This window comes from Pseudomonas sp. GW822-FHT02G04, from assembly GCF_058802085.1.
Window position 1 is genome coordinate 1 of record NZ_JBXANU010000033.1, and the last position, 57123, is coordinate 57123.

A 57123-nucleotide genomic window follows, 5' to 3' on the forward strand; every position below is an offset into this window, starting at 1 on the left:
CAGAGCTGAAGGCTGCCCAAGGCAGCCTTCAGCTCTGAAAAGGTTTTACCGGACACTAGTGACGCTCTGCGTGGGAACGATCAAGATCAGTGCGTTTGTTAGCCCTGCGGATCGAGGTTATCCAGCACCCGATTCACCGCCAACTCCCCAAGCATGACCACCGATTGAATCCCCAGCATTATGTTGCGATGGGGCATGTCCATCAGCCCGGCGAACTCACTGAGCATCATGCTCGCCGATGCCAGGGATTCGCAGGCGTTGACCAGCAGGGTTTCGTTATCGACCTGCGCACCCACGTGGTAAATGGTGCTGGGTTTGCGCGCGGTGTCCTTGGGGGTGGGTGGTTTGAGGTAGTGATCGAGGGCGCGGTCGGCGGCTGCGTGGAGTTTTTTCGAATCGAGGGATTCGTAGGGGGAAACGTCGTCCGTTTCTGGTGGGTTTGGCGTTGGTTTGAACATGGTGAAACTCCTAATTGAAATATAAGGAGCCTTCAACCTCGCTACCAAACGAAGGGTGGCGGCCATACGCGGGTTGGTAGACCGGCAACTAGGACCCGGCGCCCCCGAAGGAGCCCTGCGCATGGCCACCATGAAGCAGAGACCTGAACAGGCCTGCAAACGATGCGCTATGCGACTAGTTAAACCAGGCTACCAAACCCGATCGCTGTTTTTTTCAGCGACAGGGAAACGATATAGCTCCGGCCACAGGTGCACTAGCCGGCGGATTCTGGCGTAGTCGTAGGCAGCGGCGCAAGGATGTGTAGTCTGGGTGAGTATCTGGAGGTGTCGGTTAAACATCACCGTTTAAAATCAAAAGATCGCAGCCTCGTTGCGTCCACCTGTAGGAGCTGTCGAGTGCAACGAGGCTGCGATCTTTTGATCTTGCTTCACTGCACCAACTGATTGATCTCGATGATCGGCAACAGCACCGCCATGACGATCACCAGCACCACCCCACCCATGACCACGATCATCAACGGCTCGAGCAACGCAGTCATGCCCATGGCCCGGCGTTCGATGTCCCGGGACAGGGTTTGCGCGGCGCGTTCGAGCATCGGTGGCAGGGAGCCGGTTTTTTCGCCGCTGGCGATCAGGTGGATCAGCACTGGCGGGAAGACTTTCTCGACCCGCAGCGCAGCGGCCAGGTTAACCCCCTCGCGAACCTTGGCCGTGGCGTCGCTGACGCTCAGGCTCAGGCGGTCGTTGGACAAGGTCTGGCGCGCCGCCTCCAGCGCACGCAACAACGGCACCCCGGCGCCTCCGAGAATCGCCAGGGTCGAGGCAAAACGCGCAGTGTTCAGCCCCAGCACGAAGCGCCCGATCAACGGCAAGCGCAGGATCCGGCTGTGCCAGCTCAAACGCGCCGCCGGGTTGCGCAAATACAGGCGCCAGCCCCAGAAACCGCCCGCCATCACACCGAAACACAACCAGCCCCAGCCGCGAATGAAATCACTGGCGTTGAGCATCGCCAGGGTCAGCCCCGGCAGGTCCTGGCGCGCTTGGGAAAACGCACTGACCACCTGCGGCACCACGTAGCTGAGCAAGAAAATCACGATGGCGATCGACACCAGTCCCACCACGCCGGGATAGATAAACGCAGTCAGAATCTTGCCCCGCAGGTTGTTGCGCTCTTCGATGTAATCGGCCAGCCGCTCCATGACCTGGGCCAGGTCGCCGGACTCCTCGCCCGCCGCAATCAACGCCCGATAAATCTCCGGAAAGTCCCGTGGCCGCGCCGCCAATGCTTCAGCCAGGCGCATGCCGCCACGCACATCGGCGCGCACCGCGCTCAAGGTCTGGGCGATGTGCTTGCGCTCGGCTTGCTCCACCGTCGCGCTCAACGCGGCTTCCAGCGGCAGGCTGGCGCCCAGCAGGCTCGCCAGTTGCCGAGTGGCCCAGGCCAGGTCGTTGTCCGAGAGCTTGGCGCTGAACATCCCGCCACTGGCGCCGGAAGGCGAATTGCTTTCGATCTGCACCAACAACGCGGTCAAGCCGCGACTGCGCAACACGCCGAACGCCGCGCTCTGGCTGTCGGCTTCCAGATGGCCTGCCTCGATCTTGCCGTTGGCGTCGGCGGCTTCAAAACGGTAGCGGTTCATCAGGCGTCCCGTGTCACGCGAAGGATTTCTTCCGGCGCGGTGGCGCCGCTATGCACCCAACGCTCGCCATCTTCACGCATGCTGAACATCCCGGCCGCGCGGGCGGCGGCTCTCAAGGCCTGCTCGCCGGCGCCCTGATGGATCAGCGTGCGGATGTCATCGTCGATGCAAAACAATTCGTGAATGCCGGTGCGACCGCTGTAGCCGGTGTGGTTACACGCGGCACAACCGACCGGTCGCCATGTTCCGGGGGCGGCCGGGTCTTGCTGTTTGCAGTGCTGACACAGCCGTCGCACCAACCTCTGTGCAAGCACCCCGAGCATCGATGACGCCAACAGAAACGGTTCGACGCCCATGTCGATCAGCCGGTTGACCGCCGATACCGCGTCGTTGGTGTGCAGCGTCGCCAGCACCAGGTGCCCGGTGAGCGAAGCCTGCACGGCAATTTGCGCGGTTTCGAGGTCGCGGATCTCACCGATCATGATGATGTCCGGGTCTTGTCGCAAAATCGCCCGCAGCGCCAGGGCGAAGGTCATATCGATCTTGGCGTTGACCTGAATCTGGCTGATGCCCGGCAAGTCGTATTCCACCGGATCCTCGACAGTGAGGATGTTGCTGGTGCTGGCGTCCAGCCGAGCCAGCGCGGCATAGAGGCTGGTGGTTTTACCGCTGCCGGTGGGTCCGGTGACCAGCACGATGCCGTGGGGTTGGCGAATCAGGTTATCGAGTTTGGCCAGCACCTGCGGGTCCATGCCCAGGGTTTCCAGTTGCAAGCGTCCGGCCTGTTTGTCCAGCAGGCGCATCACCACCCGTTCGCCATGGCCGGTGGGCACCGTGGACACACGAATGTCGATCGGCCGCCCGGCCACGCGCAAGGCGATGCGGCCGTCCTGGGGCAGGCGTTTTTCAGCGATGTCGAGTTGCGCCATGATCTTGATCCGTGACACCAGGGCGCCGTGCAATGCCTTGCGTGGCGACACCACATCCCGCAGCGTACCGTCGACCCGGTAGCGCACCACCGAATGGCTTTCATAGGGCTCGATGTGAATGTCACTGGCCTCGTCCCGCGCCGCTTGCGTGAGCAAGGCGTTGATCATGCGGATCACCGGCGCGCCGTCCTGGGTATCCAGCAGGTCGGTGATTTCCGGGATGTCCTGCATCAAGCGATCCAGGTCCACCTCGTTCTCCGCCGCGCCCACCACCGCCGCCGCACTGCCGGTATCGGCGTAGGCACTGGCGAGCAAGCCGTCGAGTTCTTCGTCACGCACCCGCTCCAGCCGCGCCGGGCCGAACTGACGCCGCACCTCACTGATCGACCAGCCGGGTGTCGACGGGCACACCGTCAACACCGCGCCCTCCTCATTGGTGCGCAACAGGATCCGCTGGGCCTTGGCCCAGGTGTAGGGTAATGCGCTCATGAGTTCACCCCATACCCTGTGGCGAGGGAGCTTGCTCCCGTTCGGTTGCGCAGCAGCCGCAATACCTGTGCATGCGGTGTACCAGAAGGATTGTGGTTGCAGTTTTTGGGGGTGCTTCGCCCCCCAGCGGGAGCAAGCTCCCTCGCCACAAAAAGCAGTCCATCCATGGCATGGTTGTTCATTGGACCGGCACCGCACGAATGGTCGCCCGCGGTTGTGACGTTGAAACCGGCACCCCTTGGGCCGCCGCCGGCAGCTGCGGTGCCTGCACGTCCGGCATGGCCCAGCTGCGTTCCGGTTGCAACCCGCCCTGGGCGCGACGCATGAAGTCGTAGCGGTTGAGGGTGATGCTGCGCCCCGCCGCGCTGTCGCGGATGATGTACGGGCGCAGGAACACCATCAGGTTGGTCTTGGTGATCGTCCGGCGTTCATTGCGAAACAGCGCGCCGATCCCGGGAATCGTCGACAGCCACGGCACCGCGTCGTTGCTTTGGCTGTAGCCGTCCTGCAGCAAGCCACCGAGCACCATGATCTGCCCGTCATCGAGCAGGATGCTGGTGTCGATCGCGCGTTTGTTGGTGACGATCCCGGCGGCGGTCACGCTGTTGGACGCGCGCTCGTCGATGCTGCTGACTTCCTGATAGATGTCGAGCTTGACCGTGCCGCCTTCGGAAATCTGTGGCCGCACATTGAGCTTCAAACCAACCTCTTCACGGGTCACGGTCTGGAACGGGTTGTTGCTGGTGCCTCCGCCGCCGGTGACGTAGCTGCCGCTGACGAAAGGAATGGTCTGGCCGACGAAAATACTCGCCGCTTCGTTGTCCAGGGTCAGCAGGTTCGGTGTCGACAGCACGTTGGTGCCGCCCTTGCTCTTCAAGGCGCGGGCGAGCACTTTGAGGTCGAGGATCTTGCCGATGCCGGGAACGTCCACCGTGCCGTTGACCAGCCCCAGGTTCAGACCCGGCGGCAACACGTCGATACTGGTCTTGCCATTCAGGTTGAGCCCCGAACCACCGAGGTTGGCCCCGCCAATGACACCGCTACCGCCCAGATTGCCGGTCTGCCATTGCACGCCGAATTCGCTGGCATCGTCCTCGCCGACTTCGACGATCAGGCTTTCGATCACCACTTGCGCGCGGCGCTGGTCGAGCATGTCGATGACTTCGCGCAGGTTGCGGTACACCGGCTCCGGCGCGGAAATCAGCAAGGTATTGGTGGTGCCGTCGGCCTGAATGGTCACGCCGCCTGCACTGAAGGCGACATTCTGCTCACTCTGCTGACCTGTCTGACTGGCAGAAGCACTGGCGCCCTGCCCATAACTACTGCCACCCGTGGTGCCGCCGCTCGATGTGGACGTTTGCGTGCCGCTGCTGCTCTGACTGGTGCTCTGCCCGCTCTGGCCACCGCTGGTATGGCTGCCCATCGCGCTGAGCACCGAACGCGCGCCGTCACTGCTGCCGCTGTCGCTTTCCCCGGTGAGCAAGCCGCGCAGGGCCTGGGCCAGTTTGCCGGCCTGGGCATTGCGCAAGTACACCACGTGCAGGTTGCTCGGGTTGCTCTGGGCATTGTCGAGTTTGTAGATCAGGTTGCGTGCCAGCTCGGTGCGCTCCGGGCTGCCGGCGCGGATGATGATCGAGTTGGAACGCGGGTCGCCGATCACCGAAATCTTCTGCGTCGGGTCGTTGCCCGGCGCCTCGAGCAAGTCCGAAACCATGCCGGCGATGTCGGCCGCGATGCCGTTCTGGACCTGCACCACATCGGTGTCGATGGCGCTCGGGGTGTCGATGCCCTGAATGATCTGTGCCACCCGAGACAGGTTTTCGGCGTAATCGGTGACGACAATGGTGTTGTTGCCGGGATAGGCATTGATCGGATTGTTCGGCGACACGATCGGGCGCAGCACCGGGATCAGGTTCACCGCGTTTTCGTATTGCAGGCGAAAGGTACGGGTCAGCATGCCGTTACCGGCCGGTTTGTCGGCGCTGTAAATCGGCCCGCCGAGCAATTTGGCGTCGGCCTCCGGCACCACTTGGGAAACGCCACCGACATCGACCACGCTGAAACCCTGCATGCGCAGGGTCGCCAGCAACATGTCGTAAGCCTGATGCGCCGGCACCTGACCTTCAGACACCAGCGTCAGGTTGCCCTTGACCCGTGGATCAACCAGAAACTGGCGACCGGTGGACCGTGACAGCGCACGCACCACCGCCGGGATATCGACGTCGACAAAGTTCAGCGTCACCGGTTGGTTGCCCAATGGATTGCCCGATGGCGTGCTGTCGGCCGATACCGCATTGCTGCGGCCGGGGCTGCTGATTTTGTGTTGCACCCCCGGCGGCTGCTTCAACTGCGCCTGGGTTCTTTGCCGATCGGCCAACGCATCGCCGGTACGGTTGGTGTCGGCCAGCGGGCGTCCCAATTCGCTGTCCACCAGCAACGGCGGCTGTTGTGTCGTTGCGGTGTTGCTGCACGCACTCAGTGCCAGCAGTAAAAACGGCGCGGCCATGCGGCATTGACGCGCGTACAGAGAACCTGACCACTTCATGAAGCTTCCTTAGCGCCCAGCGCCTGATCCATGCGAACGGTTCCGGACAGAGTGCCTGCCGTGTCATCGGGCAGAGGTTCGCCTGCGCGCTGCAAACGAACCTCGACCACCTCAAGGGAAAATTGCCGGGGATTGCCCAGCAGCCAGCCGACCACGGCGTCTGCCGGAGCCTCGTCGAACGTCAGACGCCAAGCTTGTGGGGTTGCGGTGTCTGGCGCCTGCAATTGGTAATGCCCGGCCAGGCCGCTGGCCTCCAGGCTCTGGCGCAGGGATTGGTCGAGACTCTGCGCGGTGGAAGGCCGCGCCACCTCACGCAGCAAGACTTCCAGCGCTTCGGCCTGAGAGCGCAGCTTCGGCGTTTCAGCCTGCCAGTAAGCGATCTTTTTCAGCGGCGGTTGAATCAGCAACAGCCAGCTCAACAGGCCTGCCAGCACCAGCGCCGTACCTGCGACCATGCGCTTCTCACGCCGGGACTGGCCTTGCCAGAGCACTTGGGTGCGGGCGTTGAAGTGCTGCCAGCGCGCACGGTAAATCCCCAGGGAATGTTTACTCATCGTCGGCTCCGCTGGCGATGTCTGCGTCGCTGGCCGCAGCCTCGGCGGCCGGGCGCAAGGTCCAGCCATCTTCGGTGGCGTTGATCGCAACACCGGCCTGAGTCAGCGCGGTTTGCCATTGCTTGTCGCTGCCGGTTTTACGCGCATCGCTCAGCAAGCTCAGCTGCAGCTCGCCCTGTTCAAACACCAGCTGTTGCACGCTGCCGGTGATGAAGGGCATGCCGCTGCCGGCCTGCAGCACCAGGCTGGCGAAACGCTGGGTCGGGTCGGTCGCGGCTCCGCTCTGGCGAGCGGCCAATTGCTGACGCGCCTGTTGCAGTGGATTGAGAATTACCGGCAGTTCAGGGAAGGCCTGCTTCACCCGCAGGTTCATGTGCGTCTTGAGTCGTTGGCCCTGCGCCGCTTCACGCGCCGCGTACAGATTCAGTCCCAGCGTCCAGACCGCCACGGCCATCGCGCAAAAGGCTGCCGCCCGCCCCCAACCCGGTTGACCGGCACTGCGTTGTTGAATGCCGCCGTGCAAGCCCCAGCCGGGCAAGGCCCCGGTCCAGCGTTGTTCTGCGGGCAAGCGAGAGATCGTCGCCTCCGGCAGCGCTTCACCGATCCATTGCACGCTGGCGCCGGCCTCCAGCAGCAGATCACTCAACGCCTCATCCGCGGTCGGGTGGACCACCGCGTGCTGAAGACTGTGACGCACCAACAGATGCCCGTCCCGGACACAAGCCACCGGGCCGTCCGCCACCGGCAAACCATACGCGCCCGGGTACAAGCCGCGCAGGGTCAGTCGCGCCATCCGCAGCAGCTGCCCGAACTGGCTCAGCCATTCGCGGGACAACCACGCGATGTGCACGCGCCCCTGCTCGTCCCTTGGGCTGTGGGCGATGTGCATCTGCTCACAGGCCCCGAGGATCAGCGCCTGCGCCGCGCACTGCACCGCTGCTGTGGTTTTGCTGGCTGGCAAGATCGGCAAGTCGATACTCGCCAACAGGCTGTCTTGAGGGTGCAGAAAAAACGCGATCGCCGGGGTTTTTCCGCTCTGGCCCAATTGCAGCAAGGTACTTTGCCCCTCCCGAGTGACCTGCCCTTGACGGTCCAGCCAGGCGAATTCCAGCGGGCTGTCGAGGGTCAGGCCGGCCAGTGGCGGCAAGGCGATGCGCAGCTGATTCATACGCCCACCCGTGACCAGATCACCTCGGGCAAACGGTCTTCGCTGCGGTGCAACAAGGCGTCGAGGCTGACCCGACGCTGATCGCTACGAGCCTTGCCACGCAAGCGAAACCAGTCGCTGGTAATTCCGACCTTGATGGTCGCCAGCTCAAGGTTTGGCATGCGCAGACGGTTGACGAAATCCCCGCGATTGATGAACCACTGGCCGCCGTCACGCTCGGCGACCAGCGCTTGAGCACGCTCGATCGACAGCCCCGGCACATAAGCGGCCAGCACCGGTGCGCTGGCGGTGTTGCCGTTGAGCCAGGTATTGGCCGGGAGGACGGTGAGGTAAGGCGTGATCTTCGCCAGCAGCGTGTCATTCATGCCTTCGACACTGCGCAGATCGTCGAGGCTGCGCAGCATCGGACGCGTGGGCAATTGGGGCTTGCGCACGGCATTCGGCGAGGTATCGCGGCCGCTGTCAAAGCCGCTCTTCGGCGGTGCTTTGTCCGCCAACTCAGGGTTCAACAGACGTGGATAGGAGGCGATCACCCGCTGGCTGATGCGTTGGCTCAGGGCCCCGTTGACCCCGATCAACTGGCACAGACGCTGGAAGCTCACCTGTTGTTCCTCGTCGACTCGCTCATTGGCTACCAGGTTGCGCAGGTTGAACTTGCCCTGCTCGTCTTCCAGCCGACCTTCGAAGGGTAAGTCACGGCCGTCATAACGCGTCATCACCAAGGGCTGCGCCCACGGCTGATCGAGACGCGTCAATGGGTCGCGCCGGCGCGCATCCCACAGCAGATGCCGGCTGATCTCGATGCCGCCGTGCAGCACCCAGGCGCCCTGCACCCGCAACTGCTCGGCCTCCAGGCTTCGGGTGAATACCGTTTGCCGGGTAAGCATCCCCCCGGCAATCACCGCCACCACCGCCGCGATCAGCAAGGCGCTGATGATCGCCATGCCGCGTTGCTTCGCCACTGCCGGCGAATAGGCTTTCATGACCGCGCTTACAACTGCCAGGAGCCGATATCGGCATTCACGCCCTCGCCGTCCGGCTGGCCGTCGGCGCCGAGGGAGAAGATATCGATTTCGCCATTGGCGCCCGGATTCAAATAGTTGTAGGGACGGCCCCACGGGTCATTCGGCAGGCGCTCCAGATACGAGCGCCAGTTGCTGTTCTTGGCGTCCGCCGGGCGTTCGACCAGCACTTTCAAACCTTGGGTCATGTTCGGATAGGTGCCGTGGTCCAGGCGATACAGCTTCAAGGCTTGCATCAAGCCGCCAATGTCCTGTCTGGCGGCCGTAGCCCGTGCCTGGTCCGGACGGTCCAGCACCTTGGGCACCACCATCGCCGCCAGAATCCCGAGAATCACCACCACGACCATGATCTCGATCAGGGTGAAACCTTGCTGCCCCCGAGGCAGGCGGGCCGGGTGATTAAGCAACTTGAAGCGCGCGATATCCATCTCGACATTCCCTGGCTTGATTCGATTCGACGCGCAGTGTTGCAAGAAGATATGTCAGTGGTGTTGAAAATCCTCGGGAGCTTTGGTCGTCAAGCCGTCAAGCCTGGACGCTACCGTCAAACGCTGTTCCAGCCACCCGAGTGCCTGATGCGACGCCCTCCCCGAGAAGCCGGTTTTACCTTGATTGAAGTGCTGGTGGCGCTGGCGATCATCGCCGTCGCCATGTCCGCGGCGGTGCGGGTGGCCGGATTGATGACCCAAAGCAATGGCTTGCTGCGCGACAAGTCCATCGCGTTGCTGGCGGCCCAGAGTCGCCTGGCCGAGCTGCGCCTCGAGGGCCGTTTGCCGCTGGGGGCGAAAGCGATCGAATGCGATCAGGGGCGGTTGCTGCTGCGCTGTGAACAGACCATCAACAACGCGCAGAACGGCCGCCTGCTGAGGGTCGATCTACTAGTGTTCGACCGCAGCCGCGAAGCGCCGCCACTGGCTCGCCTCGACACCTTGCTCAGTCGGCCAACAACCAAATAAACCCGATCTCTGTAGCAGCTGCCGAGCCTGCGAGGCTGCGTTCGGCGGCGAAGCCGTCGTAAAACCTGAGTGCACGGTATATCTGCAAGACCGCGTCGTTTGATTTCACGACGGCTACGCCGCCGAACGCTGCCTCGCGGTGCTCGACAGCTGCTACGGGGGTGTTGGGCAGTTAAGGTTGGGTCAACACGGGCAACGAAGGTGACTCCGGCAGTTTGTCGAGCATCAATCGGGTTCGTTCGGTGCCGCGCTCGATCACCACGGCGTCTCCGTCGATGGCCACGACTTTCACCCCTGGGCTCACGCGTTCGCCCACCAGAAAGCTGCGCGGCGGGCCGTCGTTGAGGCTAAGGATGGCCACGGCGCCACGGCTGCCCGCCAGCACGCCACCGACCTTGATATCGACCGGCGCCGGTTGGTTTGAAAACCATTGCAGGGCCGGGTTATTGGTGCGCTCGGCAATCAATTGCGGCGCCGCATCCGGCGTGCGGGATTCGGCAGAGGTGAGCAGCAACGATGACCAGGTGACAACACCGGCCAGGGTCGCCAGCAAAGCAACGGCCTGAACACACTGCGCCGGGGAAAACCGATCGGTGAACGACATGGGCTGAATCTCCTTTTAGTCCCTGCCCTGAGCCTACCGCTTAATTCTCACGTTTTTATTTCACACACCCATCATCTTTGCCGTGCAGGATAAAAACCGACGCAAAGGAGCGCGCAGTCGATGAATGGCTTCAAACAGCAGGGCTTTACCCTGATCGAGTTGATGGTGGTGCTGGTGATCATCGGCATCGCCAGCGCGGCGATCAGCCTGAGCATCAAGCCGGACCCGCTGCATTTGCTGCGCAAGGATGCCGAGCGTGTCGCGCAACTGCTGCAGGTGGCCCAGGCCGAAGCCCGGGCCGATGGGCGGCCAATCACCTGGCTAGCCGATGCCAAGGGCTTTCGCTTCAGTCGCCGCAATGACCGCGACCAAGGCTTCGATCACTTCAAGCACGACCCGCAACTGCGCCCCCGCCCCTGGCAGACGCCGGGGATGGAAGTGCGCGTGGAGCCCAGGCAGAAAGTCGTGCTGAACGCAGAATGGATCAACCCGCCCTTGCAGTTGAAGTTGTCGGACGGGCTCAACAGCATCAGCGTGCAACGCAACGCTGCCGGTCAGGTGAGCATTCAATGAAAGCCCAACAAGGTTTTACCCTGATCGAAGTGATGGTGGCGATCATGTTGATGGCCGTGGTCAGCCTGATTGCCTGGCGCGGTCTGGACAGCGTCACCCGCGCCGACACGCATTTGCAGGCCAGCACCGAACAGACCGAAGCCCTGCTGCGGGCGCTGAACCAACTGGAGCGCGACGTCGCGATGCGCGCCAGCATCGAACTGGCCGAACCGGCCAGGCCCGGGGTGGATGACGAACCATCCAGCGCGCCGCCTGCGCTGACCGTGCGCAGCACCGACGGCAAAGGCTTTCGTCTGGACGTGATCCGCGTCGCACCCGACCAGAATGGCGAATTGCAGCGGGTGCGCTGGTGGCTCAAGGGCGACACGCTCTACCGGGCTCAGGCGCCGTCGCGCAGCCAGTATCCCTTGCCCGCCCCCACCGCCGGGGTTGCTGTGCTCACTGACGTCAGCGCAACCGCATTACGCGTTTGGGAGATAGACAAGGGCTGGAGGAAATTGAGCGGTAACCGGCGTGAAAATCCGCTGGGGATCGAGATCAGCCTGACGCGGCAGACGCCTCAGGGGGTTGAGCAATATCGACAGGTGATGGGGCCTTTGGAGTGAGTCGCGAAGGCTCCAGTCGGGATATCCCATAACCTCAAGCCGGCCCTAACTGAGCACCACCACCCCACCCGGCAATTCAGTGCATTTGGCCCCATACGCATCACGAATCAACAATGCCACCCCCGCCAGTTGATCCAGGCTGAAGCGTGCCTGAACCTTGCGCTTGCCCAACTCGCTGTTGAGCAGCAGCAACATGCCGGGGCGGTAACGGTTGATCTCGTCGATCACCGTCGCCAGTGTAGCGTCGTTGAACACCAGTACCTGCTGCCGCCAGGCAATCACGGCCGAGGTGTCGACCGCTTGCGGCGCACTGACTTGCCCGGCGTCATAGGTCAGTTGCTGGCCTGATTTCAGGCGAATGCTGCGTCCCTGCACATCGATCTGCAACGCGCCGTCCAGACAGGTAACGCATACGCTCTGATCGGTATTGCGCAGGTTGAACCGGGCCTGGCTCGCGCTCAGCCACCCAGCCCCGGCCTGAACCTTCAGTGGCGTCTGAGCACGGGCCAGGACTTCGACTTCGCCGCTGACCAGCTCGAAGTTCCGTGCGCCGTCGACACTGTCACGGCGGTTGATACGCGTCTGGGTATTGAGCTCCAGGCTCACGCCGTCGGCCAGGTCGACCCGGCGCTGCTCGCCGACTTCCGTGATGTAGTCTGCACCCAGCCCGGAAAAACCACCCGGCACGGTGCCGCGAATCAGCAAAAACGCCGCTGACGCCGCGATGGCACCGCCAAGAAACGCCCGACGGCCCAGATGTCGCGGCGCCTGCAATCGTTCGGCAGCGGGTTGCAACTGCTCCCACAGCAGTTTGCTTTGCTCGAATGCACGGGCGTGTTCGGGGCTTTGCGCGCACCACTGGCGCAAGGCACGGGCATCGGCGACGGTCGCCCGGCCCGAGGTCAAAAGGATCAACCAGTCCTGGGCTTCGCTTTGCAGCCGGTCCTGGGGTGTAGCCTCAGGAGATGACATACGGAAGATATTCAAGCGCGGGGGTACTCACGGATTAATCTGGACTCTTCTCTCAAGACGGTTTTCCCGCGCCGGGACCGAACCGCTGAATGACTTTTCTTTCCAGGCGCGCGGCGCAATGGCCCAAAGCGGCCTTGATTTCCTTTTCGACCATCCGTGTCGAAATGCCGAAACGCCGGGAGATTTCCAGGTGCGGCGCCTCTTCCAGACGCGCGGCGATAAAGATCTTGCGCCGTCGCGACGGCAGCTCGTAAAGCGCTTTGAGCAGCGACTGAATCTCTTTCTGGCCGCCCACCACCCGTGCCGGGTCGAGTGCCTCGTCGGACACCTGCAACAGCTCTTCCACCTCAGTGCCGGTCAGCAACCGGGCGTCCGACTGGCGCCGGTCGGCCGCGATGTTCAAGGCCATGCGATAGAGGTAGGCGTTGGGCTGCGCGATGTTCGGCGGGGCTTCCATGCGGTCGACCCGCAGGTAGGTTTCGTGCAGGACGTCGTTGGCCAGATCCTCCGAACCGAGGCGCCTGCGCAAGCGCACCTTGAAATCGTCGTAGGACGTCAGGAACAGCCTGACCATCGAACTTTGCCCGGTGTCTTTCATCCCCCGGAAACTCCTTCCCATTGTGTGCATTCCATGCGCTTTCCTGACGTTTGCGGGAGCAAAAGCAGCGTGACCGGCTGACCTAAAGAGCTGGGCGCCGGCCGTTCTATTCTGAGGTTGCGTAAACTTTCCACCAGCGCCGAATCGCGCTGACCATCACCTGTGGAACTGACCAGGCGGCTGTGCTGCACCACACCGTCACGCCCGATCCACAGTTGCAACAGCGCCCGATAACTGCCCGGCCGGGTCAACGGCAAGCGGCACAAGCGCCGTTCGAGCGCCGTTTGAATCGCCGCTGCATAACTGCCACCCGCCAGCGGCGTATTGTTTACAACCGCGCCCGGCCTCAAGGGCACATCGGCGACCTGCAAGGTGAAGGCATCCGCCCGGGCATACCGGGCCATCAGCCCACTGCCACTGAGCATCAGACTCAACGCATCGGTCGCATTCAAGCGTCCTTTCACCGCGACAGAACGACGACCACGGGTCAGCTGACGATCCACCAGAACCGCCATGCCCGTGGAGCGGCTGAACCGTTCGAGCGCGCTGGCCAGTGCCTGCGCCGGAATGTCCAGTTCCAGCGGTGCATAGGGATCCACCGGACCGGCCGACACGACCGATGACATCAACCAAAACAGCAACGCCAGGCAAGCCTGGCCAAAGTGAGTCATTACCTGGCGCCCGTCCCTGGCTCTGCCTCGCTGCACGGCTGACGTACCCCTGAAAACCGTCATCCTGAGGGCTGTATATGAATCTGATGTGACGGCCGGTGCAAAAAAACCATCACGAGCCGTTAAAGCGCTTTGCTCTAGACTCACGCTTCAGAGCGGCCCGTTCGTGGCCGGCCAGGAGGCCTCCGATGAAATATCTGTCGAACCTTGCAACAGGCGCGCTGCTAATGGCCGGGCTGTCGCTGGCTCATGCCGAACAACCACCGGGTTGCGTCGAGGTGACGGTCGGTGGCTATAAAGCGCCGGACTACAACTGCCTCAGCCAGCAGATGGGCAACACCCCTGAAGGCGCTGCCGCTGCGCAGAAAAATCAGCAGGCGATGAACGTACCCATCAGCAAACGGCCGCCCCATCAGTTGGGCCTGGCCACACCGGCCGCCACCGGCACGCGCATGGGCAACACGTTCGGCACGTCGGTGAAACCGCAGCGGCCAGCACCGGCGACCGGAACTTCGCCACTGCTCAATGGCAGGTGATCAGTCACTGCTGAGCGACGCAGAACCTGTAGGAGCGAGCGGTGCGGCGATCCGACTTGCCCGCGAAGAACGATGACGCGTAATACCTGAAAAACCGCGGTGCATTCTTCGCGGGCAAGCCTCGCTCCTACAGGTTCTGCGACTCAATCACTGGGCGTTTGCCGAAAGCTCACCGCCAGACGATTCCAGCTATTGATGGTACTGACAGCCATTGTCAGGTCGACCAGTTCGCCTTCGCTGAACTGCTCCCGGGCCACTGCGTAAATGTCATCGGGTACATGGCTTTGCGCGAGCAGGGTCACCGCTTCGGTCCAGGCCAGGGCCGCCCGCTCCCGAGGGCTGAAGAAGCCACTGTCGCGCCAGACCACGATTGCATACAGCCGCCGATCGGTCTCGCCGAAGCGGCGCGCGTCCACCGAGTGCATGTCCGTGCAGAAGGCGCAGCCATTGAGCTGCGAGGCGCGGATCTTGATCAGGTTCAGCAACGCCGGTTCGATGCTCAGGCTACTGGTCAAGGCCTCCATGGCGATCATGGCCTTCATCGCTTTGGGCGATGCGTTGTAGTAATCCAGACGAGCGTTCATGGCGGGGCCTCGTGGTGCGGATCGGTCCCCCCACGGTAGGCGCTGATTCACGCGTATTACAGATCCAATTCGGTGAAAAAACCGTGGACCGCCCGGCAGCAGGCCAATCGCAGGTTTTTCGCCCACGCAACTTCTGCGCAACCGTTCATGAGGGTAATCTGGCGCGACGCACAGTCGCCTCAACCGCCCCAGGAGCCCCGCCGGTATGGAACTTCATGTTGTCATCAATGGCCGCAAGGACCTCACAGGCCAGTTGTACCGGCAACTGCGCAGCGCTATCGAGTCCGGCCGTCTGGCAGCCGGCACGCAGTTGCCACCCAGCCGTTTGCTGGCCGAACAACTGGGGATTTCGCGCAAGACCATTTCCGACACGTATGCGCAACTGACCTACGAAAACCTCCTCACCGGGGTGATCGGCAAAGGCACCTTCGTCAATGCCCGGGCGGCAAAAGTCGTCCGTAAACAGAGCCATTCGGAGTTGGCCAGCTTCGATGTCATCGAGCGCTGGCGCAGCCTGCCGACGTTCTTGCGCCACCCGACGCTGGAAGGTTCGCTGCGCTACGATTTCATCGGTGGCGCCACCAGCAAAGGCCAGTTTCCGCAGGACGACTGGCGCCGTTGCACCTCTCATGCCTTGCGCCAGATCGCCGGTTCCAAGGGTTTCTACAGCCTGCCCGAAGGCCTGCCGGCACTGCGCAATGCGATTGCGCGGCACATCGCATTTTCCCGCGGGGTCAATTGTCAGGACGAAGACGTGGTGGTGTGCAACGGCGCGCAGCAAGCGCTGGACCTGATTTCCCGGGTGTTGACCCAACCGGGTAGCCTCGTGGCCATGGAGGATCCCGGTTACCCACCGGCGCGCCTGTTGTTCGGGACTCATGGCGCAACAGTGGTCGGCGTGCCGGTCGATGCACAAGGCATTCAGGTCGAGCACATTCCCGACGGCACACGGCTGATTTATGTCACCCCGTCGCACCAGTTCCCCTTGGGCATGCCCATGAGCCACGAGCGTCGGGTGGCGCTGCTGGAGCGGGCCCACGAACTGGGGGCGATCATCATCGAGGACGATTACGACAGCGAGTTCCGCTATGAAGGCCGGCCCACCGACTCGCTGCAAAGCCTGGATGAACGGGGCATCGTCGCCTACGTCGGTACCTTCTCGAAGACCCTGTTGCCGGAGTTGCGGCTGGGGTATGCGATTTTGCCGCCGGCGATTCTCGAAGCGGTGATCAATGCCAAGCAGCTCACCGACCGGCACACCTCCACCCTGCCCCAATGGGCGTTGGCCAAGTTCATCGCCGAAGGTTGTCTGCTCAAGCACATCCGGCGCTGCCATACGATTTACGCCGGGCGCCGCGAAAGGATTCTGGCGCGCATGGCGGGCGACCTTTCGCCATGGTTTGAAGCGGTGCCGACCACGGCCGGGTTTCACATGGCGGTACTGTGCAAGGTCCCGGTCGATATTCCATTGGTGATCGAACTCGCGAAAAAAGTCGAAGTGGGGCTCTATACGCTGGACGACTTTTTTTACCAGCAAGCGCCACGGGCCGGGCTTTTCCTGGGATTCGGGGCGATCGAAACCCTGGACATCGACATCGCCCTGGACCGTTTGCGGGACATTTTGCAGCAGGTTGGCTGAGGGATTGGTCTGCGCTTTTATCCGGCGATTGGCTATTGGCGGTCCAGGGGGGCAGGCCTATCCTGAATGGGCGTTATCCCTCAATGAGCAGGATTCGTCCGGCCTGATTCAGGAGTGTGAGTAATGTCCAACCAAGTGTTCAACACCGTAAAGATACGGGCTGCCGCCGGTCGCTCGGACGAACTGGGCAAACAACTGCAAAAGATTGTCGACACCCTGCGCGAACTTCCGGGCTGTGACGCCTATATGGTCGACCGCTGCCCCGAGGACGACACCCGCTGGACGGTCAGCGCCCACTGGCAATCGGAAGCGGCTATGCAAGCGCATTTCAATCGCCCCGAAGTGCAAGGTTTTATCGGCCTGATCGACAGCCGGTTGGCCAATGCCGTCGACTTCAACAGTTTTCCTATCGTCTGAATCAAGATCTCTCTGGCTGACTGATCGTTCCCACGCTCTGCGTGGGAATGCAGCCAGGGGCGCTCCGCGCCCCAAAAGCGGACGCAGAGCGTCCGGTGAGGCGTTCCCACGCAGAGCATGGGAACGATCAATATAGACCTTCTTGATTGGTCCCCTCACCTTCCCGAAAATTGGCCGTTTGATTGCCCGATCACGCGGCTTACTGTGGTCCCTGACGACTCACCACCACAGGTAATCAACCATGAATGCGCTTCGCTTTTTTGCCGCCTCTCTCACCGCCCTGACGCTAACCGTTTCAGCCTCGGCATTCGCCCACGAAACTGCCGCCCCTTCGGAAAATGTCACCATCCTGCAGGACCAGATGCTGAAAAACGCACCCGGCAAAAAAGCCTTGATGATCGAAGTCAATTACCAGCCGGGCCAATCGTCCATCGCCCATAAACACCAGGGCACGGCCATGGCCTACGTGCTGTCGGGGGCGATCACTTCTCAAGTCAAAGGCGAAAAAGCGACCACCTACAAGGCCGGCGAATTCTGGTACGAACCGGCCGGGTCTGAACATCTGGTGTCGAAAAACGCCAGCGCCACCCAACCCGCCAAGCTGTTGGTGTTCATGGTGTTGGCCCCGGATGAGAAAGTGCTGATTCCTTTGCAGAACTGATAGCTCAGGCGATGCTGATGGCCTCTTCGCGGGCAAGCCTCGCTCCTACGTTCATTCGACACTAACTTTGTAGGAGCGAGGCTTGCCCGCGAAGAGGCCCGACCAGCCAGCACAAAACTTTCAGACATAAAAAAAGCCCCGCCTCTTTCGAGAGCGGGGCTTTCTTCATTCAGCGCTTATCAGGCAGCCGGCTCCAGCTCGGCGTCCGCAGTGCTAGTGACAGCGGCAGGCACCACCGCTTGACCGCTCAACGCCACATCCAGCAATTCACGGTTGGCTACCGCGTACATGGCGTAGTCAGTGCCGCTGGCGGCACGGATTTCCACCAGCATGGCGCGCCAGCGTTCGATCATGCCTTCGTTCTGCTCCATCCACAGCTCCAGGCGTGTTTCCACGTCCTGGGTGCCGTCGCCCTGTTGCAGGACCGAGATGGTGATCGCACGTTGTTGCCAGTCGACGTCATCGCGGAACGCTTCACGGGCCAGGGCCTGCCAGTTGTTTTCAACCGGCAGAGCGCTGATCTGTTGCAGGTACCAGGTAATGTCCAGCGCACTGCCCACGGCGAAGTAGGCCTTGGCCACGTCCGCCGGGTCCTGGCCGGTCACGTCGGAAGCCTCGATGATCGGCAGCAGGGTGTACAGGTGCGTGGTGCCAGCCACCATGCGTGCCAGCAACTCCGGCACACCGGCTTCGACGTACGCCTGATAGCGAGCCTGCCAGGTGTCGCGAATCTCGCCACTGAGCAGTTCGTCAAGCTTGAGGCCCAACTCCTTCAGGTGCGGACCGAAATGCGCGACGTCACGGGCGGCGTTCTGCTCGTTGCGACGGGCACGCAGGAACCAGCGCGTAGCGCGACGGCCCAGACGCATCAGCTCGTCCATCAGCTCCAGTTGCACATCAGCGGAGACCAGGTAGTCCAGGGACTCGATCTGACGGAACCAGTGCGGGAGGTGGAAAATGTCACGCACGATCACATAAGCACCAGCCACGTTCGCCGGGCTCATGCCGGTCGACTCTTTGAGCCGTTGAACGAAGGTGATGCCCATGTGGTTGACCAGATCGTTGGCGATCTGGGTGCTGACGATTTCGCGCTTCAGACGGTGACGGCGCATGGCGGAAGAGAACTTGCTCACCAGCGTCGGCGGGAAAGCGGTTTCCATGTCGCGGGTCAGGTAGTCGTCGTCCGGCACCAGGGAGCCCAGCAACTGCTCCTTGAGGTCGATCTTGCTGTAGGAGATCAGCACCGACAGCTCGGCACGGGTCAGGCCATGGCCCGCCGCGACGCGTTCGGCCAGTTGATCTTCAGTCGGCAGGAACTCGATGGCGCGATCCAGCTTGCCGCGACCTTCCAGATCGTTCATCAGGCGCTTGTATTCGGCAATCCGCGCATAAGCGCGACGGGCCGCCAGGGACAGCGCCTGAGTCTGCTTGTAGTTGTTGCCCAACACCAGGCCACCGACTTCGTCGGTCATGCTCGCCAGCAACTCGTTACGCTGCTTGGCGGTCATGTCGCCGGCCTGAACCACTTCGTTCAGCAGGATCTTGATGTTCACTTCGTGGTCGGAGCAGTCCACGCCACCGGCGTTGTCGATGAAGTCGGTGTTGGAACCGCCGCCATTGATGCCGAATTCGACGCGACCCAGTTGGGTCATGCCCAGGTTACCGCCCTCGCCCACAACCTTGCAGCGCAGTTCGTTGCCGTTCACGCGCAACGCATCGTTGGCTTTGTCGCCAACATCGGCGTGGCTTTCGCTGCTGGCTTTGACGTAAGTACCGATACCGCCGTTCCACAACAGGTCTACCGGTGCCTTGAGCAAGGCATTGAGCAGTTCGGTCGGGGTCAGCTTGTCGGCCTGAATATCGAAGCGCTCTTTCATCTGCTCGGAGATGGCAATGCTCTTCGCGCTACGGGAGAAGATACCGCCGCCTTCGGACATGATGCTGGTGTCGTAATCCGACCACGCCGAACGCGGCAGGTCGAACAGGCGCTGACGCTCGGCGAAGCTGCTGGCAGGCGCAGGGTTCGGGTCGATGAAGATGTGCAGGTGGTTGAACGCTGCGACCAGTTGCAGCTTGTCGGACATCAGCAAGCCGTTACCGAACACGTCACCGGCCATGTCGCCGACGCCCACCACGGTGATGCTGTCTTCCTGGACATTGATGCCGCGCTCGCGGAAGTGGCGTTGAACGCCGACCCACGCGCCCTTGGCGGTGATGCCCATTTTCTTGTGGTCGTAACCGGCCGAGCCGCCGGACGCAAAGGCATCGCCGAGCCAGAAGCCGTAGTCGATGGCGATACCGTTGGCGATGTCGGAGAAGGTCGCAGTGCCCTTGTCCGCTGCCACCACCAGGTACGGGTCATCGTCGTCATGACGCACGACGTTGGCCGGCGGTACCAGGGCGCCGTCTTTCAGGTTGTCGGTGATGTCCAACAGGCCCGAGATGAAGATGCGGTAGCAGGCGATGCCCTCGGCCGCGATCTCGTCACGGCTGCCGCCCAGTGGCAGGCGACGCGGCAGGAAGCCGCCCTTCGCACCTACCGGTACGATGACCGAGTTCTTCACTTGCTGGGCTTTTACCAGGCCCAGGACTTCGGTACGGAAGTCTTCTTCACGGTCGGACCAGCGCAGACCGCCGCGAGCCACGTTGCCGAAGCGCAAGTGCACGCCTTCGACGCGCGGCGAGTAAACGAAGATTTCGAACTTCGGAACCGGCTTCGGCAGCTCTGGAATCTGGTGCGGGTTGAACTTGAAGCTGAAGTAGGACTTGTTCTGACCGTGAGCATCGGTCTGATAGAAGTTGGTCCGCAGGGTCGCCTTGATCAGGTCCAGGTAACGACGCAGGATGCGGTCTTCGTTGAGCACCTGAACGTCGTCCAGTGCGCTCAGAATCGCGTGTTCCAGGCGTTGTTGCTTGTCTTCCAGATCGTCACTGGCCAGCTTGCGCGCCAGGTAGAAACGGGTCTTGAACAACCGGGTCAACTCGCGAGCGATGTCGGTGTGGTTGTTCAGGGTGCTGGCGATGTAACCCAGGTCGAAGCCCAGACGGATCTGCTTCATGTAACGGGCGTAGGCACGCAGCAGCGCCACGTCGCGCCATGGCAGGCCGGCGGTCAGCACCAGACGGTTGAAGGCATCGTTCTCGGCATCGCCACGCACGATGTGGACGAAAGCGTCCTGCAAGGTGTCGTTGAGTTGCTGGATGTCGAGTTCCAGGCCTTCGGCAGCCGTGAACGCGAAGTCATGAATCCAGAACTCGCGGCCGCTGTTGTGGCGCAGGCGATACGGGAATTCACCCAGCACGCGCAGGCCAAGGTTTTCCAGGATCGGCAAGACGTCGGACAACGCCAGCGGCGTGTCGGCGTGATACAGCTTGCAGTGCAGCATGCGCTGACCGGAAACCTGGGCCAGCGGCTGATAGAAGCTCATCACCAGCGGATTTTTTTCGCTCAGGCTCAGCAGGTGCTGCATGTCGACCACCGCCGAGTGGGCGGCGAAACGCTCGCGGTAACCGGCCGGGAAACCTTTCGGGAAGTCGGCCAGCACGTTGGTGCCCTGGGCTTCGCCGAAGCTTTCGACCACCAGGCTCGCGTAGTCGTCCTGCCAGCTGCGGCAGGCTTGTACCACTTCTTTTTCCAGCAGAACCGGATCGATGTCCAGACGGTTCTTCGGATCGACCCGCAGAATCAGCTGCACACGAGCCAGCACGGACTCGGAGAAGAAGGTCCAGAACTCGCAGTCGGTGGCTTTCAGGCGATCCATCAGCACTTGCTGGATCTTCTGGCGCACTTCGGTGGAGTAGATATCACGCGGCACGTAGGCCAGGCAGTAGCAGAAACGGCCGTACGGGTCTTTGCGCAGGAACACGCGGATCTTGTTGCGTTCCTGGATCTGCACGATCGACATCACGGTGGTGAACAGCTCGTCCACCGGAGTCTGGAACAGGTCGTCGCGCGGCAGCACTTCAAGCACCTGAGCCAGTTCCTTGCCCAGGTGAGCCTTGGCCTGGAAGCCCGAACGCTTTTCGATGACCTCGACCTTGCGACGGATGTAAGGAATGACCCGCACGCTTTCGCCATACACCGACGAGGTGTACAGGCCCATGAAGCGGCATTCCTTGATGACGTTGCCATTGGCATCGATCTGGCGGATCGACACGTAGTCCGGGTACGCCGGACGGTGCACACGGCTTGGGTGCGCAGCCTTGGCGAACGACAGCGGCGTCGGTTCGCGCAGGTAGTTGACGGCGTAGTCTTCGATGCGCAGATCATCGACGGTCAGGCCGGCGCGCAGCAGTTTGGTCAGGCCGAGGAACGAGTTCTGGTCATAGACAATGTGACCGCCGTTCTGATCCTCGCCCACCACGAACTCTTCGTAGCCCAGGAAGGTGAAGTGGTTGCCCACCAGCCATTCCAGGAAGCTCTTGATTTCGGATTTTTCGTCGGCGTCGACCACGAACTGGCTGTTGTCGATGCCTTCGATCATCTCCTGGACCTTGGCTTTCATCGGTTCGAAATCGGCGACCGCAACGCGGACTTCACCGAGAACCTGCTCCAGCTCTTTGGTCAGGACATTCAATTCGGCCGTGTTGGCGCAACGGTCGATTTCCAGGTACATCAGCGATTCTTGCAGAATGCCTTCGCCCTGGGTGCCCTTCGGCAGGATTTCCAGTAGCTCGCCCTTGCTGCCGCGACGCACGCTCAGCACAGTGGTTTGCAGGGTATGAATGCTGTAGCCGCGACGGTTCAGCTCGGTACGCACCGAATCCACCAGGAATGGCAGATCGTGGTGCAGCACTTCGACCGCGGTGTGGGTCGACTGCCAGCCGTGGCGTTCGTAATCGGGGTTGTAGACACGCACTTGCGAATGAGCGTGATCGAAGCGCTCAAGCAGGCGCCATGCAGAAAGGGTGCAACCGGCGAGGTCGGATAGCCGACGCTGAGTCAGCTCGTCGAGGGAAATAATGCCGAAAAATTGTTCGGCGAACAGCGCCACTTGTGGCAGTGCCTGTTCACTGATGTGCTGCGCCAGTGCCGCTTGCAGTTGGTGCTGGAAGTCGGCTTTGCTGGCTGCGGTGAAGAACGCCATCTGTGGTACTCCGCTTGGGCTTGTTATTGATGGAAGCGTCGCGTGCAAAACCCCTTTCGGGGCAATCCGTCACCCTGTTCCTGATTCTCGGGCAGAGGAAACAGGACGACAGTTGGGTGAAGCTGGACGAGACACTCAGGTCACATTCACCTTCCATTGAATGGGCATCTGCAAAAACGACTGTCGGGGCTACCATTGAGCCATCGACAATGCCTTTACGGGTGCTCATCCGTTGCGCAGCTTAACCAGTGCGGCAAGGGCCGTGCTTGCAGCGCTGCGACATATTCGGTCATCGGCACGTAACTCGCGGCATGCGCCTCGAACAACACTAGCAGCCGTGCAGAAAAATGGGCGTTTTATGCCCGGATTTACGGCACCTTCGTCCCAGAAATGACTCGAGATGCATCGGATGTTCACGACACATCCTCTGACACTCAGCCAAGCAGAAATTCCCGAGGGCTGGCAGAATTGTCGTTTGTTGTGTTCACAACGCTCGCCGAGCCAGGATTTTCCCCATGCAAATGACAACCGACCTCTTGATCGTCAACCCGTGCGATGACGAAGAAGACAATCTGGCCATGCTCTGCTGCAACAGTGCCGAGGGCGAAATGTTCCTGATGAGCCGCTTTCCGGACGAGGACGAGCTGGAGATCATCTTCCACGACAAGCCTTCGGCCCTGGATGGCGTGAAAGTCACCCTCAGCCCTGACCGCCTGCTGATCGAAATCGCCGCCGTGGACGCCGATGCGCTGGATGGCAATGATTCGCTGGAAATCCTGCACAGTACCGATGCCAGCGATCTGGCCGAGGTGGAAGAAACCTTGCAGAACATTCTCAAGGGGATTGGTACTTACATCAGCGAAATCTGATGGCGGTTTAGTGATCGTTCCCACGCTCTGCGTGGGAATGCAGCCTGTGACGCTCTGCGTCACGATTTTAAAGCGGGACGCAGAGCGTCCGGTGATGCATTCCCACGCAGAGCGTGGGAACGAGCGTTAATCCGCACATTTCTACAAAATGCCGTTAGTCGGCGCCCCCCGCGATGGATTAAAGTAACGCCCCCAGCCCTGGCGTTATTCGAACGTCTTCGGTCACCCTTTCCAGGAACAGTCATCGATGGAACATCGTGAAGCGCTGCTCGCGCTGCGAACCTTTCTTTCAACGCAGATTCTCGGCCAGGAAAAACTCATCGAGCGCTTGCTCATCGCCTTGCTCGCCGACGGTCACATGCTGGTCGAGGGCGCCCCGGGGCTGGCCAAGACCAAGGCCATCAAAGAACTCGCCGAAGGCATCGAAGCACAGTTCCATCGCATCCAGTTCACCCCCGACCTGTTGCCGGCTGACATCACCGGCACGGAAATCTATCGCCCGGAGACCGGCAGCTTCGTGTTCCAGCAAGGCCCGATCTTCCACAACCTGGTGCTGGCGGACGAAATCAACCGTGCCCCGGCCAAGGTCCAGTCGGCCCTGCTCGAAGCCATGGGCGAACGCCAGGTCAGCGTCGGGCGCAGCACCTACGAGCTGTCGCCACTTTTTCTGGTCATGGCCACGCAAAACCCCATCGAGCAGGAAGGCACCTATCCACTGCCCGAAGCCCAGCTCGACCGGTTCCTGATGCACGTGAAAATCGGCTTCCCCGACGCCACCGTCGAACGGCGGATTCTGCAACAGGCCCGTGGCGAAGCGCTGCACGGCGAAACCAAGCCTGAACGCCGGGTCAGCCAGCAGGCGATCTTCGCCGCGCGCAAGGAAATCCTCGGGTTGTACATGGCCGACGCCGTGGAGGAATACCTGGTGCAACTGGTCATGGCCACGCGGATCCCGGCCAAGTTCGACCCGGAAATGGCCGAATGGATCGCCTACGGCGCCAGTCCGCGCGGTTCCATCGCCCTCGACCGTTGTGCCCGGGCCCACGCCTGGCTGGCCGGTCGCGACTTCGTCAGCCCGGAAGACATTCAGGCGGTGCTGTTCGATGTGTTGCGCCATCGCATCATTCTTTCCTTTGAAGCCGAAGCCGCTGGCATCGACCAGGACCGGGTGGTCCAGCGGATTCTCGACGTCGTAGCCGTCGCTTGACTCCGATGAACACCCTTCTGCCGCCCGAGCCGGGCATCCGCATCAGCCTCGCCGAGCTGATCGAGATGCGCCATCGCGTGCGCGAAGTGCAGCTGTTTTCCACGCCGAGCCAGCGCAGCCCGCTGATCGGCCTGCACCACTCCAAACTGCGCGGGCGCGGGGTGGACTTCGATCAGGTGCGGGTCTATCAGGCCGGCGATGATGTGCGCAGCATCGACTGGCGCGTCACCGCCCGGACCCAGGAGCCGCACACCAAGCTGTTCCATGAGGAACGCGAACGGCCGATTTTCATCATGGTCGAACAGAGCCGCCGGCTGTTTTTCGGCTCCGGATTGATGTTCAAGTCGGTGCTGGCCGCCCAGGCCGCGAGCCTGATTGGCTGGGCCGCGCTGGGGCACAACGACCGGGTCGGCGGGCTGGTGTTCGGCGACAACGAGCATTACGAAATCAAGCCACGACGCAGTAAGCAGAGCCTGCTGCAATTGCTCAACCGGCTGGTGCGGGTCAATCAGTCGCTGCACACCGAACGCGAGCCGGACCGCGACGCCTTCGGCATTGCCCTGCGCCGCGCCCGGGAAGTGCTGCGCCCCGGCAGCCTGGTGATCGTGATCTGCGACGAACGCGCCTTGTCCGACAGTGCCGAACAACAGCTGAGCCTGTTGTCCCGCCATTGCGACCTGTTGCTGTTGCCGGTGTCCGACCCGCTGGATCACGCCCTGCCCGCCGCCGGCCTGCTTCGTTTTGCTGAACACGGCGCACAACTGGAACTCGACACCTTGAATTTCGACTTGCGCCAGGCCTACCGCGCCCAAGCGGAAGCGCGCATCGCCCGCTGGGAATTGCTGGCGCAGAAGCTACGGGTGTTGCTGATGCCGTTGAGCACCCAAAGCGAGATGGTCGAGCAATTGCGTGAATACCTGAACCCACAACGTCCGGGGAAAGGTCGATGAGCAGCCTCGATCAACTGCAACCGCTGATTTCCCCGCCACCGATCGGCTTCTGGCCGCCGGCACCGGGCTGGTGGCTGCTGCTGTTGTTGCTGCCGCTGATCGGTTTTGGCGTATGGCAGTTGCGACGCTTCATTCCGGACAAGCGCCCTATCGTGCGCGCCGAACAACCGCTGGACCCGGTGCGCCTCGCCGCCCTGGCCGAACTCGCGTTGATGCCCAAACCCTACGACGGCGCCCCGGCCGGTGCCTGGCTGCAGCAACTCAATGGCTTGCTCAAACGCCTGTGCCGCAACCACTACCCCTATAGCCAGAGCCACACCCTCAACGGCCGCCAATGGCTGGCGTTCCTTGATAACCGCTGCCCGGCTGCCGGCCTCACGCGCTGGATGGTGCTGGTGGAAGGTGCCTACAAGCCCGAATGCAAACTCGACGACAAGGCCATCGCTGGCCTGACTCAAGCCGTCGACACCTGGATTCGCAAACATGTTTGAGTTCGCCTGGCCGTGGATTTTCGCCCTGCTGCCGCTGCCATGGCTGATGCGGGTGCTGTTGCCGGTGGCCGACAGTGGCGAACCGGCGCTCAAGGTCAGCTTCCTCAGCGACCTCGAAGGCCTCGCTCGCCGCCGTGCCCGGGCCAACCTGCCGACCTGGCGCCAGCAAGCCCCGTTCATTCTGATGTGGCTATTGCTGCTGATCGCCGCAGCGCGCCCGCAATGGCTCGGCGAACCGCTACCGATTGCCGCCAGTGGCCGCGATTTGCTGGTGGCGGTGGACGTCTCCGGCTCGATGGACTTCCCCGACATGCAGTGGCAGGACGAAGACGTCAGCCGACTGTCATTGGTGCAGCATTTGCTCGGTGACTTTCTCGAAAGTCGCGACGGCGACCGGGTCGGGTTGATCCTGTTCGGCAGCCAGGCCTACCTGCAAGCGCCGCTGACCTTCGATCGCCACACCGTGCGCGTCTGGCTCGACGAAGCGCGAATCGGCATCGCCGGCAAGAACACCGCCATCGGCGACGCCATCGGCCTGGCTCTCAAACGCCTGCGCCAACGCCCGGCACAAAGCCGCGTACTGATTCTGGTCACCGACGGCGCCAACAATGGTGGTGAAATCGATCCGCTGACCGCCGCACGTCTGGCGGCCAACGAAGGGGTGAAAATCTACCCGATCGGCATTGGTGCCGATCCGGAACAAGGCGGCACCCTGGGCTTCCTGGGTATCAACCCGAGCCTGGACCTCGACGAACCGGCCTTGAAAGCCATCGCTCAAGCCACCGGAGGCCAGTACTTCCGCGCCCACGACGGCCAGGAATTGCAGGCGATCAAGAGCACCCTCGACAAACTGGAACCGGTGACCCAGCAACCTACGCAAGCCCGCCCGGCCCAAGCGCTGTATCACTGGCCTCTGGCGATGGCACTGCTGTTGAGCATGCTGCTGGTGATCCGTGAGCGCTGGCCGGATAACCCGTTGCAACGACTGTTAACCAAGCAGCTGTTTACCAAAGAGCGGTTTCTGCATACGCAACTGCCCGACTGGCGTCAGCGCCTCAAACGCCTGCGTCTGCGGAGGCGCCGATGATCGCTCTCTGGCCGTACTGGTTCCGCCCTTGGTGGCTGCTATTGCTGCCGTTGCTGGGCTGGTTGCTCTGGCAACTCTGGCACCGGCAGAAGCGCGCGGGTCGCTGGCAAATGATTCTGCCGCCGGCCTTCCATGCCGCGTTGCTCAGTGGTGGTAGCGGTCGTGAAAGCAAACTGCCGTGGATCGCCCTCGGCCTGGCCTGGGTGCTGACCGTGTTGGCCCTGCTGGGACCGAGCTGGCAGCGCGTCGAGCAAACCGGCCAGAAACCCGCTGACCCGCTGGTGGTATTGCTTGAGTTGACCCCGGAAATGCTCGCCACCGACGTTGCGCCAAACCGACTGGAACAGGCCCGGCGCAAACTGCTGGATCTACTGCAAAACCGCAGCGACGCGCAGACCGCGATCGTCGTCTACGCCGGCAGCGCCCACACGCTGGTGCCGCTGTCGGATGACCTGTCGACCAGCCGCAATCTTTTGGATGCACTCAAGCCGTCGCTGATGCCCCAGGCCGGTCATCGCGCCGATCTGGCGGTGGCCAAGGCCCTGACGCTGCTGGATCGGGGTGCCCTTGGTCAGGGGAGGATCCTGCTGATCGGTTCATCGCTGACGGAACACGAACGCCAAGGGATTCGTCAGGTGCTGGACGCCAAGTCCACACAATTTCTGATGCTCGGTATCGGCACCGCCGAGGGCGCTCCGGTCGCTCAGGACGACGGCAGTTTCCTCAAGGACGATCAGGGCGCAATTCTGGTGCCGCATCTGGACGGCCCGAGCCTGAAAGCCTTCGCCAACGGCCTGGGCGGACGTTATCGCCAGGCACGCCTGGACGACGCCGACCTGCGCGGCCTGGGACTGCTCGATAGCCCACGGGACTTGCGCAACGACGGCCAGACATTGCGCCTCGACACCTGGGCCGATCAGGGTTACTGGCTACTGCTGCCGTTATTGCTGTTGGCCGCCTGTGCCGGGCGTCGCGGCTGGCTGTTCTGCTTGCCGCTGCTGTTCTTGCTGCCGCAACCGAGTTACGCCTTCGATTTCGAAGACCTGTGGCTGCGGCCCGATCAGCAGGGTTTGCACTTGCTCAAACAAAAGCGCCCCGCCGAAGCCGCGCAGCATTTCGAAGACCCGCAATGGCAAGGCGTGGCGCTTTATGAAGCCGGCGACTACAGTGGCGCCGCCCAGCGGTTTGCCCAAGGCAGCGACGCCCATGCCCACTACAATCGGGGTAACGCGTTGGCCAAAAGCGGCGAGCTGGAGGCGGCACTGGATGCTTACGAACAAGCACTGGAACTTCAACCGGACCTGCGTCCGGCGCTGACCAACAAGGCTCTGGTGGAAAGCCTGCTCAAGCAAAAAACCACCACGCCGCCCGTCGAGCCGGACAAAACCGCCGAGGGCGAAACCGAAACCATGCCCCAGGAACCGCCACCGGGCAGCGCCACCCAACCGAGCGATGGTGAGCCGAAAACCGACGCCCAACAGGCCACGCCAGACGCCGGGCAGCCGCCCACGGCACCACCACAACCGGGTGCCAATGAAGTCCCGGGCAGCGAGTTGGGGGATGAACAAAGCACCACGCCACCACGGCGCCCCGCCAGCGACATGCTCGAAGGCGAACAGCAACAGGCGCTGGAGCAATGGTTGCGCAAGATCCCGGATGACCCCGGCGAACTGCTCAGACGTAAATTCTGGTACGAACAGCAACAACATCAGGATCAGGGAAAAACTCGATGACCCGCTTCACCGCCTTCTTGCTCGCAGCGCTGTCCGCTCTGTTGCTTTGCGCCGTTCAGGCCCAGGCTGCGGAGCTGGTCGCCAGTGTCGATCGCAGTCGCCTGAGTTCCGGGGAGACGATCGAACTGACCCTGGAATCCAGCGACGTGACCCAGTTTGGCAAACCCGACCTGACTCCGCTGGAGCCGCAGTTCGAGGTGCGCGGCACCCGTCAGGTCAACCAACTGAACACCCTCAACGGCAACACTCAAGCGACCACCCGCTGGATCATCACCCTGCTGCCCCGGCAGAACGGCAGCGTGGTCATTCCATCGCTGCAACTGGGCGAAGCGCAGAGCCAGCCGATTACCGTGCAGGTGATCGAAAGCGAAACCCAGGACAGCAGCAACACGCTGGCGCCGGTATTCATCGAAGCCAGCCTCGACCAGAACAGCGTCTATGTGCAGGCTCAGGCGATCCTGACCTTACGCATTTACCATTCGGTGTCGCTGTACGACGACAGCAGCCTGACCCCGTTGCAGATTCCCGATGCGCGCATCGAACAACTGGGCGAGTCGCGCACCTACGAGAAAGCCATTAACGGTTTGCGCCATGGCGTGATCGAAATGCGCTACGCGATTTACCCGCAGCACAGCGGTGTGCTGACCATTCCGGCGCAGGTGTTCAGTGCCACACTGGTCGATGCCCAACCGTCCCAGGACGCATCGCCCCAGGGGCCAAAACCGGGCAAGTTGATGCGCGTCAGTTCCACCGAGATTCCGCTGACGGTCAAGGCCAAACCCGGCAGTTATCCAGCCGATGTTCCCTGGCTGCCGGCCCGCAGCCTGAGCCTGAGTGAAAGCTGGAGCCCGGAACCGGATCAAGCGCAGGTCGGCGACTCGCTGACCCGCAGTCTGACCTTGAGCGCCGAAGGCCTCGCCAGCTCTCAACTGCCACCGGTGCCTGCCACCGAGATCAACGGCCTGCGGCGCTACCCGGATCAACCGGTGCTGAGCAACCAGAGCGGCGATCGCGGCTTGACTGGCAGTCGTGAGGACCGTGAGGCCCTGGTGCCGACCCGCACCGGCGACATCGACTTGCCGAGTGTTGAAGTGGTCTGGTGGAACACCTTCGAGGATCATCTGGAACACAGCAGCCTGCCGGCCCGCACGCTGCAAGTGGCGAGCAACCCGAGCCTGATCGTCGACACCCCGGCGAGCAGCCCGCTGGTGATGTCCGGCGCCAGCAACGAAGCCCTTTGGTGGTGGAAACTCAGCACCGCAATTCTGGCCTGCACCACCCTGCTGGGCTTCGGCCTCTGGTGGCGCGCACGCTCGCAACCGGCAATCCTGCGGGCAGCGCAGACCGGCCCGAGCCCACGCACCCTGCTCGACGATCTCAAACGCGCCTGCCAGGCCAACGACACCCACGCCACCCGCCAGGCCCTCGACGCCTGGGCCCGGCAACAACCGGAAACCCTGGCCGACATGGCCGCCCGCTTCGTGCCGCTGTCCGATGCCCTCGACGGCCTGAACGGCGCGCTCTACAGCGAAACCGGCCAGTACTGGCAAGGCGAAGAACTCTGGCGCGCCATCCGGGCGATCCCTACGGCCGAAGGGGTTCAAGGCGTGGTCGGCGACAGCGGGTTGCCGCCGCTTTACCCCAAATAATCCCGTTCAATGGGATGAAGGGGCTGTTGTGGCGAGGGGGCTTGCCCCCGTTGGGGCGCGAAGCGCCCCCCTACAATTCTTCAGGCCCACCGAGTTGCCTGGGTTCACGACTGCTTCGCAGTCGAACGTGGGCAAGCCCTAATGCCAGTCAGTTAAGGATAAATCGGACCTGTAGGAGCCAGGCTTGCCGGCGAAAGCGCACTTAAGGACGCCTTCGCCGGCAAGCCTGGCTCCTACGAAAAGCGGTTTGCTCGCTTAACTGACTGGCATTAGGGCAAGCCCCCTCGCCACAAAATCAGTGCCTGGCCACATCCCATGTGTTTGCCAGTAAACTCTCCCCTCTTTAGCCGCCATCATTTCCCCGCGGCCATCATCTTATTTTGTTGCGGAGTACGCCTTGCGTCTGTTCCACACCTCCGACTGGCACCTTGGGCAGAACCTGCACGGCCAGGAACGCGATTTCGAGCACGCCTGTTTTCTCGACTGGCTGCTGCGTCAGCTGAAGCTGGACCAGCCTGATGTGCTGCTGATCGCCGGCGATATCTTCGACACGGTCAACCCGCCGGTCAAAGCCCAGGAACGCCTCTACGATTTCATCGTCAGCGCCCACGAACAGCAACCCTTGCTGACCATCGTGATGATCGCCGGCAACCACGACTCCGGCTCGCGCATCGAACTGCCCGCGCCGTTGATGCGCCGCTTGCGCACTCACGCGCTCGGGCGCGTGCTGTGGCTGGATGACGGTCAACTGGATGCCGAACGCCTGTTGTTGCCGTTGCCGGATGCCAGCGGCGCAATCGCTGCCTGGTGCCTGGCGCTGCCGTTCCTGCGCCCCGCCGAAGTAACCGGCGCGCACTTGGGTGACAACTATTTGCGCGGTATCGGCCAGGTTCACGAATGGCTGATTGAAGCGGCGAACGCCAAACGCAAACCGGGTCAGGCGCTGATCGCCATCAGCCATGCGCACATGGCCGGCGGTTCGGTTTCCGAGGACTCCGAGCGCAGCCTGATCATCGGCAACGCCGAAGCCCTGCCCGCCAGCCTGTTCGGGCCGAGCATCAGCTATGTCGCTCTCGGGCATTTGCACAAACCGCAGAAGGTCAACGGCGAAGAACGCATCCGCTACAGCGGCTCGCCGATCCCGCTGTCATTCTCCGAGATCGGTTATCAGCATCAGATTCTCGACATCAAACTGGATGGCGAAACCCTGCTCAGCGTCGAATCAAAACTCATTCCCCGGCCAGTGAACCTGCAACGCCTCGGCCCCGCGCCGCTGGCGGAAGTCCTGCTGCAACTGGCCGACCTGCCCAACATCGACCTGCTCGCCGACATCCAGCGCCAGCCGTGGCTGGAAGTGCGGGTACGTCTCGACGAGCCGCAACCGGACCTGCGCCATCAAGTGGAAACGGCCCTGCAAGGCAAAGCGGTACGGCTGGTGCGGATTGCCGCCGAATACGCCGGCAACGGCAGCCGCGACGGCGTCGATGACGGCGCGACCTTGATCGAACTGGATCAGCTGACGCCGCAGGAACTGTTCAGCCGCGCCTGGCAGGACAACTACGGCAGCGAGGTCGACGAGCAAACGCTCAAGGACTTCGCCGAGCTGTTGCAAGACGTACAGATGGAGAGCGAGCAGCCATGAAAATCCTCGCGATCCGCCTGAAAAACCTTGCCTCCCTGGCCGGGCCGTTTGAAATCGATTTCACCGCCGAGCCCTTGGCCAGTGCCGGTCTGTTTGCGATTACCGGGCCGACTGGCGCCGGCAAAAGCACGCTGCTCGATGCGCTGTGTCTGGCGCTGTTTGGCGCCGTGCCGCGGCTGAACAACGCTCAAGCTTCCGCCAAAACCCCGGACGCCGATGGTGAAATCAGCACTGGCGATCCGCGTACGCTGTTGCGTCGCGGCACCGGTGAAGGCTTTGCCGAAGTGGATTTTGTTGGCATCGATGGCCGCCGTTATCGCGCGCGCTGGGAAGCCAATCGTGCCAGGGAAAAGGCTGGTGGCAAGCTGCAAGCCAGTCGCCAGAGCCTGCGCGATATCGATCAGGATCAACTGCTCGCCAGTCAGAAACTTGAATTCAAAAGCCAGATCGAGTCCGTACTGGGCCTGAACTTCGAACAGTTCACCCGCGCCGTGTTGCTGGCCCAAAGCGAGTTCAGTGCGTTCCTCAAGGCGGACGACAACGACCGTAGCGAACTGCTGGAAAAGCTCACCGACACTGCGCTCTACACCCGCCTCGGCCGCCGCGCCTTCGACAAGACCAAAGAAGCGCGCGAAGCCCACAAGCTGTTGCAGGACCAGGCCTCCGGGGTCACGCCGCTGTCGCCGGAAGCGCGGGCCGAGCTCGATGAGCGCTTCAATAACGCGCAGCAACAACTCAAGACCCAGCAGGCGCAGCTCAAGCAATTGGAGTTGCAACACACCTGGCTCAAGGACCTGCGCCAGTTGCAGGACGCGCAACAGAGCGCCACCGAGCAACTGCAATCCGCCCAACAACACTGGGACAGCCTGGCCAGCGAGCGCTTGAAGCTGACCCGTCTGGAGCAACTGGCCCCGCAACGGCACCAATTCGCGCGAAAAACCGAACTGACCGCCCAGCTCACACCGCTGGCGGCGCAGATCCAACAGCATACCCAACAGCAAACCGAACTGAACGCGCGTCAGGCTCAGCTCGAACACAGTCTGAGCGCGGCGCAAACGGCGCTGGTTGAAGCGCAGAGCCAACACAGCAACAGCGCGCCGCTGCTGCGTCAGGCCTTCGAAGAGCAAAGCACCCTCGCCCGCCTGGTCAAGGACGCCAGCCTCAGTGCCGACCTCAAGCAGCAGGCAGAACTGGCCTGCACGCAGGGCCAAAGTACGATTCAGGGTTTGCTTGACCAGCAGAAACAGGTCGCGGAACGGTTGCAGCGTATCGCCGCTGAGCTTGAGCAGAGCACTCATCTGGCGCCGCTGAGCGATGCCTGGAACGCCTACCGCGATCGTCTGCAGCAATTGATGCTGATCGGCAATCGCTTGAACAAGGGCCAGGCCGAACTGGCCGCCCTGGAGCAAAGCGCCACCCGCGCCGCCGAGGATCTGGCCACCCAGCGCCAGAACCTTGAGCTGCTGTACAAAGAGGCCGGCGCCGAACCTGAAGCGGTGGCCGAGCAGATTCAGATCCTCGGCAGCCTGCTACAGGACAACCGCAAGCAACTGCGGGCCATTGAAGAGCTGACGCGGCTGTGGGCCAGCCAGCAGGAACTGGATAAGCGCGGCGCCGAGTTGCAGCAGCGCCAACAGGTAGCACTGCAAGAACGAGATCGCTTAACCCGCGAAGGTGGCGAAGCAAAGGCTGAATTGGCAGTTGCCGAACAGACCCTGACCGTCACCCGCGAACTGCTGGAGCGTCAGCGACTTGCGCGCAGCGAAAGCGTTGAACAATTGCGCGAACAACTGCAGGACGATCAGCCCTGCCCCGTATGTGGCAGTGCCGAGCACCCTTACCATCAGCCAGAAGCGCTACTGCAAAGTTTGGGTCGTCACGATGAAAACGAGCAGGCCAACGCCAAAAAAGCCGTCGATCTACTCAATGAAAAAGTCATCGATCTGCGAGCCCAATACAGCGGAATAATCGCTCAACTGAAAGAGCTGAAACAGCAGCAAGAACAACTCGCCACCCAGCAACAGAGCCTGGCGCCGAGCCTGGAAGCGCACCCTCTGTCTGCTCAACTGTTGGCCCAGGACGCAGACAAACGCGATGCCTGGCTGACCCAACAAAGCAGCCAGTTGAACCAGAGCATCACCCAGGACGAACAGCGGCAAACCGCCCTGCTCACCCTGCAACAGGATGCCGCGCGCCTGGCGCAGCAACTGCGCAGCGCCGAAACGGCGAACCAACAGGCGACACAACACCTGCTCAACCAGCAACGGGAGTTGAACAGTGATCGCCAACGCCTGGACGAAGAACTGACCGCGTTCAGCAGCCTGCTGCCAGCCGAGACGCTGGAAGCTTTGCGCAACGAACCTGCCGCGACCTTCATGCAGCTCGACCGGCAGATCGCCCAGCGTCTGCAACAACTCGAGCAGCAGCGCGATGAACTCGCTGAACAGCAACAACGCCAGCAGACGCTGGACAAAGAACAGGACCGCCAGCAGACCCGCGCCCAGCAGCTGGACGCCGCGCAGCAGCAGTTCACCGCGCTGGCCGGGCAACAACAGGCTTGCCAGGAAAAACTGACGCAACTGTTGGGCGAACACGCCAGCGCCGAACAATGGCAGCAGCAACTGGATCAGGCCGTCGAGCAGGCACGCAATGCCGAAGCGACGGCCAATCAGGAACTGCAAAGCGTGCGCACGGGGCTGGTGCAACTGGCCGCCGAACTCAAGGCGCAACAGGAACGTGCGCAAGCCCTGGAAAGCGAAGACCGCGAGCTGAGCAACAAGATCGCCGACTGGCGCGCGCAACATCCAGAACTGGACGACGGTGGGCTGGAAGCGCTGCTCGGCGTCAACGACCAACAGCTCAGCGAGCTGCGTCAACGATTGCAGCAAAGCGAACAAGACATCGCGCAAGCCAAGGTGCTGTTGCAGGAGCGGGATCAGCGCTTGCTCGATCATCAGGCGCAGCACAACGGCAACCTGGACGCCGAACAACTGGCCACGGCGCTAACCGACCTGCAAAACCTGTTCGCCGCCAGCGAGCATCGCTGCGCCGAATTGCGCGCCGAACAAACCGAAGATCAGCGTCGACAGAACGCTAATCAGGCGCTGGCGCAGCAGATCGCCGACGCCTACGCCGAGTACCAGCGCTGGGCGCGCTTGAGTGCGCTGATCGGTTCGGCCACCGGCGACACCTTCCGCAAAATCGCCCAAGCCTACAACCTCGACCTGCTGGTGCATCACGCCAACGTTCAGCTGCGGCAACTGGTGCGGCGCTATCGCCTGAAACGGGGCGGCAGCATGCTCGGCTTATTGGTGATGGACACCGAGATGGGTGACGAACTGCGCTCGGTGCATTCGCTGTCCGGCGGCGAGACGTTCCTGGTGTCGCTGGCCCTGGCACTCGGTTTGGCATCGATGGCGTCGAGCACGCTGAAAATCGAATCGCTGTTCATCGACGAAGGCTTCGGCAGCCTCGATCCCGAATCCCTGCAACTGGCCATGGACGCCCTCGACGGCCTGCAAGCCCAGGGACGCAAGGTCGCGGTAATTTCCCACGTGCAGGAAATGCATGAACGGATTCCGGTGCAGATTCAGGTCCACCGCCAGGGCAACGGCCTGAGTACCCTGGAGGTGAAATGATCACGCTGTATTCGTTCCGCCGCTGCCCCTACGCCATGCGCGCACGTATGGCCCTGCGCTATTCGGGGGTTGCGGTGAACATCGTCGAGGTCAGCCTCAAGGCCAAACCCGCCGAAATGCTCGCGCTGTCGAGCAAAGGCACGGTGCCGGTGCTGAGCGTGGACGACCGGGTGATCGATGAAAGCCTGGAAATCATGCGCTGGGCGCTGGCGCAGAACGATCCGCAGGACTGGTTGCTCAAGGATGACCCTGTCGGGCAGCAGCACATCGTCGGGCTGATCGACGAGAACGATCAAGTGTTCAAGGTGCACCTCAATCGCTACAAATACGCCGAGCGTTATCCCGAGCAGCCGATGACGTTTTATCGCGCCGAGGGCGAGGTGTTCTTGCGCAAGCTGGATCAATTGCTGGAGGGGCGCGACTACTTGCTGGGCGAGCACCCGAGCCTGGCGGATGTCGCCTTGATGCCGTTCGTGAGGCAATTCGCCCATGTGGATCGCGAGTGGTTCGGGCAGACGCCTTATGTGCGATTACAGGGCTGGTTGCAGCGCTTTCTGGAGTCAGAACTGTTCACTGGTGTGATGCAGAAATAGCACCGCACACTTGTGGCGAGGGAGCTTGCTCCCGCTCGGCTGCGCAGCAGTCGTAAATCGGCTGATGAAGGTTGTCTGAAACAATGAGGTGACGGGTTTGGGGCTGCTGCGCAGCCCAGCGGGAGCAAGCTCCCTCGCCACAATAGACCGGGGATTCAGGCCAACACCGAGCACATCCCCAACGCCGAGCAGTCCACCTGGAATGGCCCGAAGAATTCGCCACTGGATTTGCTCGGTGGATTACCCACCAGCAACTCCAGAGCCTTGGCGGTCTGGATGTTGTGGGCGATGTTGTGGTTGCATTCGATGGCCCGCGCCACCGAGCCCGCCGAGCCCTGCCCGATCCCCAACAACGAAGCGCCGTTGGTCATGAACGCCAGGAAGGCGATGACCCAGAGTCTGCGTCCTTTCATGCCCCGGCCACTCCCGCCAAGTCGGCGTCATCAACCACCGCGTGTTGGGCGCGGTGTTCGAACTGGATGCCGGGATAAGCGATCTGAATCGGTGCTTGAAGGCTGTGTTGCGATTGAGCCGAAAGGCTGACGACCAACACCATGGCCACGTAAAGACCAATGGCCAGGTAGGCGCCGTGTTTGGCAGAAGTGAGGATGGTGCTGGCCATGGTGTTCTCCGTGGGCATGTTTCAGTGCCCACAGAATCGATCAAAAAACAGAAGATAACTAGCGACCTTTATGCATAGTAGCTATCAGTTTTATTGATCTTGAACCCAGCGTGTTTCAGTCCTCGATAAAACTCATCAAGCGCTCACAGGCCGCTTCCGGCTCGTTGGGAACGGGCTGGGCTGCCGAAAGAATCGGGGTGGAATAGAGAAACAGGAGAACCACTGCCAGACGCATCGCCATGCTGTCGATCCTTTTAGGGAAGGAGTCAAAAAATCAGCGTCAAATTTAAACACATGGCCATGTGATATCAAGCACTACATTGATAGCAATATGATGCTGTCGTAAATGCGTTATGCAGGAGCGACATCACTTCGGGGCTTTTCGACGCCTGTGGGCCGATCGGCAAGTGACTTCGCTCCTGCATAAAGGGTGCAGGGCTGACATTTCAGTGTTGGGTTTTGTGATCCAGCGCGGCGTAGAAGTTGGCGCTCTGTTGCAGGTATTTCTGGGTGTAGCTTTGGGTGTGGGATTTTTTGTCGCTGATTTCAACGTTAGCGCTGGCAGGCAGTGCAACAGTGGCGGAAATAGCGGAAGCGGCGATGACAGAGAAGAGATTGAAGTTCATGGCGGTATTCCTCGATTCAGTTGGCTTGCTTGCCCGGTTGGGCCGTGAAGCAAACTTAACTCCCGAGGGTCGGCGCCTTGAAATGCTTTGTAGCATTAGCCGATATCAGTCTCATTAATAGAAGGTTGCAGGCCCCATCCACCGGGGCCTGCGGCCTATTGACGCAGCAGGAACTTGAGATCGCTCGGGGCATCCATCGGCAGTTTTTGCACGGTTTTGCCCAACAGACCGGTCTTGGCGTCACGCTCGATGACGACAATCTGGTTGCTCTTCTGGTTGGCAATCAGCACGAACCTGCCGCTCGGGTCGAGGCTGAACTCGCGCGGGTGATCGCCGTCCACCGAGCGCCGCTGAAGCTCCTTGAGGTGGCCGGTTGCCGGGTCGATGGCGAACACCAGCAACTGATTGGCGGTGCCACGGTTGCTGACGTAAAGGAACTTGCCATCGGCCGAGGCGTGAAGCGCAGCCGCAGCCTTGCCCGATGTGGGCAGCCCCGCCGCCAGATCGACCAACTGCGTTTGCTCGAGCGTGCCGTCCTTGTAGTCGAACACCGCCACCTGCGCGCTCATCTCCATGGTCAGCCAGGCGTGCTTGCCATCGGCGCTGAACAGCAAATGTCGCGGCCCGCTGCCGGGTGGCAACTGGACGGATGCCGGTTTGGCGGCGGTCAACGGCCGTTCCGGATTGGCCTTGGGGTCGAAGTGATAGACAAATATCTTGTCCGCGCCCAGGTCATTGGAAAACACGTAGTGGCCGTCCGGCGAAGAAACCACCGAATGCACGTGCGCCGACATCTGCCGCTCGGGGTTGACCCGGCTGGCCGGATGACTGCTCATCTGCACCACCGGTTTGAGCGTGCCATCGCTGCTGACCGGTAACACCGCCAGGGTGCCGCCCGGGTCTTCAGCCACCGAGTAGTTGCTGACAAACAGATGGCTGGCATCGCCGCTGATGCTCGAGTGTGTCGGCTCGTTGCCCAAGGTCTGCACCTGGTTGATCAGGCTTAGCTCATGGGTTTTCGGATCGATTGCGTAACTGCTGACGCGCCCTACCGGATCGACCTGCCCCGGACCGTTTTCGTTGACCGCGAAGAGGCGATGTTGATCCTTGGACACGGTCAGCCAGGATGGGTTGGCGCTCTTCACCACTTGCAGCGGCTTGGCATCGATCTGCCCGGTGCGGCTGTCGAAGTTCAGGCGATAAATCCCCTGGCTCTGGCCGGCGGTGTACGACCCCACCAGCAACTCGTAGCTGTCGACCGGCGCCGCCTGCACGCCCATCGCGCCGACGCTGCCGGCGATCAACAGTGGCCAGAAGTTACGCATCCTCATTCGTTTCGTCCTCGTCATCCTGACCACCGAACGCTTCCATAGGCACCAGCCGGTGTTCACCGGAATCACCGGTGATGACCCAGCTCTTCAGAGAGGGATCGAACGTCGCCGCCGCGATCTGGGCCATGCTGAACTCCCAGCGTTTGAGCGCCCGACCGTCCATGCATTCGATGTGCAGGTTGTCGTCTTCATCGAGAGAGAAGTCGAAAGCGTGCAGCCCGTCGATCTCCAGCATGTCGCAGTGTTCGAGGGCGTTGAGCAAGGTGTCGTTTACGGCAGTCATGGCAGTCAATCTTTGAATGGGAAAGGCGCAATGATAGCTCATCACACCGCAATGATCGTTCCCACGCTCCGCGCGGGAATGCCTCAACGGACGCTCTGCGTTCGGCTGTTGATGTGACGCGGAGCGTCACGGGCTGCATTCCCACGCAGAGCGTGGGAACGATCAGTTACAGCGGACCGAGCCAATCAGTTGTGGGCGGCTAGAGAGCGTCGCGCGATGGTTTGCCATCGACCAGACGTTGGATGCGCAGCGGATTGCCATTCTTCAAGGCTTCCGGCAGCAGGCTGTCGGGGTAGTTCTGGAAGCACACCGGGCGCAGGAAACGGTCGATGGCCAGGGTGCCCACCGAAGTGCCGCGCGCATCGGAAGTCGCCGGATACGGTCCGCCATGGACCATCGAATCGCAGACTTCCACACCGGTCGGATAACCATTGAGCAGAATCCGCCCGACCTTCTGCTCCAACAATGGCGTCAGCTCGCCGAAGCGTTCGAAGTCCGTCGGCTCACCTATAATCGTTGCCGTCAGTTGCCCGTGCAGGCCGTTCAGCGCAGCACTGAGTTGCGCCTGATCCGCCACCTCAACAAACACCGTGGTCGGGCCGAACACTTCCTCTTGCAGCACTTCATCGCCATCGAGCAACAGGCTCACATCCGCCTTGAACAGCTGCGGCTGCGCCTGATTGCCTTGTTGCGGGTTGCCGGCCAGGTGCTCGATCTGCGGATGGGCGAGAAGCTTGTGCAGGCCTTTGCCATAGCTGCTCAAGGTGCCGGCGTTGAGCATGGTTTGCGCCGGCTGATCGCCGATCAGCCCGGCCACCTGCTGCACGAACGCACTGAACTGCGGCGAACGAATGCCGATCACCAGCCCCGGATTGGTACAGAACTGCCCGCAGCCCTGCACCACCGAAGCAGTGAGGTCACGGGCGATGCTCTCAGCACGAATTTCCAGCGCCTGAGGCAACACGATCACCGGGTTGATGCTCGACATCTCGGCAAACACCGGAATCGGCTGCGCCCGTGCCGCAGCCATGTCGCACAGCGCCCGACCGCCTTTCAGTGAGCCGGTAAAACCGACCGCCTGAATCGCCGGATGCTTGACCAGCGCTTCCCCTACTCCACCGCCATAGATCATGTTGAACACACCGGCCGGCATGGCGGTTTTCTCGGCGGCTCGGATCACCGCGTCGGCCACCCATTCAGCGGTTGCCATGTGACCGCTGTGGGCCTTGAACACCACCGGGCAGCCAGCGGCCAAAGCTGAAGCGGTATCGCCGCCCGCCGTGGAAAACGCCAACGGAAAGTTACTCGCGCCAAACACCGCCACCGGCCCCAGACCAATGCGGTATTGGCGCAGGTCCGGACGCGGCAGTGGCTGGCGTTCCGGTAGCGCCAGATCGATCCGCGCGCCATAGAAATCACCGCGCCGCAGCACCTTGGCGAACAGACGCATCTGGCCGCTGGTGCGCCCACGCTCGCCTTGAATCCGCGCCGCCGGCAACGCGGTTTCGCGGCAGACCACGGCCACGAACTCATCGCCCAGGGCGTCCAGTTCATCGGCAATTGTGTCCAGAAATTGCGCACGGCGTTCGGCGCTCAGGCTGCGATAGGCCGGGTAAGCAGCGGCGGCAGCCTTCGCGGCGGCATCGACTTCTGCAGCAGTGGCTTGGTAGAAATCGTGGGGCAAGGCCTCGCCAGTGCTGGCATCGACGCTTTGCAGTTTGACGGTGCCGGCAGCGCTGCGCTCACCGCCAATGTAGTTGTGACCAAGAATCCGGGTCATGGGTGTCTCCTTAAAGTGTGCCGACGGTGCCGGGTTCGAACGCTGCTTCAACCGGAGCGATGCCGTTGATCAAGGGGGCGCCGAACTCGGCCTGGCTGATCTCGAACACATCGCCCGGCCGAGTGCGAATGCCATCGGCGAAGGACAGGGTCGCGGTGCCGAAGAAGTGGATGTGCACATCGCCGGGGCGCAGGAACTGGCTGTACTTGAAATGGTGATACTCGAGGTTTTCCAGGCTGTGGCACATGTTGGCTTCGCCACTGAGGAACTCGTTCTGCCACAGCACTTCGCCGTCACGCAAGATGCGGCTGGTGCCCGCCAGGTGTTGCGGCAATTCGCCGACCCGAAGCTCCGGGCCATAGCTGCAACTGCGCAGTTTCGAATGGGCCAGGTAAAGGTAATTCTTGCGTTCCATCACGTGATCGGAGAACTCGTTGCCCACCGCGAAACCGAGGCGATACGGTTTGCGGTCGTGGCCGATGACATAGAGGCCGCTGAGCTCTGGCTCTTCCCCGGCATCTTCGGCAAAGGGCGGCAACGGGAACGGTTTGCCCGGTCGCACGACGATGCTGCCGTCGCCCTTGTAGAACCATTCCGGTTGTACACCAGCCCAGCCGGATGCGGGTTTACCACCCTCCACGCCCCATTTGAAGATGCGCATGGTGTCGGTCATCGCCGCTTCGTCGCCGACCTGCTGATGCATTTTGTCCCGGGCCGAGGCGCTGCCCAAATGGGTCAGGCCGGTGCCGCTGACCAGCATATGCGCCGGGTCCGGGTGATCCAGCGGCGGCAGGATGCGCAGCTTGGCCAGCAGCTCGGCATAGTTGTGGCTGATGCCCAGCCCCAGGGTTTGAACCTGTTGCTCAAGATTGACCCCCGCCTCGATCGCTGCCAGCGCCAGATCCCGCACCGTGTGCGCATCCCGCACTTCGCGCACCAGATCGTCTTCGACCACGCCGACGCGGCGCTCGCCATTACTCAATTCGAACTGAACTAAACGCATGAACCTTCTCCTGTTAATGCAGAACTTGTTGGCCAGTTTCCCGTCAGCTACGGGTAGCGCCGCGAGCGCTGGCGGCAAACTGGTCGGCCGGCAGCACGTGCTTGCGCTCCAGCAGGCGATACACCACGCCGGTCAGGACCAGGCCGAACACCATCACGCAGGACAGGAAGTACAGCCCCGACGCCAGGTTGCCGGTGTATTCCTTCAGCGCACCGATCACGAACGGGCCGATGTAGCCGCCGAGGTTGCCCACCGAATTGATCAAGGCGATCCCCGCCGCTGCACTGGCGCCGGCGAAGAATCGCCCCGGCAAGGTCCAGAACACCGCCGTGCAGGAAAACAGCGCGAACGCCACCAGGCACAGCGCCGCCAGTTGTAGCACCGGCACCGACAGCCAGGCGCTGAGGAACAGGCCGATGGCACCCAACACATACAGCACCGCCAGATGACCGTAGCGATCATTCAGGCGGTCGGAACTGCGCGGAATGATCAGCAAACCGATGATCCCGAAGATGTACGGCACCGATGACACGAACCCGGTCACCAGGTCCGTGCCACCGAACTGCTTGATCAGCGTCGGCAGCCACAAACCGAGACCATAGATGCTCAGGGTCACCGGCAGATAGAACAGCGCCAGCAGCAACACCCGTTTGTCCTTCAGTGCATGCAGCGGATTGCCGTGGCAGGTCTGGCCATATTCGGCGAGGTCTTTTTTCAGTTCCCCGGTCAGCCAGTCTTTCTCGGATTGATCCAGCCATTCCACTTGGTCCGGGCCGTCCGGCAAGTAGCGCAGCACCGGCCAGGTCAGCAGGATCGCTGGCGTACCGATGACGATGAACAGCCACTGCCAGCCGTGCAGGCCAAGGATGCCGTCCATGCCGAGCAAACCGTCGGACACCGGGCCGGTGATCATCATTGCGATGGGTTGGGAAAGGATGAACAGCCCGAGGATCTTGCCGCGATGGCGAATCGGGAACCATTGGGTGATGTAGTACAGCACGCCCGGAAAGAACCCGGCTTCGGCCGCGCCGAGCAGAAAGCGCATCACATAGAAGCTGTTCGGTCCCTGGACGAACGCCATGCCGATGGTGATGGCGCCCCAGGTGAGCATGATCCGCGCGAACCAGCGGCGGGCGCCGAAGCGGTCGAGCATCAGGTTGCTGGGGATTTCCAGCAGAAAGTAACCAATGAAGAACAGCCCGGCGCCAAATCCGTAAGCCGCGTCACCGATACCGACGTCGGCGCCCATGTGCAGTTTGGCGAACCCCACGGCGGAGCGATCCACATAGGCGATCAGGTACAGCAGGATCAGGAAGGGAATCAGTTTCAGCGTGATGCGACGTATAAGCCGCAATTCCTGGCTCATGAGTTCGGTCTCCGATTGTTGTTGTTATAGAACCTCGGGGGACGCCTCTCGCGGAAAACCACCAGGGCCATCCCTCCGTTGAAATCGACTATATAGTAATACTATTTAAGCAACAACACTTCCAAACAGCGGAAATTGCGCTTATGTTACGCCGTAGCTCGAACAATATAGTCATACAATAAGAGAACCGATCATGACTGATAAGAAACCCACCCTGCGCTCCGCCCAATGGTTTGGCACTGCCGACAAGAACGGCTTCATGTACCGCAGCTGGATGAAGAATCAGGGCATCGCCGACCATCAGTTCCACGGCAAGCCGATCATCGGCATCTGCAACACCTGGTCGGAACTGACCCCGTGCAACGCGCATTTCCGCCAGATCGCGGAGCACGTCAAACGCGGGGTGATCGAAGCCGGCGGTTTTCCAGTGGAATTCCCGGTGTTCTCCAATGGCGAATCGAACCTGCGCCCCACCGCCATGCTCACCCGTAACCTGGCGAGCATGGATGTCGAGGAAGCCATTCGCGGCAACCCTATCGACGGCGTTGTGCTGCTCACCGGTTGCGACAAAACCACTCCGGCGCTGCTGATGGGCGCGGCCAGTTGCGACGTGCCGGCGATCGTCGTGACCGGTGGGCCGATGCTCAACGGCAAGCACAAGGGCCAGGACATTGGTTCGGGCACGGTGGTGTGGCAGCTCAGCGAACAGGTCAAGGCTGGCACCATCACCCTTGATGATTTCCTCGCGGCCGAGGGCGGTATGTCTCGTTCGGCCGGTACTTGCAACACCATGGGCACCGCCTCGACCATGGCTTGCATGGCTGAAGCACTGGGCACGTCCCTGCCCCACAACGCGGCGATTCCGGCGGTTGATGCGCGCCGTTATGTGTTGGCGCACATGTCTGGCATGCGTGCGGTGGAGATGGTTCGCGAAGATTTGAAGCTGTCGAAAATCCTCACCAAAGAAGCCTTCGAAAACGCCATCCGGGTGAACGCCGCCATCGGCGGTTCGACCAACGCGGTGATCCATTTGAAAGCCATCGCCGGGCGCATCGGTGTCGAACTGGATCTGGATGACTGGACCCGCATCGGTCGCGGCATGCCGACCATTGTCGACTTGCAACCGTCCGGTCGCTTCCTGATGGAAGAGTTCTACTATGCTGGCGGCTTGCCTGCGGTGCTGCGTCGCCTCGGCGAAGCCAACCTGATTCCAAACCCGAACGCCCTCACCGTCAACGGCAAAACCCTCGGCGAGAACACCAAGGACGCGCCAATCTATGGCCAGGACGAAGTGATCCGCACCCTCGACAACCCGATCCGCGCCGACGGCGGCATCTGTGTGCTGCGCGGCAACCTGGCGCCACTGGGTGCGGTGCTCAAACCCTCCGCAGCGAGTGCCGAGCTGATGCAACATCGTGGGCGCGCGGTGGTGTTCGAGAACTTCGACATGTACAAGGCGCGGATCAACGACCCGGAACTGGACGTGGATGCCAACTCGATTCTGGTGATGAAAAACTGCGGGCCGAAGGGTTATCCAGGCATGGCCGAAGTCGGCAACATGGGCTTGCCGGCCAAGCTGCTGGCCCAGGGTGTGACCGACATGGTGCGGATTTCCGATGCGCGCATGAGCGGCACGGCGTACGGCACCGTGGTTTTGCATGTGGCACCGGAAGCGGCCGCCGGCGGGCCTTTGGCTGCGGTGAAGGAAGGCGACTGGATCGAGCTTGATTGCGCCAATGGACGTTTGCACCTGGATATTCCGGATGCCGAACTGGCCGCGCGCATGGCCGATCTGCAACCGCCGCAGCAGTTGCTGGTGGGCGGCTATCGCCAGCTGTACATCGACCATGTGCTGCAGGCGGATCAGGGCTGCGACTTCGACTTCCTCGTCGGTTGTCGTGGAGCCGAGGTGCCGCGTCACTCTCACTGACCCTCTGGATTCTGTAACCACAGCAGAACCTGTGGCGAGGGAGCTTGTCGGATCGCCGCACCGTCCCGTTGGGCTGCGAAGCGGCCCCAATACAGGCAGTCGCGATTTGTCAGGCAGACCGTGCCGGCCGATTTGCGACTGCTTCGCAGCCGAGCGGGAGCAAGCTCCCTCGCCACAATGATTGTACCCGCCGCGCCTGCTATCATGCGCAGCACCCCATCGCACAGGATCGCGCCGTTCCCCATGGATTACCGCAAACCCTCTGACCGCAAAAGCATGCACTCGCGCATCGTCCAGGAACTGGGCATGCAGATTGTCTCGGGACGTTTCAAACCGGACGACAAGCTGCCCGCCGAAGCCCTGTTGTGCGAGGAATACGCGGTCAGCCGGCCAGTCCTGCGCGAAGCGACCCGAGTGCTGGTTGCCAAGGGCCTGGTGTATTCCCGTCCGCGGGTCGGCACCGTGGTCAAGCCGCGCCGGGAATGGCACATGCTCGACCCGGACGTGCTGCACTGGTTGATGCAAAGCAGCCCGCAGAATGAGTTCTTCAGCCTGCTGACCAGCGTGCGCAGCATCATCGAACCGGCCGCCGCCGCATTGGCCGCGCAGTTCGCCACCGACGAAGACATCGCCTCCATCGGTGAAGCCTACCAGCGCATGGAAGCGGCACCGACGCCTGAAGCCTTGTTGCAGCCGGACCTGGATTTCCACAGCCGCATCGCCGACGCGACCCACAACGACCTGCTGGCGAACCTGTGCAACATGTTGTCGGTGGCGATTGCCGAAGCCTTGAAACACTCCAACCAACGGCCGAACCTGCATGAACTGGCGTTGCCTCGGCACAAGGCGATTCTTACGGCGATCGAGAATCGCGATGCGCTGGGCGCGCGGCATGCGACGTTGGTGCAACTCGACGATGCGCGTAATGCCTTGAATGTGGTGCTCGGCACCGATCCCTCGTAAAGCAAAGTCAAAAGATCTTCATAAACAGAAAAGCCGCAACCAAGGTTGCGGCTTTGTTGTTTCAGCGGCCGGTCAGTGAGCAAACAGCGAGTTGCCCTTCTGCCCTGCCAGTTTCTCCGGCTTGATCAGGAACCGCGCCAGCGCCGGCAACAGCCACAACGCGCCAAACATGTTCCAGAGCAGCATGAAGGTCAGCATCAGGCCCATGTCGGCCTGGAACTTGATCGCCGAGAAAATCCAGGTGCACACACCGATCGCCAGGCACAGACCTGTGAACAGCACAGCCTTGCCGGTGGATTTCAGCGTCTGGTAGTACGCCTCTTGCAGCGGCAGACCAGCACGCAGGAAGCTTTCCAGGCGACTGTAGATGTAGATCCCGTAATCCACGCCGATCCCCACCCCGAGTGCCACCACTGGCAAGGTCGCCACTTTCACACCGATGCCCATGAACGCCATGAGTGCGTTGCCGAGCACCGAGGTCAGCACCAGCGGCAGCACGATGCACAAGGTCGCCGCCCAGGAACGGAAGGTGATCATGCACATGGTCGCGACGCAGATGTACACCAGCACCAGAATCGTCAGTTCGGAGCGTTTGATCACCTCGTTGGTGGCGGCCTCGATCCCGGCGTTACCGGCGGCGAGGATGAACTCCAGGCCTTCCTTGTTGTTGTCCTTGGCGAAGTCCTGCACCGCATGAACCGCGCGATCCAGGGTTTCGGCCTTGTGATCGTTGAGGAACACCAGCACCGGCGCCAGGGAGCAATTGTTGTTGTACAGACCATCGGCACGGGCGATGGAGTTGTTCAGCACGTCCGGGTTGCGCGACAGGGTTTCCCATTTCAGGTTGCCCTCGTTCATGCCCTTGATCATCTGCTTGGACACCGTCACCAGCGAGATCGCCGATTGCACGCCCTCGGTGTTCTGCATCTTCCACATCAGCTCGTCGATCGGCGCCATGGCTTCATAGCGCGAGCAACCTTCGGATTTGGTCTTGACCATCACCACCAACACGTCGGAACTGGTGGAGTAGTTGTTGATGATGAAACTGTTGTCCTTGTTGTAACGCGAGTCCGGACGCAGTTCCGGCGCGCCCTGGTCGAGGTCGCCGATTTTCAGGTTCTGGCTGTACCAGAGGCCACCACCGAAGGCAATCAGCGCCAGGGCAATGGAGACCGGTGCGACTTTCGGGCTGGCAAAGTTCGCCAGCAGGCGCCAGAAGGGATGCTCGCGGTGCGCGTCTTTCTTGCTGCGGTCGACGGCGCGTTTGCTGATACCCACGTAGGAAATCGCTACCGGCAGCAGGATCAGGTTGGTGAACACGATCACCGCCACGCCGATGGACGCGCCGATGGCCAGTTCGCGAATCACGCCGATGTCGATGATCAACAGCGTGATAAAGCCCACCGCATCCGCGAGGATCGCGATCATCCCCGGCAGGAACAACTGACGGAATGTACGCCGCGCCGCGGTCAGTGCGTTGTCCGCCTCGCTGGACTGCAAGGCGATACCGTTGATTTTCTGCACGCCATGGGAAATCCCGATGGCGAAGATCAGGAACGGCACCAGCATCGAGTACGGATCAAGCCCGAAGCCAAAAAAGTGCATCAAGCCGAGCTGCCAGACCACCGCCACCAGTGTCGTACTCAGTACCGCCACGGTGCTGCGCATGCAGTTGGTGAACCAGTACAACAGGATCAGGGTAATGACGAAGGCGACGCCGAAGAACATCACCACCATGACCAGCCCATCGATCAGGTCACCGACTTTCTTGGCGAACCCGACAATGTGGATCTTCACGTTGGGGTTCTGGGCTTCGAACTTGTTGCGGATCTTGTCTTCAAGTTCGTGTGAGAACTTGCGGTAGTCCAGCGCCAGCAACTTGCCCTGGTCCTGCGGGTCCGGGTAGGACTCCAGCAATGGGATGTCGACGATGCTCGACTTGAAGTCGTTGGCCACCAGACGCCCGACTTGCCCGGACTTGAGCACGTTGTTGCGCAGCAGGTCGAGGCTCTGCAGGGAGCCGTTATAGCTCTGGGGGATCACTTCACCACCGGCGAAGCCCTCCTCCGTCACCTCGGTCCAGCGCACGCTCGGGCTCCACAGCGACTTGAGGCCGGAACGGTCGACGCCGGAGATGTAGAACACCTCGTCGTTGATTTGGCGCAGGGTCTCCATGTACTCCTTGGAGAAGATGTCGCCGTCGGTGGCTTCCACGGAAATCCGTACGGTGTTGCCCAGGTTCGCCAGATCGTTGCGATGCTCCATCATCTTTTCAATGAACGGATGCTCGAGCGGGATCATTTTTTCGAAGCTGGTGGACGGCCGGATCAGCGTCGCCTGCCAGAACAGGAAAATACTGACCAGCAGGCAGATGACGATCACCGCCGGGCGGTTGTTGAAGATCAGGCGTTCAAGAAACGTCGCCTTGTCCTGATGAGGAGTGGTTAAGGATGTCATAGACCCGCCTTCTTATTATTTGCCCGGCTCATTTGGACGACCCGTTTTTTCCATTCTCTGCGCCAGTTGGCGAAGTGACGCGAACGCCGCCCTGCCCGGCCAGAATCAGATTGCCGTTGCCCGCCGCCGTGACCGCCGAGACGGAAATGCGATCGGGACGGTTGAACACGCTGAAGGTTTCGCCGTCGTCACTGCTGCGAATGACACTGCCGCCGTTACCGACGATCACGATGGAACCGTCGTCGAGCAGCGTGGCGCCGGACAGGCCGAATTCCAGCGCACCGCGTGCAGCCTTGAGTTCGACCTGCTCCCACGTGGTGCCGAAATCCGTGGAGCGGTAGAGATTGCCCCGCAAGCCGTAGACCAGCAGCGTGGCCGGTTGCGCAGTGCCGATGACGCCGAACAGCGAGCCTTCGTATGGGCCTTCCAGCTTTTCCCAGGTCTGCCCTTCATCGGCGGAACGGAACATGCTGCCCTGCTCGCCGACGATGAAAATGCCGGAATCCTTGACTGCAGCTATGGCGTTGAGGTGGTACTGGTCTTCGTTGTCCAGGCGATCGCTGGCGTCTTCCCAGTTTTTGCCGCCGTCGGTGGTTTCCAGCAAAGCACCGTAAGCGCCCACGGCAAAGCCGCTGTTGACATCGTTGAACCAGACGTCGAGCAGCGGCGATTCGCGCTTCAGGTCTTCGAATTGCTTGCTCCAGGTGACGCCGCCGTCTTCACTGGCGAGGATCTGTGCGTCATGGCCGACGGCCCAACCGTGTTTGTCGTCGACAAAAAATACCGCGGTCAGCAGTTGCCGGGTCGGCACCTTGGCCTGGGTCCAGGTCGCGCCCTGGTCATCGGAATACAGGATGTGCCCGCGATCGCCGACCGCCACCAGGCGTTTGCCGGCATGTACGACATCGAGCATCAGGCCTTTGCTGGCCTTGGCGGATTCAACGGAATAAACCACGTCGGCGGTCGGCGCGGCAGCGGCCAGCACAGGGGCCGACAACACGGCACAACCCAACAGCGAGAGCGCTGTAGCCAGCAACACGAACCTGCGTAACGCCGGCGGGCGGCAAATACTCACACCCATGACAGGCTCACTCATAGACCTTCCCCCATTATTATTGTTAGGTCATTCAACCTTTCAGGGCGCCGTAAGGGGGTGCTCACCGGGACTGCCCTATTCCAGAGCATAGTCCTGAAACCCGCAATCCAGAGCCCCTTCGGAAGCTGGGCTTATCCTATCGGGGTTTGGAAAGGTCTGACAATCGACGCCACGTTATGTTTTGTTAACCAGGGGGATATGGGGCGTGGGTGAATGGGGAGGCATTCGGAGCGGTGATGGTGTCGGGTCGGAAGATCGTTCCCACGCTCCGCGTGGGAATGCCGCCATGGACGCTCTGCGTCCGCTGTTGAGGCTGTGACGCGGAGCGTCACGGGATGCATTCCCACGCAGAGCGTGGGAACGATCAGACGATCAGGTGGGCAAGGTCAGGCCAGGCTTTTGCTGACCACTTCGTACACGTCGCTGGACAGTTGCCCCGAAGCGAGAATCCGCTCCAGTTCGCCTTTCATCAACACCTGACGGGCGCTGTCGTACTTGCGCCAGCGAGTCAGCGGCGCCAGTTGGCGAGAAGCAATCTGCGGATTAAACCCGTTCAACTCGATGACCAGATCCGCCAGGAACCGATACCCGGAACCATCCGCCGCGTGGAAGTTGATCAGGTTCTGCCCGGCAAACGCGCCGACCAGTGCCCGCACCTTGTTCGGGTTCTTGATGTTGAATGCCGGGTGTTGCATCAAGGCTTTGACCCGCGCCAGACCGCCGGGCAATACACTGCCGGCCTGAACGCTGAACCACTGATCCATGACCAGCGGATTGTCCTTGAAGTGCTCGGCGAAGCTCGCCAGTGCCTTGGCTTTCTGCTCTTCGAACGGCGAATTCACCAGCACCGCCAACGCGGTCAGGCGCTCGGTCATGTTGTCGCACGCGTCGAACTGCTCAAGGGTCACGGCCAACACTTCTGGTTTATCGCTGAGCATCAGGTAGGACAACGCAATGTTCTGCAGTGCGCGGCGGGCGAAGTGCACGGCCTCGGCCACATACGGAGTCTTCTTCGACAGATCGCGGTTGGCCTGATAACGCTGCCACAACGCATCAAACAGGTTGTCCGCCAATTGCTTGCGAGCGAATTCGCGAGCCGTGTGAATAGCCTCGACATCAGCCACTTCGCTGATTTCGGTCAGGTACGCTTCGCTCGGCAGCGAGAGCATTTCCGCAACCATCGCCTGATCCAGCGTCTCGTCGGCCAGTACGGTACGCAGCGCTGCAATCAAACGCTGATCCAGCACCAGCGCCTCGCCCTTCTGCTGCTGGGCAATCAGTTCTTGCAGCACCTGCACCGACAATTGCTGGCCGGCATCCCAACGGTTGAAACCGTCGCTGTCGTGCTGCATCAGGAACATCAGTTGATCGCGATCGTACGGGAAGCTCAGTTTCACCGGCGCCGAGAAGCCGCGCAGCAACGAAGGCAGTGGTTTTTCAGCAATGTCGACGAAGGTGAAGGTCTGCTCGGCTTCAGTCACCGAGATAACTCGCGAAGTACCTTGAGCACTGGCTTCACCGGACAGACGCACTGCAATCGCTGCGCCTTTCGAATCAAGCAGACCCAGCTCCACCGGAATCACGAACGGCAGTTTTTCCACCTTGTCCGGGGTTTCCGGGCAGCTCTGACGGAAGGTCAGGCTGTAGGTTTTCGCCGCTGCGTCGTAGGACTCGCTCACTGCCAGACGTGGTGTGCCGGCCTGGCTGTACCAGCGTTTGAACTGAGTCAGGTCGACGCCATTGGCATCTTCCATGGCCTTGATGAAGTCGTCGCAGGTCACGGCCTGGCCGTCATGGCGTGCGAAGTACAGGTCGCTGCCTTTGCGGAAACCATCGGCGCCAAGCAAGGTGTGGATCATGCCGACCACTTCCGAACCCTTTTCGTACACGGTCAGGGTGTAGAAGTTGGAAATCTCGATGAAGCTGTCCGGGCGCACGGCATGGGCCATGGGGCCGGCATCTTCGGCGAACTGGTGGGTGCGCAGGTACGCTACGTCCTGGATGCGCTTGACCGTGGCCGAGTTCATGTCGGCCGAGAATTCCGAATCGCGGAACACGGTGAAGCCTTCTTTCAGCGACAGCTGGAACCAGTCGCGGCAGGTCACGCGGTTGCCCGACCAGTTGTGGAAGTATTCGTGAGCGACAATCGCCTCGACCCGCTGGTGAGCGGCGTCGGTAGCGGTTTCGGCACGGGCCAGCACGGCGCTGGAGTTGAAGATGTTGAGGCCCTTGTTTTCCATGGCACCCATGTTGAAGTCGTTGACCGCGACGATCATGAAGATGTCCAGGTCGTACTCGCGACCGTAGACTTCTTCGTCCCAACGCATGGACTTCTTCAGGCTGTTCATGGCGTGCTGGCACTTGTCGATGTTTTCTGGCTCGACATAAATGCGCAGCGCCACGGAGCGCTCGGCCATGGTGGTGAAAGTGTCTTCGACACACCACAGGTCACCGGCCACCAGCGCGAACAGGTAGGCAGGCTTCTTGAACGGGTCTTCCCAGGTCGCCCAATGACGACCGTCTTCGCCGGGACCGGAGGCAATCGGGTTGCCGTTGGACAGCAGCACCGGATAGCTGTGCTGCTCGGCGACCACCGTGGTGGTGAACGTGCTCATCACGTCCGGGCGGTCGAGGTAATAGGTGATCTTGCGGAAACCTTCGGCCTCGCACTGGGTGCAGAACATCGTGCCGGATTTGTACAGGCCTTCCAGGGCAGTGTTGGTTTCCGGGTGGATCCGGACGCTGGTGTCGACCGTGAAACTTGTTTCGGTCGGCTGCAGGGTCAGATGGTTCTCGGTCAACTGGTAGTCGGCAGCGCTCAGTTCGCGGTCGGCCAATGTCACCGACAGCAGTTCGAGTTGCTGGCCATCCAGCACCAACGGCGGCAGGCCCGGGCCACGTTCAGGGTTGCGGCGCATCACCAGTTGCGCATGGACCAGGCTGTGGTCCTCGAACAACTCGAAGGTCAGGTGCGTCTCGTCGATCAGGTACTCGGGCGCCTGATAGTCCTTCAGGTAAATCATCTTCGGTTGTTCGGTGCGCATGCTGGAGTCCTTACTGATGCACGGCGAGCTGGTAGGCCGTGTATTTACGAATATTGATCACGCCGGTGTCGAAAATCAGGTACTGGCCCTTGATCCCCAACAGCGTGCCTTCGGCAATCGGGTTCTTGTCCAGGTTGAAGCTGACGATTTTGGCCGGGTACTGCTCGACCGGGTAGCGGATTTCTAGCGGTTCGACATCGGTAATCGTCTGGATTGCTTGTAGGCCGAATCGCTCCTGCAAACTGTGCAAACCTTCGGCGCAGTTTTCAAATAGCTGATCGCGAACCTGCGCCAGATCCACCGACACCGCATCGCCCTTGAGTAAAGCACGCCAGTTGGTCTTGTCGGCGACCTGGCTGCGGAACAGGTCTTCGACGAAGCCCGACTGCTGACGGGTCGAGACGCGCACGATCGGCAACGCCTGGCTGGCGCCCTGATCGAGCCAGCGGGTCGGCAGCTGGGTGGCGCGGGTAATGCCGACCTTGATCCCCGACGAATTGGCCAGGTAAACCACATGGTCGGTCATGCAGAACTTCTCGCCCCACTCAGGCTCCCGGCAAGTGCCAGCGTCGTAGTGGCAACGCTCCGGGCTCATGATGCAGATGTCGCACTGGGCCAGTTTGGTCATGCACGGGTAGCAGTAACCCTGGCTGAAACTGGTTTTGGTCTTGCGTCCGCAATGGGTGCAGTGGATCGCCCCCAGGTATTCCAGGCGCACCGTAGTGCCGATCAATGGATTGACCGGGACCTCTACCTCGCCCAGACGAAAAGCGTACTGCACGTTCGGCCCGTCAAGGCGCGCCGACATTTTGCTGATTGCACCGCGGCCAATCTCGATCAATGGATGGCATCCGACTTGAACAGAATATTCGGCACTTCGATCGACTTCGACGAGCACTCCTGCGGGCCCATGTAGCCGGTGCGCTCTTCCTCGGGCAGATTCTGGATTTCCCAGGCGATCATCGCTTGCAGGGACAGTTCGCGCTGCTCGGCGGTGAGCTTGCCACCGTCGGACCATTTGCCGATTTCCACCGCCAGTTTCAGGCTCTGGTAGATATCCGGGGTGATGTTTTTGATCATTTCGTTAAAAGAGGACATCAGGGTCTCCGCGCTCTTCATTCACATAGCTTATTTAGAAGTCAGTTTACGGCGGTTGAACAAGCCGCCCAACAAACCGGTGAAGCATCCGATGAGTAACCCGCCGACGTGGGCCGCGTTGGCAATTTCGCCGAAGCCGATCATTGAGACCAAGCCCGACAGGCACAGCAGCAACCACACCAGCATCATCACCAACACCCCACGAGGCAGGCGATAAGCCGGGTTCGGCGACAACAGCTGGAAGATCCAGCAATGCCCGAGCAGGCCGTACAGCACCCCGGACAACCCGCCAAACAGGGTCGGGCCGCTGAAAAGGAACTGGGCATAGTTGGACACCAGGCTGAACAGCAACGTCAGGCCGATCAGGTTGATGCTGCCCTGACGCGACTCGATGCGCCGCCCCAGTTCCCAGTACCACATGCCGTTCATGGCCAGGTGCAGGATGCCGAAGTGGATCAGCATCGGCGTCACCAGGCGCCACCACTGCCCCGCCGCCAGGCTGTCGGCCAGTGGTGTGAAATGGATGTATTCGCCGACCACGCGGAAATCGAGGAAGGTCAGCCAGCGCATCGTCTCGAGGTTTTCGCCCAGCAGCGTCACCGCGCCGACGATCAGGCTCAGCAACAGCACGAACGCCGTGGCCTTGCTGTGGCGCAACTGCTCGACAAAGCCCGGACGCTGCAGGGTCGGCGCCTCCGGGATATCCAGTTGCTGATCGGGGTCGCCGGCCGGGAAACGTTCGTACAACGAGCGCACGTCTTCGCTGATGCTGGCGGGTACCCACAACACCTGCTCGCCCGCCTCTTCGCTGACCCGATGGGGCACTTGCATGCGCTGCAGCAGTTTGACGAACCCGCTCAAATCCACTGCCAGCGGCAGACGCAATACCGCTACCGCCGTCATTGCAGCAACTCCGGCCGCTCGACATCGACCCAGACAAATTTATGCGGGTCGAGACGGGTTTCCTGATCCAGACGATAAGCGACCAGTTTGCCGTAGAGCACCGCGCTGTAATCCAGGCACGCCAGGTTCGGGCGGATCGGCGCCGGTTTGCCGCTGCGCCAGTAGTGGCCGACGAACAACATCGGCTCATCGATACCGTAGCGCAGCAGGTTGTCTTTTTCACTGGACGACAGCGGCGTGCGGGCCACCGGTTCAGGCAAGGCGTCGGGCTGGAACACGATGTCTCCGTAGGTTTGCGGGTCGTCTTCCCAGAATTTGGTGCGGAAGAAGGAACGGGTCAGGCCGTCGCCGCTGGTCATGGTCAAGCCGTGGGGCAAGCGCATGTCGGTGCCGCGCAACAGGCGATCGAACACGGTACAGGCGAAACTGCCCGGCACCGCGGAGGCCTGGAGGAAATGTTCGTCGATGCAACCGTCAGGGAACAAGCCGCGCAACGGTTCGATCAGGCCGGCGTCCCAGCAGGCATGCACCACGCGGAAACGCCCGGCGTCGACGAACAATGGCAGCTTGTAGAACCATTGCAGGAAGTCCTGCCATTCCTCGGGATGATCCTCGAACTGGGTCAGGGTTTCCTTGAGCAGGCGTGCGTGGCGCGGCGTATGTTCGCGCACGAACTGCTTGCCGCTGCCCGGCGGCGCCGGCGTGCTCCAGCCCAGGGCGTTGAATTCATGGTTGCCCATGATGCACAGCGCCTGGCCGGCCTCGACCATGTCGTGGACGATGTGCAGCGCCTCGCGAATGCGCGGGCCGCGGTCGATGATGTCGCCGAGGAACACCGCCATACGCGACGGATGCCGCCAGACACCCGCCTGTTTGTGGTAACCGAGCCGGTCGAGCAAATGCTCAAGGGTCAGAGCGCAACCGTGCACGTCACCGATCAGGTCGTAGCTACGCGCGGGATCGAGCATCAGTCGCCTCCACCACCCAACTTGCTGCCCCAGCCGAGCTTGGTCCGGCAGACTTCATAGTAGTTGTGGTCGAGTGGGTGAATCAGCCGCAGCTTCTGCGCTTTCTTGCTGATGGTGATGGTGTCACCGGGCGCGCAGGTGAAGTGGTTCTGCCCGTCACAGGAGACTTGCGGGTAAATCTGCATATCTTTGGACACGACGATTTTCAGCTCACTGTTGCCATCGACCACAATCGGCCTACCCGACAAGGTATGGGGGTACATCGGCACAATCACAATAGCGTCGAGCTTGGGATGCATGATCGGGCCGCCCGCCGACAGCGCGTAGGCGGTCGAACCGGTGGGCGTGGCAACGATCAGGCCGTCGGCCTTCTGGCTGCAGACGAACTGGCCGTCGATGTACAGTTCGAACTCGATCATTCGCGTCGATTTACCGGGGTGCAGCACCACGTCGTTCAGCGCATCGCCCTGGCCGATGGCTTCGGCGTGGCGCCGGACTTCGGCTTGCAGCAGGAAACGGTTTTCCACCAGATAGTGGCCGTCGAGCACTTCGGCGACTTTGACTTCCAGCTCATCGGGGCGAATATCGGTGAGGAATCCCAGGCTGCCACGGTTGATGCCGAGCACCGGAATATTGTGCCGGGCCAGCGCCCGGGCGGCGCCCAACAGGCTACCGTCACCACCGACCACAATCACCATGTCACAGACTTCACCGAGCATCTTGCGCGACGAAGTTTGCAGGCCATGGCCCGGCAGGACTTCGGCGATGGTGTCTTCGAGGATCACGTGCAGGTGACGATCGAGCAGAAACCGTTTCAGTCGGCGGACGGTATCCAGCACCTGAGAACTGCCCAGGCGACCGATGATGCCGATATTACGAAATTGCTCCATGGGGCTCCTATTGGGACGCGGCGGCCTGCGACGGCGAAAAACACGATTATGGGCGAAAGCGCGGCGTAGACAAAACCCTTTCAGCCACAACGGTGTGCTCGCGTTTCGGGCTATGCTCGCAAGATGATCCTATTTCCAGATTTGCTCCAGTTACCTCACCAGTTGCGCCACCCTGAAGTGCGCGACCTGGCTTGGG

51 protein-coding genes (1 of these 51 only partly in view) are annotated in these 57123 nt (G+C 61.6%); 20 read left to right on the plus strand and 31 right to left on the minus strand.

The window, feature by feature from the left end; translation table 11 throughout:
* Positions 1 to 98: 98 nt before the first annotated feature.
* The 8 genes from AC1RO5_RS27535 to gspG all read right to left on the minus strand — a co-directional run bounded on the left by AC1RO5_RS27535 (position 99) and on the right by gspG (position 9233).
* A complete protein-coding gene (locus AC1RO5_RS27535) occupies positions 99 to 458 on the minus strand; it encodes a DUF6124 family protein (RefSeq protein WP_493178765.1) in 360 nt (119 codons plus the stop codon).
* Positions 459 to 886: 428 nt separating this feature from the next.
* Positions 887 to 2098 carry a type II secretion system inner membrane protein GspF gene (gspF, locus tag AC1RO5_RS27540; RefSeq protein WP_493178767.1) on the minus strand — a complete coding sequence of 404 codons (1212 nt, stop codon included), beginning with the start codon at positions 2096 to 2098 and terminating at the stop codon, positions 887 to 889.
* Positions 2098 to 3516, minus strand: a complete 1419-nt coding sequence (gene gspE, locus AC1RO5_RS27545; RefSeq protein ID WP_493178769.1) for a type II secretion system ATPase GspE — start codon at positions 3514 to 3516, stop codon at positions 2098 to 2100. Before gspE ends, gspF begins: the two co-directional genes overlap by 1 nt.
* Before the next feature lie 178 nt (positions 3517 to 3694).
* Positions 3695 to 6061 (minus strand): type II secretion system secretin GspD, encoded by a 2367-nt coding sequence (gene gspD / locus AC1RO5_RS27550; RefSeq protein ID WP_493178771.1) that lies wholly within the window; start codon positions 6059 to 6061, stop codon positions 3695 to 3697.
* Positions 6058 to 6615: a type II secretion system protein M gene (locus tag AC1RO5_RS27555; RefSeq protein WP_493178772.1), complete on the minus strand. Its 558-nt coding sequence runs from the start codon at positions 6613 to 6615 to the stop codon at positions 6058 to 6060. The genes gspD and AC1RO5_RS27555 overlap by 4 nt, the downstream gene beginning before the upstream one ends.
* Positions 6608 to 7783 carry a type II secretion system protein GspL gene (gspL, locus tag AC1RO5_RS27560; protein ID WP_493178774.1) on the minus strand — a complete coding sequence of 392 codons (1176 nt, stop codon included), beginning with the start codon at positions 7781 to 7783 and terminating at the stop codon, positions 6608 to 6610. Before gspL ends, AC1RO5_RS27555 begins: the two co-directional genes overlap by 8 nt.
* Positions 7780 to 8766, minus strand: a complete 987-nt coding sequence (gspK, locus tag AC1RO5_RS27565; protein WP_493178775.1) for a type II secretion system minor pseudopilin GspK — start codon at positions 8764 to 8766, stop codon at positions 7780 to 7782. The genes gspL and gspK overlap by 4 nt, the downstream gene beginning before the upstream one ends.
* An 8-nt stretch (positions 8767 to 8774) precedes the next feature.
* On the minus strand, positions 8775 to 9233 hold the full coding sequence (gspG, locus tag AC1RO5_RS27570) for a type II secretion system major pseudopilin GspG (RefSeq protein WP_493178777.1): 459 nt from the start codon (positions 9231 to 9233) through the stop codon (positions 8775 to 8777).
* Positions 9234 to 9380: 147 nt separating this feature from the next.
* Between gspG and gspI the strand changes: the two genes are divergently transcribed.
* The gene (gspI, locus tag AC1RO5_RS27575) at positions 9381 to 9761 is read left to right on the plus strand and encodes a type II secretion system minor pseudopilin GspI (RefSeq protein ID WP_493178778.1); all 381 of its coding nucleotides are present in this window, start codon (positions 9381 to 9383) and stop codon (positions 9759 to 9761) included.
* A 172-nt stretch (positions 9762 to 9933) separates the two neighbouring features.
* Here gspI and AC1RO5_RS27580 read toward each other — a convergent pair whose 3' ends face one another.
* Positions 9934 to 10365, minus strand: a complete 432-nt coding sequence (locus AC1RO5_RS27580; RefSeq protein ID WP_493178780.1) for a type II secretion system protein N — start codon at positions 10363 to 10365, stop codon at positions 9934 to 9936.
* A 120-nt stretch (positions 10366 to 10485) separates the two neighbouring features.
* Between AC1RO5_RS27580 and gspH the strand changes: the two genes are divergently transcribed.
* On the plus strand, positions 10486 to 10938 hold the full coding sequence (gene gspH, locus AC1RO5_RS27585; protein ID WP_493178781.1) for a type II secretion system minor pseudopilin GspH: 453 nt from the start codon (positions 10486 to 10488) through the stop codon (positions 10936 to 10938).
* Positions 10935 to 11543, plus strand: a complete 609-nt coding sequence (locus tag AC1RO5_RS27590) for a type II secretion system protein GspJ (RefSeq protein WP_493178783.1) — start codon at positions 10935 to 10937, stop codon at positions 11541 to 11543. Before gspH ends, AC1RO5_RS27590 begins: the two co-directional genes overlap by 4 nt.
* A gap of 45 nt (positions 11544 to 11588) precedes the next feature.
* On the opposite strand, the gene AC1RO5_RS27595 is transcribed toward AC1RO5_RS27590, so the two are convergent.
* From AC1RO5_RS27595 to AC1RO5_RS27605, 3 genes are read right to left on the minus strand one after another with little or no spacing between them, the layout of a single operon-like run.
* Complete coding sequence (locus AC1RO5_RS27595) at positions 11589 to 12530, minus strand: FecR family protein (RefSeq protein ID WP_493178784.1); 942 nt, start codon at positions 12528 to 12530, stop codon at positions 11589 to 11591.
* A 37-nt stretch (positions 12531 to 12567) separates the two neighbouring features.
* On the minus strand, positions 12568 to 13113 hold the full coding sequence (locus tag AC1RO5_RS27600; RefSeq protein ID WP_493178786.1) for an RNA polymerase sigma factor: 546 nt from the start codon (positions 13111 to 13113) through the stop codon (positions 12568 to 12570).
* Entirely contained in the window at positions 13110 to 13784 is a 675-nt protein-coding gene (locus AC1RO5_RS27605; RefSeq protein WP_493178787.1) for an STN domain-containing protein, read from the minus strand. The genes AC1RO5_RS27600 and AC1RO5_RS27605 overlap by 4 nt, the downstream gene beginning before the upstream one ends.
* Before the next feature lie 188 nt (positions 13785 to 13972).
* Here AC1RO5_RS27605 and AC1RO5_RS27610 point away from each other — a divergent pair, with 188 nt between their 5' ends.
* Positions 13973 to 14320 (plus strand): hypothetical protein, encoded by a 348-nt coding sequence (locus AC1RO5_RS27610; protein WP_493178788.1) that lies wholly within the window; start codon positions 13973 to 13975, stop codon positions 14318 to 14320.
* Positions 14321 to 14463: 143 nt separating this feature from the next.
* Here the strand turns inward: AC1RO5_RS27610 and AC1RO5_RS27615 are convergent, their stop codons facing one another.
* Complete coding sequence (locus tag AC1RO5_RS27615; RefSeq protein WP_493178790.1) at positions 14464 to 14904, minus strand: carboxymuconolactone decarboxylase family protein; 441 nt, start codon at positions 14902 to 14904, stop codon at positions 14464 to 14466.
* A 205-nt stretch (positions 14905 to 15109) separates the two neighbouring features.
* On the opposite strand from AC1RO5_RS27615, the gene pdxR reads away from it, so the two are divergent.
* The 3 genes from pdxR to AC1RO5_RS27630 all read left to right on the plus strand — a co-directional run bounded on the left by pdxR (position 15110) and on the right by AC1RO5_RS27630 (position 17621).
* Positions 15110 to 16543 (plus strand): MocR-like pyridoxine biosynthesis transcription factor PdxR, encoded by a 1434-nt coding sequence (gene pdxR, locus AC1RO5_RS27620; RefSeq protein ID WP_493178791.1) that lies wholly within the window; start codon positions 15110 to 15112, stop codon positions 16541 to 16543.
* Between the two features lie 123 nt (positions 16544 to 16666).
* On the plus strand, positions 16667 to 16960 hold the full coding sequence (locus tag AC1RO5_RS27625) for a putative quinol monooxygenase (protein WP_258668631.1): 294 nt from the start codon (positions 16667 to 16669) through the stop codon (positions 16958 to 16960).
* 241 nt (positions 16961 to 17201) lie between these two features.
* Entirely contained in the window at positions 17202 to 17621 is a 420-nt protein-coding gene (locus AC1RO5_RS27630; RefSeq protein ID WP_493178793.1) for a cupin domain-containing protein, read from the plus strand.
* 179 nt (positions 17622 to 17800) lie between these two features.
* Here AC1RO5_RS27630 and AC1RO5_RS27635 read toward each other — a convergent pair whose 3' ends face one another.
* On the minus strand, positions 17801 to 22708 hold the full coding sequence (locus AC1RO5_RS27635) for an NAD-glutamate dehydrogenase (RefSeq protein ID WP_493178795.1): 4908 nt from the start codon (positions 22706 to 22708) through the stop codon (positions 17801 to 17803).
* 515 nt (positions 22709 to 23223) lie between these two features.
* Between AC1RO5_RS27635 and AC1RO5_RS27640 the strand changes: the two genes are divergently transcribed.
* The 10 genes from AC1RO5_RS27640 to AC1RO5_RS27685 all read left to right on the plus strand — a co-directional run bounded on the left by AC1RO5_RS27640 (position 23224) and on the right by AC1RO5_RS27685 (position 36567).
* Positions 23224 to 23577, plus strand: a complete 354-nt coding sequence (locus tag AC1RO5_RS27640; RefSeq protein WP_007941299.1) for a hypothetical protein — start codon at positions 23224 to 23226, stop codon at positions 23575 to 23577.
* A 247-nt stretch (positions 23578 to 23824) separates the two neighbouring features.
* Positions 23825 to 24784, plus strand: a complete 960-nt coding sequence (locus AC1RO5_RS27645) for an AAA family ATPase (protein WP_007941298.1) — start codon at positions 23825 to 23827, stop codon at positions 24782 to 24784.
* A gap of 5 nt (positions 24785 to 24789) precedes the next feature.
* On the plus strand, positions 24790 to 25734 hold the full coding sequence (locus AC1RO5_RS27650) for a DUF58 domain-containing protein (RefSeq protein WP_019579297.1): 945 nt from the start codon (positions 24790 to 24792) through the stop codon (positions 25732 to 25734).
* On the plus strand, positions 25731 to 26225 hold the full coding sequence (locus AC1RO5_RS27655) for a DUF4381 domain-containing protein (RefSeq protein ID WP_007941296.1): 495 nt from the start codon (positions 25731 to 25733) through the stop codon (positions 26223 to 26225). Before AC1RO5_RS27650 ends, AC1RO5_RS27655 begins: the two co-directional genes overlap by 4 nt.
* Complete coding sequence (locus tag AC1RO5_RS27660) at positions 26218 to 27312, plus strand: vWA domain-containing protein (RefSeq protein WP_493178798.1); 1095 nt, start codon at positions 26218 to 26220, stop codon at positions 27310 to 27312. Before AC1RO5_RS27655 ends, AC1RO5_RS27660 begins: the two co-directional genes overlap by 8 nt.
* On the plus strand, positions 27309 to 29045 hold the full coding sequence (locus AC1RO5_RS27665) for a tetratricopeptide repeat protein (protein ID WP_493178800.1): 1737 nt from the start codon (positions 27309 to 27311) through the stop codon (positions 29043 to 29045). The genes AC1RO5_RS27660 and AC1RO5_RS27665 overlap by 4 nt, the downstream gene beginning before the upstream one ends.
* Entirely contained in the window at positions 29042 to 30694 is a 1653-nt protein-coding gene (locus AC1RO5_RS27670) for a BatD family protein (protein WP_493178802.1), read from the plus strand. Before AC1RO5_RS27665 ends, AC1RO5_RS27670 begins: the two co-directional genes overlap by 4 nt.
* 397 nt (positions 30695 to 31091) lie before the next feature.
* Complete coding sequence (locus AC1RO5_RS27675; protein WP_493178803.1) at positions 31092 to 32336, plus strand: exonuclease SbcCD subunit D C-terminal domain-containing protein; 1245 nt, start codon at positions 31092 to 31094, stop codon at positions 32334 to 32336.
* Positions 32333 to 35974 (plus strand): AAA family ATPase, encoded by a 3642-nt coding sequence (locus AC1RO5_RS27680; RefSeq protein ID WP_493178805.1) that lies wholly within the window; start codon positions 32333 to 32335, stop codon positions 35972 to 35974. The genes AC1RO5_RS27675 and AC1RO5_RS27680 overlap by 4 nt, the downstream gene beginning before the upstream one ends.
* Positions 35971 to 36567, plus strand: a complete 597-nt coding sequence (locus AC1RO5_RS27685) for a glutathione S-transferase (RefSeq protein ID WP_493178806.1) — start codon at positions 35971 to 35973, stop codon at positions 36565 to 36567. The genes AC1RO5_RS27680 and AC1RO5_RS27685 overlap by 4 nt, the downstream gene beginning before the upstream one ends.
* A gap of 155 nt (positions 36568 to 36722) precedes the next feature.
* Here AC1RO5_RS27685 and AC1RO5_RS27690 read toward each other — a convergent pair whose 3' ends face one another.
* From AC1RO5_RS27690 to AC1RO5_RS27730, 9 genes are all read right to left on the minus strand, one after another.
* Positions 36723 to 36980: a hypothetical protein gene (locus AC1RO5_RS27690; protein ID WP_493178808.1), complete on the minus strand. Its 258-nt coding sequence runs from the start codon at positions 36978 to 36980 to the stop codon at positions 36723 to 36725.
* On the minus strand, positions 36977 to 37189 hold the full coding sequence (locus AC1RO5_RS27695) for a hypothetical protein (RefSeq protein ID WP_019579305.1): 213 nt from the start codon (positions 37187 to 37189) through the stop codon (positions 36977 to 36979). The genes AC1RO5_RS27690 and AC1RO5_RS27695 overlap by 4 nt, the downstream gene beginning before the upstream one ends.
* 115 nt (positions 37190 to 37304) lie before the next feature.
* Positions 37305 to 37430, minus strand: coding sequence for a hypothetical protein (locus tag AC1RO5_RS27700; protein ID WP_493178809.1), 126 nt, complete (start codon positions 37428 to 37430; stop codon positions 37305 to 37307).
* A gap of 205 nt (positions 37431 to 37635) precedes the next feature.
* Positions 37636 to 37815 (minus strand): hypothetical protein, encoded by a 180-nt coding sequence (locus AC1RO5_RS27705; RefSeq protein ID WP_019650041.1) that lies wholly within the window; start codon positions 37813 to 37815, stop codon positions 37636 to 37638.
* 155 nt (positions 37816 to 37970) lie between these two features.
* Complete coding sequence (locus AC1RO5_RS27710; RefSeq protein WP_493178841.1) at positions 37971 to 39140, minus strand: lactonase family protein; 1170 nt, start codon at positions 39138 to 39140, stop codon at positions 37971 to 37973.
* Entirely contained in the window at positions 39133 to 39429 is a 297-nt protein-coding gene (locus tag AC1RO5_RS27715) for a DUF5629 family protein (RefSeq protein WP_493178811.1), read from the minus strand. Before AC1RO5_RS27715 ends, AC1RO5_RS27710 begins: the two co-directional genes overlap by 8 nt.
* Before the next feature lie 199 nt (positions 39430 to 39628).
* Positions 39629 to 41209, minus strand: coding sequence for an aldehyde dehydrogenase (NADP(+)) (locus AC1RO5_RS27720; protein WP_493178813.1), 1581 nt, complete (start codon positions 41207 to 41209; stop codon positions 39629 to 39631).
* A gap of 10 nt (positions 41210 to 41219) precedes the next feature.
* The gene (gene araD1 / locus AC1RO5_RS27725; RefSeq protein ID WP_493178814.1) at positions 41220 to 42212 is read right to left on the minus strand and encodes an AraD1 family protein; all 993 of its coding nucleotides are present in this window, start codon (positions 42210 to 42212) and stop codon (positions 41220 to 41222) included.
* Positions 42213 to 42255: 43 nt separating this feature from the next.
* A complete protein-coding gene (locus AC1RO5_RS27730; RefSeq protein WP_493178816.1) occupies positions 42256 to 43578 on the minus strand; it encodes an MFS transporter in 1323 nt (440 codons plus the stop codon).
* A gap of 193 nt (positions 43579 to 43771) precedes the next feature.
* Between AC1RO5_RS27730 and AC1RO5_RS27735 the strand changes: the two genes are divergently transcribed.
* Together AC1RO5_RS27735 and AC1RO5_RS27740 are read left to right on the plus strand one after the other, a co-directional pair.
* Positions 43772 to 45508 (plus strand): IlvD/Edd family dehydratase, encoded by a 1737-nt coding sequence (locus tag AC1RO5_RS27735; RefSeq protein WP_493178818.1) that lies wholly within the window; start codon positions 43772 to 43774, stop codon positions 45506 to 45508.
* A 243-nt stretch (positions 45509 to 45751) separates the two neighbouring features.
* Entirely contained in the window at positions 45752 to 46471 is a 720-nt protein-coding gene (locus tag AC1RO5_RS27740) for a FadR/GntR family transcriptional regulator (RefSeq protein WP_086776271.1), read from the plus strand.
* A 72-nt stretch (positions 46472 to 46543) separates the two neighbouring features.
* On the opposite strand, the gene AC1RO5_RS27745 is transcribed toward AC1RO5_RS27740, so the two are convergent.
* From AC1RO5_RS27745 to AC1RO5_RS27780, 8 genes are all read right to left on the minus strand, one after another.
* Positions 46544 to 48928 carry an efflux RND transporter permease subunit gene (locus tag AC1RO5_RS27745; RefSeq protein ID WP_493178820.1) on the minus strand — a complete coding sequence of 795 codons (2385 nt, stop codon included), beginning with the start codon at positions 48926 to 48928 and terminating at the stop codon, positions 46544 to 46546.
* A gap of 28 nt (positions 48929 to 48956) precedes the next feature.
* Entirely contained in the window at positions 48957 to 50024 is a 1068-nt protein-coding gene (locus AC1RO5_RS27750; RefSeq protein ID WP_493178822.1) for a WD40/YVTN/BNR-like repeat-containing protein, read from the minus strand.
* A 386-nt stretch (positions 50025 to 50410) separates the two neighbouring features.
* The gene (pepN, locus tag AC1RO5_RS27755; protein WP_493178824.1) at positions 50411 to 53068 is read right to left on the minus strand and encodes an aminopeptidase N; all 2658 of its coding nucleotides are present in this window, start codon (positions 53066 to 53068) and stop codon (positions 50411 to 50413) included.
* A 10-nt stretch (positions 53069 to 53078) separates the two neighbouring features.
* Positions 53079 to 53909, minus strand: a complete 831-nt coding sequence (locus tag AC1RO5_RS27760; protein ID WP_493178826.1) for a DUF2797 domain-containing protein — start codon at positions 53907 to 53909, stop codon at positions 53079 to 53081.
* Entirely contained in the window at positions 53906 to 54166 is a 261-nt protein-coding gene (locus AC1RO5_RS27765; RefSeq protein ID WP_007906784.1) for a YeaC family protein, read from the minus strand. The genes AC1RO5_RS27760 and AC1RO5_RS27765 overlap by 4 nt, the downstream gene beginning before the upstream one ends.
* Positions 54167 to 54196: 30 nt before the next feature.
* Complete coding sequence (locus AC1RO5_RS27770; RefSeq protein ID WP_493178828.1) at positions 54197 to 55069, minus strand: rhomboid family intramembrane serine protease; 873 nt, start codon at positions 55067 to 55069, stop codon at positions 54197 to 54199.
* The gene (locus AC1RO5_RS27775; RefSeq protein WP_493178843.1) at positions 55066 to 56040 is read right to left on the minus strand and encodes a metallophosphoesterase; all 975 of its coding nucleotides are present in this window, start codon (positions 56038 to 56040) and stop codon (positions 55066 to 55068) included. The genes AC1RO5_RS27770 and AC1RO5_RS27775 overlap by 4 nt, the downstream gene beginning before the upstream one ends.
* Positions 56037 to 56927: an NAD(+) kinase gene (locus tag AC1RO5_RS27780; protein ID WP_007906781.1), complete on the minus strand. Its 891-nt coding sequence runs from the start codon at positions 56925 to 56927 to the stop codon at positions 56037 to 56039. Before AC1RO5_RS27780 ends, AC1RO5_RS27775 begins: the two co-directional genes overlap by 4 nt.
* A 123-nt stretch (positions 56928 to 57050) precedes the next feature.
* Here AC1RO5_RS27780 and AC1RO5_RS27785 point away from each other — a divergent pair, with 123 nt between their 5' ends.
* Positions 57051 to 57123, plus strand: the start of a protein-coding gene (locus AC1RO5_RS27785) for a DUF1853 family protein (protein WP_493178830.1). Its footprint extends 878 nt past the window's final position; only the first 73 of its 951 coding nucleotides appear in the window; its start codon is at positions 57051 to 57053; its stop codon lies off the right edge, out of view.

What these genes read in the sequence shown, in the direction of transcription:
- AC1RO5_RS27695 (WP_019579305.1), bottom strand. Translation starts at nt 37,189, where the DNA reads ATGGCCAGCACCATCCTCACTTCTGCCAAACACGGCGCCTACCTGGCC.
- AC1RO5_RS27705 (WP_019650041.1), bottom strand. Translation starts at nt 37,815, where the DNA reads ATGAACTTCAATCTCTTCTCTGTCATCGCCGCTTCCGCTATTTCCGCC.
- AC1RO5_RS27690 (WP_493178808.1), bottom strand. Translation starts at nt 36,980, where the DNA reads ATGAAAGGACGCAGACTCTGGGTCATCGCCTTCCTGGCGTTCATGACC.
- AC1RO5_RS27710 (WP_493178841.1), bottom strand. Translation starts at nt 39,140, where the DNA reads ATGCGTAACTTCTGGCCACTGTTGATCGCCGGCAGCGTCGGCGCGATG.
- AC1RO5_RS27665 (WP_493178800.1), top strand. Translation starts at nt 27,309, where the DNA reads ATGATCGCTCTCTGGCCGTACTGGTTCCGCCCTTGGTGGCTGCTATTG.
- AC1RO5_RS27700 (WP_493178809.1), bottom strand. Translation starts at nt 37,430, where the DNA reads ATGGCGATGCGTCTGGCAGTGGTTCTCCTGTTTCTCTATTCCACCCCG.
- pepN (WP_493178824.1), bottom strand. Translation starts at nt 53,068, where the DNA reads ATGCGCACCGAACAACCGAAGATGATTTACCTGAAGGACTATCAGGCG.
- AC1RO5_RS27650 (WP_019579297.1), top strand. Translation starts at nt 24,790, where the DNA reads ATGAACACCCTTCTGCCGCCCGAGCCGGGCATCCGCATCAGCCTCGCC.
- AC1RO5_RS27535 (WP_493178765.1), bottom strand. Translation starts at nt 458, where the DNA reads ATGTTCAAACCAACGCCAAACCCACCAGAAACGGACGACGTTTCCCCC.
- gspI (WP_493178778.1), top strand. Translation starts at nt 9,381, where the DNA reads ATGCGACGCCCTCCCCGAGAAGCCGGTTTTACCTTGATTGAAGTGCTG.
- gspG (WP_493178777.1), bottom strand. Translation starts at nt 9,233, where the DNA reads ATGGATATCGCGCGCTTCAAGTTGCTTAATCACCCGGCCCGCCTGCCT.
- gspF (WP_493178767.1), bottom strand. Translation starts at nt 2,098, where the DNA reads ATGAACCGCTACCGTTTTGAAGCCGCCGACGCCAACGGCAAGATCGAG.
- AC1RO5_RS27765 (WP_007906784.1), bottom strand. Translation starts at nt 54,166, where the DNA reads ATGTCCTCTTTTAACGAAATGATCAAAAACATCACCCCGGATATCTAC.
- AC1RO5_RS27660 (WP_493178798.1), top strand. Translation starts at nt 26,218, where the DNA reads ATGTTTGAGTTCGCCTGGCCGTGGATTTTCGCCCTGCTGCCGCTGCCA.
- AC1RO5_RS27655 (WP_007941296.1), top strand. Translation starts at nt 25,731, where the DNA reads ATGAGCAGCCTCGATCAACTGCAACCGCTGATTTCCCCGCCACCGATC.
- AC1RO5_RS27605 (WP_493178787.1), bottom strand. Translation starts at nt 13,784, where the DNA reads ATGACTCACTTTGGCCAGGCTTGCCTGGCGTTGCTGTTTTGGTTGATG.
- pdxR (WP_493178791.1), top strand. Translation starts at nt 15,110, where the DNA reads ATGGAACTTCATGTTGTCATCAATGGCCGCAAGGACCTCACAGGCCAG.
- AC1RO5_RS27735 (WP_493178818.1), top strand. Translation starts at nt 43,772, where the DNA reads ATGACTGATAAGAAACCCACCCTGCGCTCCGCCCAATGGTTTGGCACT.
- AC1RO5_RS27555 (WP_493178772.1), bottom strand. Translation starts at nt 6,615, where the DNA reads ATGAGTAAACATTCCCTGGGGATTTACCGTGCGCGCTGGCAGCACTTC.
- AC1RO5_RS27580 (WP_493178780.1), bottom strand. Translation starts at nt 10,365, where the DNA reads ATGTCGTTCACCGATCGGTTTTCCCCGGCGCAGTGTGTTCAGGCCGTT.
- AC1RO5_RS27590 (WP_493178783.1), top strand. Translation starts at nt 10,935, where the DNA reads ATGAAAGCCCAACAAGGTTTTACCCTGATCGAAGTGATGGTGGCGATC.
- AC1RO5_RS27730 (WP_493178816.1), bottom strand. Translation starts at nt 43,578, where the DNA reads ATGAGCCAGGAATTGCGGCTTATACGTCGCATCACGCTGAAACTGATT.
- gspL (WP_493178774.1), bottom strand. Translation starts at nt 7,783, where the DNA reads ATGAATCAGCTGCGCATCGCCTTGCCGCCACTGGCCGGCCTGACCCTC.
- gspK (WP_493178775.1), bottom strand. Translation starts at nt 8,766, where the DNA reads ATGAAAGCCTATTCGCCGGCAGTGGCGAAGCAACGCGGCATGGCGATC.
- AC1RO5_RS27770 (WP_493178828.1), bottom strand. Translation starts at nt 55,069, where the DNA reads ATGACGGCGGTAGCGGTATTGCGTCTGCCGCTGGCAGTGGATTTGAGC.
- gspH (WP_493178781.1), top strand. Translation starts at nt 10,486, where the DNA reads ATGAATGGCTTCAAACAGCAGGGCTTTACCCTGATCGAGTTGATGGTG.
- AC1RO5_RS27625 (WP_258668631.1), top strand. Translation starts at nt 16,667, where the DNA reads ATGTCCAACCAAGTGTTCAACACCGTAAAGATACGGGCTGCCGCCGGT.
- AC1RO5_RS27715 (WP_493178811.1), bottom strand. Translation starts at nt 39,429, where the DNA reads ATGACTGCCGTAAACGACACCTTGCTCAACGCCCTCGAACACTGCGAC.
- AC1RO5_RS27685 (WP_493178806.1), top strand. Translation starts at nt 35,971, where the DNA reads ATGATCACGCTGTATTCGTTCCGCCGCTGCCCCTACGCCATGCGCGCA.
- AC1RO5_RS27670 (WP_493178802.1), top strand. Translation starts at nt 29,042, where the DNA reads ATGACCCGCTTCACCGCCTTCTTGCTCGCAGCGCTGTCCGCTCTGTTG.
- gspE (WP_493178769.1), bottom strand. Translation starts at nt 3,516, where the DNA reads ATGAGCGCATTACCCTACACCTGGGCCAAGGCCCAGCGGATCCTGTTG.
- gspD (WP_493178771.1), bottom strand. Translation starts at nt 6,061, where the DNA reads ATGAAGTGGTCAGGTTCTCTGTACGCGCGTCAATGCCGCATGGCCGCG.
- AC1RO5_RS27740 (WP_086776271.1), top strand. Translation starts at nt 45,752, where the DNA reads ATGGATTACCGCAAACCCTCTGACCGCAAAAGCATGCACTCGCGCATC.
- AC1RO5_RS27640 (WP_007941299.1), top strand. Translation starts at nt 23,224, where the DNA reads ATGCAAATGACAACCGACCTCTTGATCGTCAACCCGTGCGATGACGAA.
- AC1RO5_RS27610 (WP_493178788.1), top strand. Translation starts at nt 13,973, where the DNA reads ATGAAATATCTGTCGAACCTTGCAACAGGCGCGCTGCTAATGGCCGGG.
- araD1 (WP_493178814.1), bottom strand. Translation starts at nt 42,212, where the DNA reads ATGCGTTTAGTTCAGTTCGAATTGAGTAATGGCGAGCGCCGCGTCGGC.
- AC1RO5_RS27630 (WP_493178793.1), top strand. Translation starts at nt 17,202, where the DNA reads ATGAATGCGCTTCGCTTTTTTGCCGCCTCTCTCACCGCCCTGACGCTA.
- AC1RO5_RS27680 (WP_493178805.1), top strand. Translation starts at nt 32,333, where the DNA reads ATGAAAATCCTCGCGATCCGCCTGAAAAACCTTGCCTCCCTGGCCGGG.
- AC1RO5_RS27635 (WP_493178795.1), bottom strand. Translation starts at nt 22,708, where the DNA reads ATGGCGTTCTTCACCGCAGCCAGCAAAGCCGACTTCCAGCACCAACTG.
- AC1RO5_RS27780 (WP_007906781.1), bottom strand. Translation starts at nt 56,927, where the DNA reads ATGGAGCAATTTCGTAATATCGGCATCATCGGTCGCCTGGGCAGTTCT.
- AC1RO5_RS27645 (WP_007941298.1), top strand. Translation starts at nt 23,825, where the DNA reads ATGGAACATCGTGAAGCGCTGCTCGCGCTGCGAACCTTTCTTTCAACG.
- AC1RO5_RS27615 (WP_493178790.1), bottom strand. Translation starts at nt 14,904, where the DNA reads ATGAACGCTCGTCTGGATTACTACAACGCATCGCCCAAAGCGATGAAG.
- AC1RO5_RS27600 (WP_493178786.1), bottom strand. Translation starts at nt 13,113, where the DNA reads ATGAAAGACACCGGGCAAAGTTCGATGGTCAGGCTGTTCCTGACGTCC.
- AC1RO5_RS27745 (WP_493178820.1), bottom strand. Translation starts at nt 48,928, where the DNA reads ATGACATCCTTAACCACTCCTCATCAGGACAAGGCGACGTTTCTTGAA.
- AC1RO5_RS27720 (WP_493178813.1), bottom strand. Translation starts at nt 41,209, where the DNA reads ATGACCCGGATTCTTGGTCACAACTACATTGGCGGTGAGCGCAGCGCT.
- AC1RO5_RS27750 (WP_493178822.1), bottom strand. Translation starts at nt 50,024, where the DNA reads ATGAGTGAGCCTGTCATGGGTGTGAGTATTTGCCGCCCGCCGGCGTTA.